The following is a 54,400-nucleotide window of genomic DNA, read 5'->3' on the forward strand; positions in this document are numbered from 1 at the left end:
CCCCGTCGACCGGACGAGGCCAATCCCGCACGCCGCTCTTCCCCTTTGGTCAGCCCGGTGGCCACCCAAGCCCTCCGGGTAAGAGCGCATGCAGGATAAAGGCGCACCAAAAGGGTGTGGATGAAAATTCCGCAGAAAAAATGCGCAAGCCCGCAGCAGCAACGACCTGGCGGTATGAATTTGTGACGCAGGCGCAAATCCGTCCACTGGGGCGCGCAGCGCCGCCTGCTACCGCGCGGCTATCGCAGCTGCCGCGCCGGCCATCGTGGCGGCGCTGATGCGATTGGCGATACGCACCGCGCGCTCGCTCCGCAGCACGCGGCGCGCCTGAAGGGCGGCGACGACCCAAGTAAGGTCGATCGCGATCAGGACGATGGCCATGGCGAGAAGCAACTCGGCCCATCCGAGAATGGTGATCGAGCCGAGATCGATGAGGCTCGGCAGGAGTGCCATGTAGAACATCATGATCTTGGGATTGCCAAGCGTCACCGCCATGCCGGCGGCGAACAGGCGGAGCGACGATTCCGCGCGTGGCATCTCACCTTCGCGGATCGCCACCGGTGCGGTCCACATCCTCCAGGCGAGCCATGCGAGATAGGCAACGCCCGCCCATTTGAGGATAAAGAAGGCAAGGTGGAAGGTCTGCGCCACGAAAGCGAGCCCGAAGACCGCCATGGTGAGCCAGATACCCTCGCCGATCCACATGGCGGCCAGAAACGGCAGCACCTCGCGGTATCCCTTCGAGATGACACGGGCGACGAGCGCGGCGATCGAAGGCCCGGGCGAGCCGGCTGCGACCAGCAACGCTCCCGCGAAAATCACCAGGGTCGCCAGTTCTATCCTATGCCTCGCCAGCAATCCGAGGACACCAGCCTATCAAAGCAACGGCCGGCACGGCAATCGTGCCGGCCGGCCGCGTGATGATTACGGACGCTGAAGCGGCTCAGGCGGCGCCGACAGCCTTGCTCTTTTCGAAGCGCTTGCGCTCGTGCGGGTCGAGATAGAGCTTGCGAAGGCGGATGGACTTCGGCGTCACTTCGACCAGCTCGTCGTCCTGGATCCAGGCCAGCGCGCGCTCCAGCGTCATGCGGATCGGCGGGGTGAGACGCACGGCCTCGTCCTTGCCGGCGGCGCGGATGTTAGTGAGCTTCTTGCCCTTCAGCACGTTTACTTCGAGGTCGTTGTCACGGCTGTGAATGCCGATGATCATGCCGGCATACACCTTGACGCCGGCGTCGATGACCATCGGCCCGCGATCCTCGAGGTTCCACATCGCGAACGCGACCGACTCGCCCTGATCGTTGGAGATCAGAACGCCGTTGGTGCGGCCCGGCAACTCGCCCTTGTAGGGCTGGTAGGAGTGGAACAGGCGGTTCATGACGGCGGTGCCGCGCGTGTCGGTCAAAAGCTCCGACTGGTAGCCGATGAGGCCGCGGGTCGGCGCGTGGAAGACAAGACGCTGACGGTCGCCACCCGACGGACGCAGTTCGACCATGTCGGCCTTGCGCTCCGACATCTTCTGCACGACGACGCCGGAATGCTCCTCGTCGACGTCGATGACGACTTCCTCGATCGGCTCGAGAAGCTGGCCGCTGTCGTCCTTCTGCATCACCACGCGCGGACGCGAGACGGCGAGCTCGAAACCCTCGCGGCGCATCGTCTCGATCAGCACGGCGAGCTGAAGCTCACCACGGCCCGAAACGTAGAACGAATCCTTGTCGGCCGATTCCTCGATCTTGAGCGCGACGTTGCCCTCGGCTTCCTTGAGCAGGCGGTCGCGGATCACGCGCGAGGTGACCTTGTCGCCTTCGGTGCCGGCCAGCGGTGAATCGTTGACGATGAAGGACATGGTGACGGTCGGCGGATCGATCGGCTGCGCCTGCATCGGCTCGCTGATCGACGGGTCGCAGAAGGTGTCGGCGACGGTGCCCTTCGACAGGCCTGCGATGGCGACGATGTCGCCTGCCTGCGCTTCCTCGATCGGCTGGCGCTCGAGGCCACGGAAGGCGAGGATCTTGGAGACGCGGCCGTTTTCCAGCAGCGAGCCGTCATGGTGCAGCACCTTGACCGCCTGGTTCGGCTTCAGCGTACCCGACGCGATGCGGCCGGTAATGATGCGGCCGAGGAACGGGTTGGCTTCGAGGATCGTGCCGATCATGCGGAACGGGCCGGGCTCGACGGTGGGCTCCGGCACGTGCTTCAGCACGAGATCGAACAGCGGCGCCAGGCGCTGCTCCTTGGGGCCTTCGGGGCTTTCGGCCATCCAGCCATCGCGGCCGGAACCGTAGAGGATCGGGAAGTCGAGCTGCTCGTCGGTCGCGTCGAGCGCTGCGAAGAGGTCGAACACTTCGTTGATGACCTCGTCGGCGCGCGCGTCCGGCCGGTCGATCTTGTTGATGGCGACGATGGGGCGAAGGCCGACCTTAAGCGCCTTGCCGACCACGAACTTGGTCTGCGGCATCGGGCCTTCGGCGGCATCGACGAGGACGATTGCGCCGTCCACCATCGACAGGATGCGCTCGACCTCACCGCCGAAATCGGCGTGGCCCGGCGTGTCGACGATGTTGATGCGGGTGTCCTTCCAGTCGACCGAGGTCGCCTTGGCGAGGATGGTGATGCCGCGCTCCTTTTCGAGATCGTTGGAATCCATCGCGCGCTCCTGCACGCGCTGGTTTTCGCGGAACGAGCCCGACTGCTTGAGAAGCTCGTCTACGAGCGTCGTTTTGCCATGGTCGACGTGCGCGATGATCGCGATGTTCCGCAGTTTCATATGTCTCTCGGGAGTTATGGCCGACGCACGCAGGCGCGGGCAATCTTCGGTTGGCGCGCTCATACAGCTTTTTTCGCAATTGCGAAAGGGGGCAGGGCTCAGCGCTTGCGCGCGTAGGCGGCGAGCCCCTCGACCAGATGATCGAACATCAGCCGCACGCGGCGCGTGTCGCGCAGATCCTCGTGCATAGCCACCCACATCTCGTAGCCGAACTCGGCGGTCTCGGGCAGCACGGGCACGAGGTCGGGATCGTCGGCCGCAAGGCCGAGGTGACAGGCGCCGATGCCGAACCCGGCCTTCACCGCCATGAGCTGAGCCACGTCGCTGTCGCAGCGCAGCGCGAACATGTCGCGCGACAGAGGCCGGCCGGCGATGGAGACACCGTCCAGCAGCGCTTCGTCGCGGTCGATACCCACGATCGGATGGGAGCCGAGATCCTCAACCCGCTGCGGCAGGCCGTGCCGGGCCGCATAGTCGCGGTGCGCGAAGAGGCCGATGCGCGCCGCTCCCACATGCCGGGCCACGATGGCTTCCTGCTGCGGACGCATCATGCGCACGGCGATGTCGGCGTCGCGCCGCAGCAGGTTCTCGTTGCGGTTGGACAGCGCCAGCTCGATCTCTATGGCAGGATGCGCCTCGCGAAACGCGGACAGCATCGGCGGCAGCACGAGAGTGCCGACGATCTCGCTCGCAGTCAGCCGCACCGTGCCGCGCGCCTCGCCGCGTTCGCCCGACGCGGTGCGCACCAGATTGTCGGCGGCGGTCGCCATGGCCTGCGCCTGAGGCACCAGCGACAATGCGAGCTGGGTGGGAATGAGACCATTACGGGAGCGGGTGAACAGCCTGGCGCCGGTGGCGGCCTCCAGCGCGTCGATGTGACGGCCGACGGTCGGCTGTGTGAGCTGCAACGCGCGGGCTGCACCCGACAGGCTGCCATCCTCGATAACGGCGAGGAAGGTTCGCCAATGCTCCCAGTTTTGTGCAATCTGCTTCATCTATTTTTGTATATCATCGCCAATTATTTCGTCAATTTTCGTTCCAGTGACGAGAACCTATCTCTGTGTCATCGAACGACGCCCGAAACGGAGAGCCGCCATGAACATCCTGCTTGCAACCGCAACCGCCACAGCCCTCGCGCTGGCCGGCGCGTTCGCTCTCGCGCCGACAAGGGAGATCGTGACCGAGGTGCAGATCGACGCAGCACCTTCGAAGGTGTGGTCGGTGCTGGCCGATCCTCAGCGCTATGCGGAATGGAACCCGTTTCTGGTGGATATGGAGGGCGAACTGGCCGAGGGCGCCACACTGACCAACACCATGCGCCCGCAAGGCGGCAGCGAGATGACCTTCCGGCCCACGGTGCTCAAGGTCGAGCGGGACAGGGAACTGCGCTGGCTGGGCCGCCTGCTTCTGCCCCGCATCTTCGACGGCGAGCACTATTTCCTGCTGGAAGAGCGTGATGGAGGCACGCGCCTCGTCCATGGAGAGCGCTTTGGCGGCATCGGCCTCTGGCTGCTCGACGTCGAGCGGTTCCGGGCCGATTTCGAGCGCATGAACGCTGCCCTCAAGGCTAGGGTCGAAGCCTTGCCCGTCTCTGGATAGTGAACGGTCCGTTCTCAGAAACGCGCCCCGAGCGCTCTATCTGATCCTGCGCAACCGCTGCACAATGCGGTCGGAGGCGGGCAAAGCGCGCAGGGAGGAGAGAATGCAGAAGCTGCAGTCGCAGGGCGTTCACCACATCACCATCACCGGCGCTGACCGCCAGACTTCGATAGATTTCTGGGAGGGCGTGCTGGGCATGCCTTTCATCTTCGAGCAGCCGAACCTCGACCGCGCCAGTGAAAGCCATCTCTATTTCGACCCCGGCGACGGTCGGCTCATCACCATCTTCACCGACGAAGAGCGCAGGCCCGATCCACGCCGTACCCCGACTGAGCCGGGCTGCGTGCATCACATCGCCTTTTCGGTCTCGCGCGTGACGTTCCTCCAGGCCGTCTCAAGGCTGGACGAGCGCGGCATCCGCCATTCGGGCGTGAAGGATCGCGGCTTCATGGACTCGATCTATTTCACCGACCCGCTCGGCCTGCTGATCGAGCTGGCCTCATACCGCTTCGAGCCGCCGCACGGCTTCACGCACGCCGATGTCCTGATGGAAGCCCATCACATCCGCATCGAGCGGAACGACTACAACATTGCCGAGGTGCACCTGGCCGACGCCATCGAGCGTCTGGTCACGCGCTCAAAGGCCTCGCTGTCGCAGGACCGCTCTGCAAAACATCCATACTGAAAACAAGAACCCAGAGGGAGGAGAAGCCAATGGCAATGCAGCTCAACGTGCTCAAGCCCAGCGTGAACAACATGGCGGTGAGGGTTTTCGCCCGTGCCGCCGGCCTCGATTTTTCCGAGAACGATGTCTACGGCCACACGCGGTCGCCGGAATTCATGGCAAAGAACCCGGCCCACCTGACCCCGATGATCGAGGAGCCGGGCCTTCCCAAGGGCGCGCTGTGGGAAAGCTGCGCCATCATGCAGTATCTGTCCAACAAGCACGGGCTGACGCAGTTCTACCCTGCCGATCCGGCACGCCGCGCCATGATCGACAGCGCGATGTTCTACCTCGTCGGCACGCTCTATCCGCTGGTGGCGCGCGCCACCTACCCCTCGCTCAACTTCCCGCAATATCCGGGCGAGGTGGGCGCGAGCGAAGCGGACGATGCGGCCAAGAGCGCGGCATCGAAGGCAGCGACAGACGCCATCGCCGAGCCGCTGGGCGTGTTTCACAGCTTCTTCATGGACGGCAAGCCGTTCATCGGCGGCGACAGCCCTTCGATCGCCGACATCAGACTGGCCGTCACGCTCGAGTTCCTCGATGTGATCGACTACCCGCTTCCGGAATGGGCCTCGGCCTATGTGAGGCGGATGGAGGATGCGCTGGGCGACGCTTATGGCGAGCCGGCGGCCGACGTGCGCGGCTACATCGCCTATGTGAGGTCACAGGCGTAGGAACGGCACGGCTGTTGCGCGCGCGGCGGCCGGGGTAAGGGCGGGCATCGCCGCGTGCGAAGGCGGCTCCGGAGGTCATGCTCCGGGGCCGTTTTTCGATTCCGGGCGGCAATCGAAAAGAGTCTTGAAACATTCTTAACGCTTGTGCGTTAGGGATCGAATATTCGAGACGAGGCCACGATGACGCTTCCCTCCTGGGCCCTGAAACTTGCAGCAGCTTCAGTCATTCCCGCCGTGATCTTCGCGGGCGCGGCCCTGTCCGCGCCCTCGCAGCAGGTGGCCGGCACCGTCGCCGACCAGACCTACCAGAGCGGTGACGACGGGATCGATTTCGCTGCGGTTACCGGCCCGGTCGGCTCCCGCGAAGGCCGCACCCCCGCGTGCGCCGATCCGGCAAGCGGGCTGCATCCCTGCGTGAAATAGCGCTTCAGACCAGCCCGCGCTTTTCCATCATGGCTTCTGGCGACGGCATCTTGCCGCGGAACGCCTTGTAGAGATCCTCGGGGTCGCGCGTCCCGCCCGCCGCATAGATGTGTGTCCTGAGCTTCCCGGCGGTTGCGGCATCGAATACATCACCCGTTTCCTCGAAGGCCGAGAACGCGTCGGCATCCAGCACTTCCGACCACATGTAGGAATAATAGCCCGCTGAATAGCCGTCGCCCGAGAAGACGTGCAGGAAATGCGGCGTGCGGTGGCGCATCGCGATCTCGGCGGGCATGCCGAGCTTCCGCAGCGCTTCCGCCTCGAAAGCCAGTGGATCGGCGGGCGCTTTGGACCGCTTGTGATATTCCATGTCGACCAGCGCGCTGGCGGTGAACTCGACGGTGGCGAAGCCGGCATTGAAGGTGCGCGCAGCCAGCATCTTGTCGAGCAGCGACTTGGGCATCGACTCGCCGGTGCGATAGTGCAGCGCGTGCTTTTCCAGGATTTCCGGCACGGTCAGCCAGTGCTCGTAAAGCTGCGAGGGCAGCTCGACGAAATCGCGCGACACGCCGGTGCCCGAGACGGACGGCCACGTCGCCTCGCTCAGCATGCCGTGCAGGGCGTGGCCGAATTCGTGGAACAGCGTGCGCGCGTCGTCCATGGAAAGCAGCGCAGGCTGGCCCTTGGGCGGCTTGGCGAAGTTCATGACGTTGTAGACGATGGGAGACGTCACGCCGTCCAGCTTGTCGCCGACCTCCAGGGAACTCATCCATGCGCCGGAGCGCTTGGACGAGCGGTTGAAGTAATCTGCCAGGAAGGTCGCGCGATGCGAACCGTCGGCGTTCTTCACCTCGAACACCCGCACATCCTCGTGCCACGCGGCAACGCCCTTCCTTTCCTCGAAGGTGAGGCCGAACAGCCGGGTCGCGACGTCGAAACACGCGTCGATGATGCGATCGAGCTGCAGATAGGGTTTCAGCTCGGCCTCATCGAAAGCGTATTTCCGCGCCCGCAGCTTCTCCTGCCAGTAGCGCCAGTCGGAGGCCGCGATGGCCTCGTTGCTGCCCGCTTCCTGCGCGATGCGCTGCAGCTCTTCCTTGTCGGCGGCGGCCTTTTCGCGCGCCTTGTCCCACACCGGCTCCAGCAGACCCATGACGGCATCTGGCGTCTTGGCCATGGTGTCGTCGAGCTTGAGCGCAGCGAAGCTTTCGTAACCGAGCAGGGCGGCCTTTTCGGCGCGCAGCTCCAGCGTTTCCTTCACCAAAGCCGAATTGTCGGTCGCGCCGCCGTTCTGCCCGCGGCCGGTGAAGGCGCCGAACGCCTTCTCGCGCAGGTCGCGGCGCGCCGAGAATGTCAGGAAAGGCTCGATGATCGAGCGCGACAGCGTGACGGCGAAGCGCCCTTCCTGCCCGCGCGCGCTGGCGGCTTCCGCCATCGCGTCCCTGAGAAATTCCGGCAGACCGTCGAGTTCGTCGCCATCGTCGAGGAACAGCGCCCATTCGGCCTCGTCGGCCAGCACGTTCTGGCCGAACTGCGCGCCCAGCGACGCCAGCCGTTCGCCAATGGCGGCCAGCCGCTTCTTGCCGGCGTCGTCCAGCTTGGCGCCGGACTTGACGAAGCCCTTCCAGGTCTTCTCCAGAACCCGTTCCGTCTCGGTGTCGAGGCCGAGTGTCGCGCGCGCCGCGTAAAGCGCATCGACGCGCGCGAACAGGGCCGCGTTCATGTAGATCGCCGAGTAGTGGCGCGACATCTTCGGCGCGATCTCTCGCTCCAGCGCCTGTATCTGCGGATTGGTATGCGCGCCGGCCCTGCACCAGAACACAGCCGAGACACGGCCCAGCGCATCGCCGGCGAGTTGCAGCGCCTTCAGCGTGTTCTCGACGGTGGCCGGCGCGGGATCGTTGGCGATCGCCTCGATTTCCTTTTCGTGCACCGCCAGTGAGGCATCGAAGACAGGAGAAAACTGATCGTCGGCAATGGCCGTGAAATCGGGAAGGCCGAGCGGCCCCGTCCAGCGCGTCAGCGGGTGGGAAGCAAGGTCGATGGCAGCGTCGGACATGGAAACTCCGGGAATGGTCGGCCGTGAAGGGCGAAGGAAGGGTCGATGGAGATTTAGGGGTGCTGCAGGCCCGGCGCAACCGCCCGCCTTGACGATGGCGCAGGGCAGCAATAAGTAGGAGAGATAATAAGGATTACTTACGAATGCCTGCAAGGTTCGATCCCGACGCGATCGGCTTCCTCATCACCGATGTCGCGCGCCTGCTGCGAGCCGAGTTCGACCGCCGCACCAGCAATGCAGGGCTTGGCCTGACACCCGGCGAGGCGCGCACGCTGGTCAACGCCGCGCGAGCCGTCTCCGTCAGGCAGGCGGTACTGGCCGAGCGCATGGGCGTGGAGGCGATGACGCTTTCGGCCTATCTCGACCGGCTGGAAGCACGCGGGCTGATACGTCGCACAATCGACCCGACCGACCGTCGGGCCAAGCTGGTGGAGGTCACCGAAGACGCGCAGCCGGTGCTCGAGGCCGTGTCGAGGATCGGAACGGAACTGCGCACCGACATCTCGGCTTCGCTGCCGCCGGAGCGCATCGAGGAAATCCGCGAAGGCCTCAAGCAGATGCGCGTGACGCTCGTTTCGATGCGCCCCGAATGCAAGGGGGGCTCGTCGTCGTGAACATGCGCCCTTTGCCCCCGGCCGCTCCTGAACCCTTGATGAGCGAACGCAAGGTTGGACTGATCGGCGCGCTGCTCGTCGCCATCGGCCCGATCTCCATGGCGCTGTTCACGCCTGCGATGCCTGAGATCGTGCGCGCCTTCGGCACCACAGACGCTGCCGTGAAGATGACGTTGTCGCTTTACTTCGCCGGCTTCGCCATCGCGCAGCTCGTCTGCGGCCCGCTCTCGGACGGGTTCGGGCGCAAGCCGATCGCGCAGGCCTTCATGGTCATCTATCTGGTCGCCAGCACGCTGGCGCTGTTTGCGCCCAGCATCGAGTTCCTCATCGCTGCACGCTTCCTGCAAGGGGTAGGCGCAGCGGTCGGCGTCGCCATATCGCGCGCCATCGTGCGCGACCTGTTCACCAACGAGCGCTCGGCGCGCATCATGAACCTGATCGGCCTCATCCTCGGTATCGGGCCGGCCTTCGCGCCGACGATCGGCGGCTTCACGATGGAGATTTTCGGCTGGCACGCGATTTTCGCGCTGATGGTGGTGTTCGGCCTCGTCATCGTGGGGGTGGTGCATTTCCTGCTTGTGGAGACCGTGCATCGCGACCTGTCGCGCATTCGCCCGGCCGCCTTGGTGCGCTCCTACGGGCAGCTTCTGCGCAGCGGCTATTTCATGTCTTCGGGCCTGGCATTGGGCGGCGCCATCGGCGCCTTCTACACGCTGGCGGTCGTGCTGCCCTTCATCCTGATGAACCGTGTCGGCCTATCCCCGACCGAGTTCGGTTTGGGGATGCTGATGCAGTCGGGCGCGTTCTTCCTCGGTTCGCTCGTCGTGCGCCGCAGCATGGCGATCTACGGCGCATACCGCATCATGCCCGTCGGCCTCGTCTTCATCGCCGCGGGCAGCCTGGCGCTGGCGGTGCTGCTGCGCATCCACGAGCCGACATTCCTGACCGTCATGGGTCCGGTGGCGCTCTACGCTTTCGGCGCGGCCTTTATCCTGCCGGCGATGTCGACGGCCTCGCTCGCGCCATTCCCGCATATTGCGGGAGCGGCGGCCGCGCTGGGCGGCTTCCTGCAGATGGGTGGCGGCCTGGTGGGCGGACTGATCGCGGGGCTGTTCCCCGATCCGGTGACGGCGATCGCCACCGTCGTGCCGGGCCTCGGGCTCATGTCGCTCGTGTGCTGGGCATGGTGGCGCAGCCTGCCCGAGCCCGCGCTCGCCAGTGTCGTCATCGCACGCAACCCGGAAGCCGCGACCCCACCTGCGGAGTAGAGCGTCAGTCGGTTTCCGGCCGCTCGAAATCGCCGGTCTGCGGGTTCATAGCCCAAAGCTCGCCGCTCGAGATGTCGAACCACGCCCCGTGCAGCGAAAGCCTTCCCTTACCTTCCAGAATGGAAACGCAGGGGAAGGAGCGCAGGTTCGCCAGCGAATAGCGGATGGAGATGCGCTCCAGCGCGGTCTGGCGCTCGGACTGCGTCATCATCTCGTTGCCGGCGACGGCTTCGGCCGCAGGTGCGACGAGCCCCATCCATTTGCCGATGAAATCGCCCGGCGAGAGCGGCGCGGCTGACGGATCGAGCGCGGCACGAATGCCCCCGCACCGTCCGTGACCCAGCACGACGATATGCTTCACCTTGAGGCTCTGCACCGCGAACTCCAGCGCGGCGGATGTGGAGTGATGCTTGCCGTCGGGCGCATAGGGCGGCACCAGATTGGCGACGTTGCGAACCACGAACAGTTCGCCTGGTCCGCAGTCGAAGATCGTTTCGGGCGCCGCGCGCGAATCGCAGCACGCGATCACCATGGTTTCGGGGGTCTGGCCGTCCTTGGCCAGCGCGCGGTAGCGGTCGCGCTCGGTGGCATACCGGCCATCCATGAATGCGCGATAGCCGTTTATCAGTCTTTCGGGCAAATGGGTCATGGCACTGCCACTAATGCCAAATCGCGGCGCGCGCAATCGGGCAGTTCAGGTCCAGATCGCCATCGGTACGCCGCGTCCGTCCGTCAATGGCGGATCGGGGAACGGCATCGCCTCGCCGCGTGCATAACGTTGTGCCACCAGAAGCATCGCGCAGGCGTCGAGAAGATCGTCCTGCGCCGCCCCGCGCGGCGGCGCCGCGGCGACGAACCCTGCAGGCAGCCCGCACAGCGCCAACAGCGCACACCGCTCTTCCATGCCGGGTGGGTTCACCATCCCCTTGATCTTCTTGGCAAGCGCCATCGCGCGCTGCCCGTTGAGCCGCCAGAAGGCCGCCTCGGGATGCGATTCGATGACCCGGTAGTGAAGGTCCGGCCGCGTCACCATCAGCGCGTCGATCTCCCTGATCTTTGAAAAGATACCGAAGGCCTGGATCGAGATGCCGCGCGGCGGATCTGACGTCTGGCGCGCCACGTCGCTTGCACGGCGATGCGCCGCGTACCATTCCTCCACCGAGGCGAACGGCCCCGGCTCGGCATGGACCGCCGCCCGCGACGGGATGGAGAACACGCTCGACTGCCGAGCGCCGAGATGCCGGCGCACGAGCGTCTCAGGCCCGCGCCCGCCTGGACCGGCCCGGTCGGGCAGCCCGATAGGCATGTCGACGGCGATCACCGCGTCGCCGGGCAGGGCCTCGAGCAGATCGGCGAACGAGGGAAACACACGCGCTTGCGGCAGTTCGCCCGGCAGGCTGGACACGGCTACCCAGCCTCCCTTGCAGCCATCGACGCCGGCGCAGGCGGTCATGCCCGCCTTTCACCGCCGGGATGGGCGAGACGGCGCATCTGCACCATCGCCATCGGATGGGCGAGGCTTTGCGCGTCGGTTTCCAGCATCAGCTCGTTGGAGCCGCGCTTGACCGCGCGCGCCAGCACCTCGAACACCGCGGCGGCCGTCATCTGCAATGCCTTTTCCGCGCTTCGGCCCTCCATCAGGCGGGCGAGGAAAAGCGCGGAAGCAAGGTCGCCCGTCCCGTTGGGCGGCTTGGGAACCATGCGGTGCTCGGCCAGCACGGCCTCGCGCGGCGTCACCAGCAAATTGCCGATGGAGCCCGCCATCATCGCGTGCGCCGAGGTGACAAGCATGGTCGATGGCCCCAGCGCGACCGCGGCCTGCGCCACGGCGCGATTGTCGGCCAGCGTTGCGCCTGCCAGCCATTCGAGCTCGTAGCGGTTGGGCGTGGCGATATCTGCCAGCGGCAAAAGCAGGTCGCGCATCGCTTCCGCCGTTGCCGGCGGCACATAGAGCCCACCCGCGTCGCCCATCACCGGATCGCAGAGGTAGGTGGCCGCCGGATTGCGGGCCTTGACCGCCCGCACCAGGGAGGCGACCGAATCGGCCTGTGCCGCATTGCCGAGATAGCCGGAGAGGACCGCGCCAACCTCGCCCAGCCACGGTGAGGATTCCAGATCCTGCATAAGGGCGGCGAATTGATCCGCGTCCGGAACGACCCGGGTCGCAGGGCCGTGTCCGGGATGCCATGGCAGGACGATTGTGGGAACGGCCCAGACGGGAAATCCCAGCTGCTCCAGCGCGAAGACCGCAGCCCTGTTGCCCACCGTGCCACGCGCGACATGGCTGGAGACGACGATGACGGCGCGCGGAGCCGCCTGATCCTCTGTCGACATGTTTTTCAGCCACCCGCCGCGAAGTCGATCAGCCACCACAGAAGATAGATCAGCAGAGCCAGCCCGAGCCAGCGACCGATCCGGGTGCCCCAGAGCTCGGCCCAGTCGTTCTCGTCGGCATCGCGCCCGGTCATGTGGTTCTGGACGCGCCGCGTCATCGACGCCTCGCTCTCGGCGTCCACGCGCCCGATGATGCGCCGCGATTCGGTTTTTCTGTCGTCGTCCCGGCTCATGGATCGGCCTCTTTCGGTCGGCACGAGATTAGACGCCGGGGGCCCCCGGGCACAAGCGGGCCTTTGCGATACATCATTCACGCCGGGCGCGAATATGGCTAAGTTCACGCCGAGCCAAACCTCCTCCGGGGACCAGACCATGACCACTCGCGCCATGTCCTTCACGATGCCGCGCTCCGCGCTGTCGGTGCTTTTTCTCGCACTGATGCTGCCGCTGCTGTCGGCCTGCGGCTTCAACACCATCCCCACCAACGAGGAACGCGCAAAGGCCGCCTGGAGCGAGGTTCTCAACCAGTATCAGCGACGCGCCGACCTGATACCGAATCTCGTCGAGACCGTACGGGGCTACGCCTCGCACGAGCGCGAGGTGCTGGAAGCTGTGGTGCAGGCGCGAGCGCAGGCAACGCAGGTGCAGATCTCGCCCGAACTGCTGCAGGACCCGGCAGCCTTCGAGGCGTTCCAGCAAAGCCAGTCGCAATTGACCGGCGCGCTGTCGCGGCTGCTGGCGGTGGTCGAGAACTATCCGGACCTCAAGGCGAACCAGAATTTCCTGGCGCTGCAGGCGCAGCTCGAGGGCACGGAGAACCGCATTGCCGTCGCGCGCCGCGACTACATCGAGGCCGTTCGCGTCTACAACACCTCGCTGCGCACCTTCCCGTCGCTGATCTGGGCCAAGCTGTGGTTCACCGACGCCCAGCCTTTCCAGAATTTCACCGTTTCGGAAGATCGCATGGAGGTGCCGCAGGTCGATTTCGGCACCGACAACTAGCAAAGCAGCACCATGCGCAACCTGCGTCTTCCGGCGATCCTGCTTCTCCTGCTGGTCGCTTGCCTTCCGGCTTTCGCCCAATCGCTGCCGGCGCTGACGGGTCGCGTGGTCGACAATGCAGGCATGATCGACGACCAGGCCGAGCGGTCGCTGACGGCAACCCTGGAAGCATTCGAGCGGAAATCTTCGGACCAGATCGTCGTTGCCACGATACCCTCGCTTTCGGGCGAGGCGATCGAACCCTACGCAAACCGCCTGTTCCGCCACTGGCAGCTCGGTCAGGCCGGCGAGAACAACGGCGTTCTCCTGCTGGTCGCACGAGACGAACGGCGCATGCGCATCGAGGTCGGCTACGGGCTCGAAGGCACCCTCACCGACTTGCATTCCAGGCTCATCATCGAGAACACGATGGTGCCGGCATTCCGCGCCGGAGACTTCACCGGCGGCATCGTCCGGGCGGTGGACGATATCGTTCTGGTTCTGGAAGGCCAGGGAGAGGAGTTGCAAGCGCGCGCCGAACGCAACCGGCAGGCAGAAGATGCGATTCCATGGTTCGTCATCGTCTTCATCGCGATCTGGGCGGTGCTGTTCTTCGGTTCCTTTGGCTTCGCGCTTCTGGCGCCCGTCTTCGGACGAAAACTTGGTCCGCGACGCTACAAATGGCTGGGCATGGAGATCAGCTACAACAATACCTCCTCGGGCGGATATTCCAGCGGCTCGTCCCGCTCCAGCTCTGGCTGGTCCTCGGGCGGTGGCGGCTTTTCGGGCGGTGGAGGCTCGTCTGGCGGCGGCGGCGCGTCGGGAAGCTGGTAAGAGGGGCAGGGATGGCAAGACCGCTGACACCGCAGGAGCATCAGGCGCTCGCCGACCGCATCAGGGCGGCGGAGGCACACACGCGCGGCGAGATTTACTGCGTCGTCGCGCGTGCCAGCGACGGTTACATCTATCCCGCGGCCTTCATGCTGGCCGTGGGTCTGGCAGTCGCGAGCATACCCGTCGCGTTCTGGCTGGATCGCAGCTGGCTCGGCGTGAGCCATCTGAGCTTCGCCCTGCTGCAGGCAGCCGCGCTTGCCCTGGCGTTCGCAGTGGTGTGGGCACTGCCGGCCAGGCTGCGCATCCTTCTGGTGCCCCGCCGCCTGCGCTATCGCCGCGCCCACGACAACGCGGTGGCGCAGTTCTTCGCCCATAACGTCCATACGACGGAACTGCGCACCGGCGTGCTGATTTTCGTTTCGCTTGCGGAACGGTACGCCGAGGTCGTGGCCGACTCGGGCATCAACGCGAAGGTCGCGCAGGGTGAATGGAACGGCATCGTCCACCGTGTCGTTGCCGCTGCGGCCGCAGACCGGCTGCCGGAAGGGCTCGGCGACGCCATCGACAAGGCCGGCGCGCTGCTGGCCGCGCATTTCCCGGGCGGCACAAGAAACCCGAATGAACTGGACGACCACGTCGTCGAAATCTGACCTCAAGGCGGGCAACTGTCTGTGAGGAACCGCAACGGGCCTCACAGGACTCTTGCCGCCCGAGTCTTTTCGGGTTTATCCTTAACAAATCATGAACACGCTGACGATCGACATCAGACGGGCGGAACCACAGGACGCGGACGCGATCGCCGACGTGCACCATGAGGCATGGCAAGGCGCCTATGCCGGCATCATCCCATACAAGGCGCTGATGACGATGATACACCGGCGCGGTGCGCGCTGGTGGGACAACGCGATTCGCCGTGCCGCCAGCGTGCTGGTGGTCGAGATCGACGGCGACGTCGTCGGCTACGCGACGCTGGGCCGCAACCGCGCGCGCGAGCTGCCCCAGCAGGGCGAGATCTACGAGCTTTACCTGAAGCCCGAATATCAGGGCGTCGGCCTCGGCTCGCGGCTGTTTGCAGCAGCGCGTGAAAAACTGTCGTCCCATGGCCTTTCCGGGCTCGTGGTCTGGGCGCTCGAGGAAAACGACAACGCGCTTGGCTTCTACGCCGGCGCCGGCGGCCGCGATGTCGCCGAAGGCGTCGAGGTGTTCGACCAGAAGGCGCTGCGCAAGGTCGCCTTCGTCTGGGACTGACCTCGCTTCCGCTTATTGCTGCATTGCAATAACGGCCCGCCCGGTATATCGGCTCACCCGAGAAACCCGGACGCCCTCGCCTATCCGCAGCCAGGATTTCGCACAGGCGCTTCCCAGCATCAGGAACGGAGCCCCATGCGCATCGACGCCATCTCCATCGGCAACAACCCGCCCGAAGACGTCAACGTCATCATCGAAGTGCCGGTCGGCGGCCAGCCGATCAAGTACGAGATGGACAAGGAGGCCGGCACGCTGGTCGTGGACCGGTTCCTCTACACGCCGATGACCTATCCGGGAAATTACGGCTTCGTGCCGCACACGCTGTCCGAGGACGGCGATCCCATCGACGTTCTGGTGTGCAATACGCGGCCGCTGCTTCCCGGTTGCGTCATCAATGTGCGCCCCATTGGCGTTCTGGTGATGGAAGACAATGCCGGCAAGGACGAGAAGATCATCGCCGTGCCGGTGCCGAAGCTGACGCGCCGCTACGAGAACGTGTTCAACCACACAGACCTGCCCGAGATCACGCTCCAGCAGATCGAGCACTTCTTCGAGCACTACAAGGATCTCGAGCCCGGCAAGTGGGTGAAAATCGGCGACTGGCGCGATGCCGATGCCGCCCGCAAGATGATCGTCGAGGCGATCGACCGCGCGAAGAAGGGCTGATTCGAGGAATCAATAGTCGCCCCGACTGAGCGAGGGCACGGGCACGCTGCCCGCCTCGATGGGCGGCTGGTCGCCACAGACGAAGCCCCGCGCCTGATTGTCGGCAATCGCGCGGGCTTTTTCGTTGGCTCCGGCGTTGCCGGTCGCCACGACATAACCGACCGCGCAGCCGTCGCGCTCGTGAAGCTGCCCCACCTTCTCGACCACCAGAACCTCGATCTTCTCGTCCCCGCCGTCGGGATCGCTGACGAACCAGCGATGGATCGTGGCAAACGGTGTCTCGCGCGCGCCGTCTTTCTCGATGCGCCATTCGATGCGCGGCCCGAACGAATTGAAGGCGTCGAAGCTTTCCCAGACCGGCGCGAGATCGCCTGCCGGCGGGAAGCCGTAGAACACCGAATCGCGCGCGTCGGCGTAGTAGACGATCACCGGATAGCCCTTGTATCCGGAGCAGGCGAGATTGGCCCAGTCACCGTCGCCTTCCTGCGCGGCTGCGAAGACGGAACAGTCCGCCTCGGTGTCGATGTCCGTATAGGCGCTGACGATTTCCTGGGCCTGCACGCTCATGGCCGTCATACACAGGACGAAGACTGCAACTGGCACGCGCATGGGTCACCTCCGGGCCGGACGACCCGAGGCTAGCCCGCGTTCAAGCAGCGTTCCACCGAAATCACGAAAGCAGCGCCGGCGCGATCGTGGTGAGGATCAGCTGACGCACGAAGAAGATGAGCAGCAGCAGGATGATCGGCGAGATGTCGATGCCGCCCAGATCCGGCATGACACGGCGGATCGGACGTAGCGCCGGCTCGGTGATGCGATAGAGGAAATTGCCGATCGTCCCGACGAACTGGTTGCGCGGGTTGACGACGTTGAAGGCATAGAGCCACGAGAAGATTGCGGACGCGATGATGATCCACCAGTAAAGATCGAGCGCGAGCACGATGGTCTGGATAAGCGCGAGCATGCCGGTCTCCCCGTTTGACCCGCGACATGTAGCCATTGGTTGATGGACGGGCAAGTGGCGAAGGCGAAAGGCGGGCAAGCATACCGCCGCAGGTCTTCTGCGCGGAACGCTCGTCACGCAGGGCGCGTGGCGCTTGACAGGCGCGCGCCCGCGCTCGTAAATGCCGGCCATCCGCTGGACGGGGCCGTAGCTCAGCTGGGAGAGCGCGTCGTTCGCAATGACGAGGTCAGGGGTTCGATCCCCCTCGGCTCCACCAACGGGAAAGGCGGCCCACAGACCGCCTCATTTTCTCCGACCAGACATTTGGCCGCCGTCAGTGCGCCTCAAGCGGGTGCGCAGTCATGCCCTGAAATTCGCGTTGGCTGCAAAGGTCGGCCGGAAGCCGCCGCGCATCGCGCCGCGTCGGGCGGGCGCGGGCAGCATGTCCCTAGCAAGGATGCCCGATGCGCGCGCAAACGCGATGAAGGCGCGCTGGGCTTCCTGGGTGCTGTCGGGCGCTACCGTGGCTGCCAGACATGCGCTGACGGCGCTGTCGTAGACGCGGCCGCTCTGGCGTGGCCATGCAAGCAGTATCTCGAGCGCCTCCTCGGCGCTGTAGACTTCACGGATATCTTCGTCCTCCTTCATGAGAAGGCGCACGGGCAGGCGAAACTGTGCCGCATCCATTCTTGCTGTCCCTGTTGGATTTGTTGTTGTTTTCCCCAGAACGCATGGCTGCTGCCGAGGTTGCATGACGGCGCGGCGATATCGGCGCAATTCTGGCCGCTCGGTTGGCAAGCAGGTGTCGTGCTTGCTACGGTTCGCAGGCGGGGCGGAAATCGAGGAGGAAAATGACATGCGATGGCTACCCCGCTACGGATTGACGGTCGCGATCGCGACCATGTGGCTCGCCGTTCCAGCGACAGCGCAGGAGGCGATCCAGCCGGAGGCGACGACAGCCGTCGCCGAGCGCACATCCGTCAGGGCGCAGGATTTCATGGTCGCGAGCGCACACCCGCTCGCCACGCGCGCCGGCTACGCCGTGCTGGAGGCGGGCGGCTCCGCAGCCGACGCGGCAATCGCCGTCCAGGCCATGCTCGGACTTGTCGAGCCGCAAAGCTCGGGCCTCGGCGGCGGCGCTTTCGTACTGCACTGGGATGCGGCACTAGGCGAACTCACCACCTACGACGCCCGGGAGACCGCGCCGCTGGCCGCCGACCAGGACTACTGGCTGGGCGAGGACGGCGAGCCGATCGCCTTCATGCAGGCTGTGATCGGCGGTCGCTCGGCAGGCGTGCCCGGCACCCCGATGCTGATGGAGGTGCTGCACCGCAGGTATGGTCGCCTGCCCTGGGCGGGGCTGCTGCAACCGGCGATCGACACGGCCGAGCAGGGTTTCGAGGTTTCGCAGCGGCTGGCCGACGCGATACCGGCCGCAGACGGGCTCGACCGGTTCGAACCCGCCCGCAGCTATTTCTTCAACGATGACGGGTCGCCGCTTGCCGAGGGCGCTGCGCTGCGCAACCCGGATTATGCGCGTACGCTGCGGCTGATGGCCGATCAGGGCGCCGCACCTTTCTATGGCGGGCAGATCGCGCGCGACATCGTCGCGGCGCTCAAGACGGATGAGAACCCCGGCATTCTCACGATGGAGGACTTCGAGGGTTACGAGGTGGTGCAGCGTGCGGCCGTCTGTATCGACTACAGGGGGTACGACGTGTGCGGCATGGGCCCGCCCAGTTCCGGCGGGCTGACCGTCGGCCAGATGCTGGGCATGCTGGAATCGTTCGACCTGCCCGGCATGGGCGAAGGCATGCAGGCCCGGCATCTCTTCCTCGAAGCCTCGCGGCTGGCCTTTGCCGATCGTGCCCGCTACATGGCCGACGCCGACTTCGTGGAGATGCCGGAAGGCCTGCTCGACCGGACCTATCTGCAGGAACGCGCCAAGCTTATCAGCCCGGATACGTCCATGGGCACAGCCGCCGCCGGAGACCCGCCCTGGGACGAGACGCGCAATTATGCGCCCGATGTCGAGCGTCCGCGCCACGGCACCTCGCACTTCGTCATCGTCGACGGCTACGGCAATGCGGTCTCAGCCACCACGACGATCGAAAGTGGCTTCGGCAGCCGGGCGATGACGGGCGGGTTCCTGCTTAACAACGAGCTGACCGATTTCTCGTTCGCGCCGCAGGCCGATGGCAATCCCGTCGCCAACCGGGTCGAGCCGGGCAAGCGCCCGCGCTCGTCCATGGCCCCGACCATCGTGCTGCGCGACGACCGGCCAGTGCTCCTGACAGGCAGCCCCGGCGGCGCGAACATCATCGACTATGTCGCGCTTTCACTGGTGGCGCTGCTGGACTGGGAGATGGACCCTCAGGAGGCGATAGACCTGCCGCACATGGTCAATCTCAACGGACCGACACGGGTGGAGGAAGGCGAGGGCGCAGAGGAAATGGCCGATACGCTGCGCGAACTTGGCCATGACGCAAGCATCGCCAACCTCAACTCCGGCCTTCATGTCATCCGCATCACGCAGGACGAACTGGTCGGTGCGGCGGACAAGCGCCGCGAAGGCCTCGTCATGGGCAGATAGCGTCGGCCTGAACCGCCCCGCCAAGTTTTTCGTATCAGAGGGAATAAAGCTCCGGACACGCCGTTTCCACCACAATGCCGGATGAAGCATTCGATGCGAACGGCAGATGAAGCCGCCAGCGAAAGGCGGCGTCAAAGGAAACGGAGAGAACAGATGACCAAGGACAACGAATATTCTGCCGTGCCCGCCGATGCTGTTGACGACGGCGCGGAAACCGTGACCAGCCGTCGCCGACTTCTGGCGCTGATGGGCCTCGCAGCCACCACCGCCTATGTCGCACCAACGCTGCTTTCGATGGATCAGGCCCACGCCTCCGGCGGATCGGGCGGTGGCCGCGGCGGCTCGGGTGGCGGCGGTGGCGGTGGCAGCCGTGGTGGATCGGGTGGTGGCGGTCGCGGCGGTGGCGGACGCGGCGGATCGGGCGGCAGGAGCCGCGGCGGCTCCGGCGGACGTTCGAATGGCGGCCGTGGGTCGGGCCGCAGGACCGGCGGGCGCCGGGCGGATACTCTTCAGGGGATGTTCCGCAGCGTGTTCCGCTAAGACGCAGATTGGCCGGGGCGGCTTACACAGCCGCCTCGGCCATTTCGCTTGAGATATGAATTGAGGCCTGCGGCGCTGCTCGTCCGCAGGATGCTGCCTGTGAGGGGACCGCCATGTTTTTGTATCTGGAGGGCCTTCCCGCCCCGATAAGACTTTGCGAACGCTCGCTTCCAGTCGCCGACGCTCTGGCTTCCGTGCTGAAAGACTGGCCGTCGCGCCTGGATAAGAGCCATGACGACCGCCCCGTCTTCATGGAAATCGAGCGGGCGAACGATGGCTTCGACATTCACCGCGTGGACGATGGCTGGCGGTCGCGGGAGACCGACGACCTCGGGGTGGTGTCCTCCACGATCATCGAGATCATCGACGGTTACGTCGCAAACGGCACCGGGCTTGGCCTGCTGCATGCGGGCTCGGCCGAGTTCGCGGGCAGGCTGTTGCTGTTTCCGGCCTCCACCCTGGCAGGCAAGAGCACGCTGATGACGCGGCTTTCGGCGGCGGGGCACAAGGTCTTTTCCGACGATCTCATACCGCTCGATCTCGCCACGGGCGAGGCCGTGGCGACCGGCTGCCTGCCGCGACCACGCCTGCCACTGCCGCCAACGGCGACGCCCGAATTTTCCGCTTTCGTGGAGAGCCATGTGCTCGCGCGCGACGAATACTGTGCCTATATCGATCCCGGCGTTGGCCGGCGAGCGGGCTTCGGCGACCGCCGGGCCATCGGGGCGGTTGTGCTGCTGCGGCGTTCGACCACGCGAGTCGCAGCGCGGATCGAGCCCGCACCTGCCGAGGACGTGCTATGGGCGCTGGTGTCACAGGACACGCGCAAGGACAGCGTCGCAGCCGACATGCTGGAAGACTATTTGCGCCTGCTTTCCGGGCTGCGGTTCTGCCAGCTGCACTATTCCGATCTGGAGGATGCGGTTCGCTGCCTCGAAGCTGAATTTGCGGGATGGCCCAGCGAAGACAAGGACGGCGCGGCCGTCCTCGAACGCGACGCCGCGCCCATTGCCGTTGGTGCGAGATATGACGACGAAAGCGGCCCGCGCTTCCAGCGTGCCGAGCATGTGGATTTCCGGGCCGTGGGCCAGGGCGGCTTTGTGGTAGACCGCCGCACGAACCGCATCCATCATCTCAATCCGACCGGCCTCGCCATCTGGCGGTTGCTGGAAGGCGCGGCAACGCAGGATTCAGTCGTGTCGGTCTTCGCTGAAGCCTTCCCCGACACACCGGCCGAAACCATCGCACACGACGTGGACACGTCGATCGGGCTGCTTCTGCAGCTTGAGCTTATTGCGGTATCGAGCGGCGAAGGCGGGAGCGAACGCTGATGCATTCGCCCGCGCCCGAAAACGAACGCCTGCCGTCAGTCCTGTTCGGCGTCGGCCGATACCGGCACGGGAACCGCGTCCGCAGGGCACAACCCGCTCGCATCGAGCAGGCCCCATCCGAAAACCGGATCCTTGCCGGGCTCACCAAGATCCTGGGCAGCAGTGGCCAGCCGCTGCTTCACCTCGGCCGGCGTCAGCTCCGGCTCGCGCGCGCGAATGAGCGCGGCGGCGGCCGTGACGAACGGGGCCGCAAAGGATGTGCCGGTCTTGGGCCGGCCACCGCTGATCGAGGCTGCCGTCCAGACCTCGACGCCGGGCGCCGCGATATCGACATGCTCGCCGCGTCCGGCGCGCCGGTAGACGCGCCTGCCGCGATCCACCGCCGTTACGCCGATGACGCCGTCGTATGCGGCCGGGTAGGCCGGGGCGGCGTTCGGCCCGCCATTACCCACCGCCGCGACCACTACGGTCGCCGCGGACGCCTTGGCGATGGCTTCGTGCAGAAGATCGTTGGCCGGTCCGGCCAGGCTCATGTTCAGAACGACGACCTGGCGGCCGAGCGCCATGTCGATGGCGCGCACCAGCGTGAAAACGTCCGAGCGGTCGTCCTGACGGGCGGCACGATGGAAGGCGTCGATGGCGATGACCTGCGCGCCGGGAAGCAGGCCGGGCGTGCGGCTTTCCGCGCCCCCGACGAGCAGCGCCGCAACCGCCGTTCCGTGCTGGAGGCCGGATTCCTCCAGCTCCCCGTCTCCAAGGCGGATCGTCTCCAGCCTGCCGCCTTCGAAGGTGGTGTGGTCGGGGTTGATGCCCGTATCGACTATGCCGATGCGCGCATCCACGCGGCAGGTCGCCTCCCCGCCGCCGGCAAGCGGCCAACCAACGAGACGCGGCGCGGCGCAATGGGGACCGCTGCAACTGCCGGCCTGTTCAGGGCGGTAGTAGTGGTTGAAGTCGACCTGCGCCCCGCCGGCGAGCCCGCGCACTTCCTCGCGCGCGGCTTCCAGCGAGGAACCGTCGGGGATGCGCAGCTTGACGACGACGGTATCGAGCGACGTCACCTCCGCCTCTTCGAGAACCGCATAGCCGTTGGCGACAAGCTGGTCGCGTGCGGCGTCGCCGAGGCCGATGGCGACGATTTCGTTCTGGGCCCTGTCGGGCAGTTCGACCGGGCGGGCGGCCGTCCTGCGGCGCGGCGCCGGCTGGCCGGTGAGGGCGCGACGCATACCACGAAAGAACCTTTGCGCCGAGGGAACGCGCAGGACGCGGTTTGGCGGGGGTCTCAGATTGTCGCCGCCGCCGTAGTAGCCCCCTCCGGAGAAGCCGCCATCATCATCGTCGTCGTCATCGTCGTCGGCGTATGCCGCCGTAATGCCGAAGAGCGGGGTAACAACGGGAGAATGCGCAGCCCAGCCCAAAGACAGCGCCACCATGAATATCAGAGGCAGTTTCAGCGACCGGTTCCGTGCCAGGTCTTCCTTCATGGTCGCAGCACTCCTTCGCCATGCCTGCGCAGCCGCTACCATGCACCAGGAGCGTCTCTCCTCAAAGCGCCGAAGGCTGCTGCTCGACAAACGCGCGAGCGCGGCGAATATTCCGGCATGACCATCATGAAACCCGGGGCCTCGGCATGAGCACGCCAGCAGACGATGTCGGCAAGCAGCTGCTGGCGATGCTGCCGGTGTTGCGGCGCTTCGCCCTGTCGCTGACGCGCTCTGCCGACAAGGCCGACGATCTCGTGCAATCGGCCTGCGAGCGTGCGCTGGCAAGCGCCGACCGGTACGAGCCGGGCACCCGTTTCGACGCGTGGATGTTCCGCATCATGCGCAATCTGTGGATCGATCGCCTGCGCCGCGAGAAGGTGGCGGGGCCGATGGACGACATTGATGACCGGTCGAACATCGTGGGCGTATCGGGTGAGCAGGTGATCGAGGCGCGCTCGGAGATGAGTAGCGTCAGCGATGCGATCGCCGCCCTGCCCGACGAGCAGCGCGAGGTGCTGATGCTGACCTGCGTGGAGGACATGCCATACAGGGAAGTGGCAGATATGCTGGGCATCCCCATCGGAACGGTCATGAGCAGGCTTGCGCGCGCGCGACGAAGATTGGCGGAAGCGACGGGAATAACCGGCGACGGGGCGCGTTCTTCCGTCCAACAGGGCAAGAGACCATGACCGGGCAACAATTCGACGATGAAATCCTGATGGCCTTTGCGGATGGCGAGCTCGACGAAGCTACCACCGGGGCGGTCGAACGCGCCATGGAAACCGACGACGATCTGGCGTTGCGCGTCGCTCTCTTCATGGAGACACGGGCAAGAGCGCGGGAGGCGATGGCTCCAATGCTGGACCAGCCCGTGCCGGAAGCGTTGCGCCGCTCAATCGAGGACATGGTCGCACGCCATGGCGGCGGGGACACGCAGACGGCCGAAGTGGTGGCCTTCCGGCCGGCCGCAAACGACAGGCGGCCTTCGATCGCCCGCTCCCGCTGGATAGCACCCATCGCGGCATCCACCGTCGCCGTGCTGGCCGGCGTAGCAGGATACTGGCTGGGCAGCGCCTCGCCCGCCCGCCAGGATGCGGGACTTGCGGTCGCAGGCCTTTCGGTAAACGGCCTTCCGGCCGCACTGGACAGCACGCCGTCGGGCGAGGAGATCGTGCTGGCCGGATCGGATGCAAGATTCCGCGCCATCGCGACCTTCGAGGACGGCGACGGCAGACTTTGCCGCGAGTTCGAGGTGGATATGCCGTCGCAGGCGACGCTGGTCTCGGTCGCCTGCCGGCAGGCCGGGGACTGGACGGTCAGCTTCGTCGTCGTGGCCGCCAGCGGTGCGGACGGCTATGCCCCGGCATCATCCCTCGACGCGCTGGACGCCTATCTCTCCGCCATCGGAGCCGGCGAACCGCTGGATGACGACGACGAGCGCGAGGCGCTTTCCGCCATCCGTTGACCGCGACACGCTGCGTGCGAAAAGGCCCGGCGCGAGGAGATTCGCGCCGGGCCCGCTTGAACGCCGGCCTGGAACTGGAACACGGGCCGGCATCCGCCCCTCGTTACATGGACGGCATGATGGCGATGTCGCGCACGCCCTCGCCCGCACCTTCGACCGCGCCGACCTCGGTGGCAGCGCCGGTCTCGAGATCGACCGAATAGAGCGTGCCGCCGCTCATCAGCCAGGCCTCGTTGCCGCCGTCGCCATCCGAAAGGATGTCGAAGCCGACTTCCGAGACCTCGATGCCGAGCTCGCCGACCGGGTTGAGAACGCCGTCATTCGGCGGATCCTGCAGGACCAGCCAGCCCGACGCGTCGATGTTGAAGAGCTGCGTCGATTCCGTTCCCGCCACCGAATTGGTATACGCGCCGGCGATGATGTTGGGCGTCTGGTCGCCTTCTGCGAAGCTGTGGCTGCCGTCTTCGGTCACTTCGCCCGTATCGACATTGATGCGCAGGCTGGTGCCATCATTGCCCATCACGCGCAGACGATCGGCTGCCGGGTTGAAGTCGACGGTTGCCATGACGCCGGCCGCCAGGTTGGTGGCAAGCGTGCTGACGGACGTTGCTGCCCCGCTCTCCGGGTCGATCGTAGCGACCGTGCCGTCCTCGAACACGCCGTAGAGCATGCCGTCGGAGGGGCGCACGTCGATGCCCAGCAGCCGGCCCTCGCCACCTTCCACGGTGACCGTGCCGGTCACGGACCGCGCCTCGGAATCGACCCAGACAAGGTCGCGGTCGCCAGCGAGCCCGACGACGGTGGCAGCCGCCGCAGGCGCGGCAATGGCGACACCGGTGCCGAACACGACGGCGGTGGCGAATGCGTTGGTAATCTTCATCATCATATCTCCTTTGATGGTCGTTCCCCGGGCGGATTGGCAAATTGGCCGCGCGGCGGGGTGGGGACGGGTGACCCACCGCGCGGCCGTTAAGCGCCGAGGCGCTTAGGAAGCGGGAAGCAGAACCTTGTCGATGACGTGGATCACGCCGTTCGACTGGTCGACATCGGCGATGGTCACGGTGGCGACGCCGCCGGTTTCGTCGGTCAGCGTGATGGCCTCGCCGTCCATCTTGGCCTGCAGCGTGCAGCCGCCAACGGTCTCGACCGCATGGGTGCCGCCGTCATCCGAGATCATCTTGCCGATCGCGTCGGACATCGCGTCCGCCGCCACGACGTGGCAGGTCAGCACCTTGGTGAGCTGATCCTTGTTTTCGGGCTTGAGCAGCTCGTCGACCGTGCCTGCCGGCAGCGCGGCAAAGGCGTCGTTGGTCGGCGCAAAGACGGTGAATGGGCCTTCACCCGACAGAGTCTCGACCAGACCCGCGGCCTGCACCGCGGCCACCAGCGTGGTGTGGTCTGCGGAGTTGACGGCATTCTCGACGATGTTCTTGTCGGCGTACATCGGCGCACCGCCGACCATGGGATTGTCCTGGGCGACGGCGAAGCCGGTGAGCGCCGTTGCCGCGAAGGCGCCGGCCACAATCGTGGATGTGAACTTGCGCATGTCCTTTAACTCCTCTCGAACTGCGTTTCCCTGAGACGGGACGCAAGCAGTTACGGGAGGCGATCCAGACAAGTTTCAGCGGCGAGGAAAAATATTTGCCGTAAAGGAAATCAGATCGAGCGCAGGTCGCCGGCGGCCACGACAGGCCCGGTCGGCTGGCCGGTGGGCGAGCCGCCCTCCGGCTCCATGCTGATGGCAAAAAGTGCGCCGGAAGCGATCATCTCGCGCTGCTGGGGAGACGTGCCCATGTGCACGTTGGCGCCGGCAGGTATGACGCCCAGCGACACGGGCGCACTGTCGCCTTCGATCACCCAGAGCTCGAAGTCGTGCGCGGCTTCAGGCTCGCCGGTCACGTGCGACAGACCGACCTGGCCGCTGGCGGCATCGTAGAGAACGAGATAGCGAACATCGGTCTCCTCGCTCGCCAGCGACGCCATCAGGCGCTCGGCAGGCTCGATGGCGGCCGGCGGCAGCATGATCGGCAGCGCCATGACAAGCAGGAAGGCGGCGACTGCGGCGGCGGCGAGGCCACGCCAGAAGGTGAGGCTTTGCAGCAGGCCCGGTCTGGCTGCCGAGACCTGAATGGGTGCCCCGAACAGCCGTGCGTCGATTGAGGTCTTGATGGCCGCCGGAGCCTCCACCTCGTCATATCCGGCGTTAAGCGGCGAGAGCCTGTCTTCCCACGCCTCGACGAGCAGGGCGAAGGCAGCGTCGCTTTCGATGCGCGCCGCCGTCTCCTGCCGCTCCGCAGCGGGCAGGACACCCAGAACGTACTCGGCGGCGAGCAGGTCGTCGCCTACGTGTTCCCGTTCTCTGTCGTCCGCCGGCGTCATCGCTCGAGGCATTCCTTCAGCTTCATCAGGCTGCGCCGCAGCCAGGTTCTCATCGTGTTGAGCGGCACGGAAAACCGCTCGGCAAGTTCGGCGTAGCTGTCGCCGTTGAGATAGGCGCCGCGCACCGCCGAAGCGCGGTCTTCTTCCAGCTCTTCCAGACAGGCGTGAATCTGCTCGCGCTCGCTGCCCGCGATCGCCTGCGCTTCCGGGCCCGGCGTCTCGTCTGCCACCTCGACCGCGTCGTCCATCGCAGCCGTCTTCTCGCGGCGCGCACGAATGCGGTCGATCGAGTGGTTGCGCGCGATGGCGACCAGCCATGATATCGGACTGAGATCGGAAGCCGCAAAACGGTCAGCTTTCGTCCATATCTTGACGAACACTTCCTGCAGCGCCTCCTCGGCCTCACCCCTGTCGACCAAGACACGCAGGCACACGCCGAAAAGTTTCGCGCTCGTTCGCCGGTAAAGCAAATCGAATGCAGCCCGGTCCTTCATGGACACGCGCACGATAAGTCTGGTGATGTCTTGCGAAGCTGGTTGCGGCGACGTCATTGGGCGAGGAAGCTAGCGTTTTCAGCCGATATTGCAATGGCAGGCAGTGAGAGTAGCCGGTAAGACTTCATAGATTTATCGCTGCTAATATGTGTCCCGAAATCGGGGACGAGAAATGCAATCCAGTATCGCCTTGAGCATCGGCCTGCCGGCGGCGCTCGTCATCATCATGCTGGGGCTGGGCCTGTCGCTGCGCTTCGACGATTTCGCACGCGTGCTTGCCCGCCCGCTGCCCGTCATCATCGGCCTTGCGCTTCAGGTGGTGCTGTTGCCGGCGATCTGCTTCGTCCTTGTCTATCTCTGGAGCCTACCGCCTGCCATCGGCGTCGGCATGATGCTGCTGGCCGCCAGCCCCGGCGCCACATCGGCCGCGCTTTACACCCACCTTGCGCGCGGGGACGTTGCGCTCAGCCTTTCCATGGCCGCGTTTTCGTCGCTCCTGGCGATCTTCAGCCTGCCGATCATCGTCAACCTCTCGCTCGTGGCGTTCCATGGCGAGGGCGGAGCGGTGGCGCTGCAGATCCATCAGGTTCTGCAAATCTTCGTGATCGCCATTGTGCCGGCGATTGTGGGCATACTCATCCGCAGCCGCTATCCTTCACTCGCTGCAAGCCTCGACCGGCCGGTCAAGCTGCTTGCCACCGTGTTTCTGGCGATCGTCGTGATCTTCGCGCTGATAAGCCAGTGGAGCCTGCTGGCCGAATGGGGACCGATGGTCGGCGCGGTGACGCTGATCTTCAACCTCATCTGCTTTGCCGTCGCCTTCTTCGTTCCTCGCGCGCTCGGCGTTGAACACAGGCAGGCTGTCGCGCTGGCCATGTCCATCGGCATCCGCAACGCCGCGCTCGTCATCGCGCTGGCGATGAGCGAATTCATGCTCAACGATGCGGAGATGGCGATCCCGCCCGCCATGTACGGGCTCGTCGCCTACATAACCGGCGCCATTCTCGTCTGGCTTCTGAATCGCAGGCCGGTCGCGGCCTGACCTCAGTGTGAAAGCAGGACCGGCATGCGCAGATCGTCGAGCACGCCTTGCGTTGCGCCGCCCAGCACGAAATCGCGCAACCGCGAGTGGCCGTAGCCGCCCATAACGAGCAGACCCGCGCCCCGGTCGATGGCGCTCTTCTGCAAGGTTTCGGCGATCAGCCTGCCCTCGCATCTGAGCGGGACGGCTGACGCGTCGAGCCCCTGCCGCGACAGCCCCATAGCCAGCCGCTCGGCCGCGTCGCGGCTGGCCGGCTTGTCGTCCACCACCGCCAGTACCGACACACGTTTCGCCCTGACGAGGAAGGGTTGCGCATCGGCCGCGGCGCGCGCCGCCACGCGGCTGCCGTCCCATGCGACGGCGATGTGGTCTAGAGCACCCACCGTCACGTCCTCGGGTAGCAGCACGGCCGGGCGGCCCGATGCGAAGATGACAGCCTCTGCGACGCTGCGCGAGGTCTGGTTGCCGGCCTCCCATCCCAGGAGCCCGATGTTGAAGTAGCGCGCATGGGTCGCAGCCGTCTCGGCAAGCAGTCCGGGGGTCGCGGTCAGCGCGTTGCTGGTTGCCTTCACGCCGGCCTCGGAGGCGGATTCGGCCACGAGCGTCAGCAGATGCTCGCCGCCCTTTCGGCTTTCCTCCTCCGTTTCGCGTATCATCCCGGGCACATCGAGCAGGAAGCGCGAAAGCGCGTTCGACACCTGCGGGATCGTGGCGTCGAGAGCCAGGGCGTGGATGTCGGCGTCCAGCAGGCGGGCCACCGCGACCGCATTCTTCGCGACCGCGTCGGAGTTTCGTTGGGGGTAGGTGACGAGGGGAAGGAGGGCCTGAAGCTTCACGGGTGCGTTCTCCTGTGCCGCATTTGCTGCGGTCAATTCATCGCCGTTCCGGACGTCGCGCGCCTTGATCGGAATCAACGTCGCGCCGCATCCCGCGCGCTACCCCTTGCATGACGATGGAGCGCATCATGACCGAACTGAAAAACCTTACCCCCAGCTTCCGCCACGTCCGGCTTCTGCTGGCGCGCGAGAAGGATCACCCTGAAGGCGATCGCGACGAGGGCTACGACCTGCTTGTCCCCCTTGATGCCGAAGGCAGGCTCGACGCCGCCGAGTGGAAGGCGCATCAGGCGCTGTGTCGCGTGCGCCATTTCCGCGCCGGGGACAGCGACCGGATAGGACGGCTGCGGCGCAAGCCCGGCGGCACCTGGTATTTTGACTATCAGGAAGGCGAGCGCGACGACGAGATCGGCTTCAGGCTCGGCGGGGAGCGGTTCGTCACCGGCGAGTATGTCTCGGTCGGCCGCAACGGCACGATGCACACCTATCAGGTGGCCCGCGTGGAGAAACCATGAGCGCGCGCTGCGCTTCACGCCACGAGGCTTGCGCCGGGCCCCTGCATGGCTAGATTTGGTGGCCGGCGTTCCTCGGCGTGCAGTGCAATCTCAGGTCTCAGACAGCCCGCCCATGGTGGATCACAACACATCCGGACAAGGCCGTCTCTTCAGGACCCTCGTTTCCGGCTCGTATGCGGGGTGGCCCGGCTATCTGCTCGCGCTCGCGCTCGTTGCGACGGCGACGGCGCTGCGGATGCTTCTGCGGGACAGCCTCGACGACCACGCAGTGTTCGCGCTCTTCGCACCGGTGGCCCTTGTGGCAGCCGTGGCCGGCGGGATCGGGCCGGGACTGGCGGCGCTGGGCCTTTCGCTGGCTTCGATGGCCTGGCTGCGCGGAACTGGCGGCTCGCCGGCCATTGCTACCGAGATGGCGCTTCTGGCGGCATCCGGCCTCGTGATCGTGTGGATCGGCGGCAAACTCTACCGCACCTTGCGCGATATTCACGAAACGCGGATGGCGCTCGGCCAGCGCGAGGCGCATCTGCGCTCCATCCTCGACACGGTGCCCGACGCGACGGTGGTGATAGACCATGCCGGGGCGATCGTCTCCTTCAACGCCGCCGCGGTGCGCCAGTTCGGCTACAGCGAACCGGAGGTGGTGGGCCGCAATGTGAACCTGCTGATGCCCGAACCCTATCGCAGCGGGCATGACGGCTACATCCAGCGTTATCTGTCCACGGGTGAAAAGCGCATCATCGGCATCGACCGCGTGGTGGTTGGGCGCCGCAAGGACGGCTCGACCTTCCCGATGAAGCTGGCCGTCGGCGAGATGCAGTCCGGCGGCGCGGCCTATTTCACCGGTTTCATCCGCGACCTGACCGAACGCGAGGAATCGGCGGCGCGGCTGGAGGAAATCCAGAGCGAACTGGCGCGTCTGGCGCGGCTGAACGAACTGGGCGAGATGGCCTCCACGCTGGCCCACGAGCTCAACCAGCCGCTCTCGGCGGTAGCCAACTACGCGCAGGGCTGCACCCGCCTCCTGCGCGACATGGACGACGCGGTCTCCGCGCGCATGCGCGAAGCGCTGGAGGAAATCGCGCGCCAATCGCTGCGCGCGGGGCAGATCATCCGCCACCTGCGCGAATTCGTCATGCGCGGCGAGACGGAGAAGGCGCCCGAGGACATCCGCAAGCTGGTGGAGGAGGCAGGCGCACTCGCGCTGGTGGGCTCGCGCGAGCGCGGCGTACGCTCCGTATTCGACTTCGCGCCCGGCGCGGACATGGTGATGGCCGACAGGGTGCAAATCCAGCAGGTGCTCATCAACCTGATGCGCAATGCGATGGATGCGATGCGCGACAGCGAAAAGCGCGAACTGACGATACGCACCGCCCCGGCAGGCGCGGGCGAGGTTGTGGTCGAGGTTTCCGACACCGGGCCGGGCATCGCACATGACGTCGCCCCGCAGCTCTTCCGCCCCTTCGTCACGACCAAGGCCGGCGGCATGGGCATCGGCCTGTCGATCTCGAAACGCATCATCGAGGCGCATGGGGGCGAGATCGAGGTCAGGAGCAACCCGCAGGGCGGAGCCACTTTCCGCTTCACCCTTCCCGCCTATGAGGATGCGCGCTGAATGGATATCGGAGACTACACCGTCCACATCGTCGATGACGAGGAACCCGTCAGGAAGTCGCTCGCCTTTCTGCTGACCATGGCCGGCTTCACCGTGCGCGTGCACGATTCCGCCACCGCCTTCCTCGACGCAGCGCCGGCGATCCGCAATGGCTGCCTCGTCACCGACCTGCGCATGCCGGACATAAGCGGCGTGGAACTGCTGCGACGGCTGGGGGATATGTCCGCGAACATCCCCTCCATCGTTATCACCGGCCATGGCGACGTGCCCATGGCGGTGGCCGCCATGAAGGCCGGGGCGCTCGACTTCATCGAAAAGCCTTTCGAGGACGAGGTTCTGATCGCGGCGATCAGGCGTGCCGCCACAAAGCTCGCCAAAAATGCGGCCGGTGAGGATATCGGGGCGATCCGAAGGCGTCTCGACACGCTCAGCGAGCGCGAACGCGAGGTCTTGTCGGGCGTCGTCGCCGGTCTGCCCAACAAGACCATCGCTTACGATCTCGACATCAGCCCGCGCACTGTCGAGGTGCACAGGGCGAACGTCATGACCAAGATGGAGGCGCGCAGCCTGCCCGAACTGGTGCGCATGGCACTGGCGGCCGGCTTCGGGCCGGCCTGATCTGTGCCGTGTCGCCTGCGACGTTTTGACTTCGCTCAAAGCGCCTTAGCCGCGAAGCGCCTAAGCAGGCGGGCATGACGGGTGGATCGCCATCCGCAGATCGCCCGGAGAAGGCTGCCTTGCACCCCGTTCCCACCGTCCTCGTCGTCGTGCCCGATCCCGAGTTGCGGCGCTCGGTCGAGTTCGCGCTGGAGGCCGAGGGCTACCGGGTCGATTCCTACGCGACGCTGGGTGCGGCCTTCGCTGCGCCCGGACCTTTCGGCGCGGGCTGTGCCGTCGTTGATGAGAACGCGATCTCCGGCCGCCGCGGTGCGGCGACGCGACTGGACGGGCTGGGTGGGCCGGTGATCCTGCTTGCCGACCGCATGAGGACCGTGCCGCATGCGGCGGGCCTGACGGTGCTGACGAAGCCGCTTCTGGGCCGGCTTCTGGTGGAAACGGTCGACGAAATCGTCGCCTCCCTCGATGTCGCACGCCCCGCTACGTAGTTTCCCGTAGGGACATAACCGAATTTCGCGCAAGCGCGATTGGCGCGACACCTGCCCCATCGCACCGATGGGGAGAAAGCCAATGACCGTCCACCCGCTACCGGCAGATTTTGGGGCGTTTCCCTTCGCCCTACCCGGCGGCCATCCCGCCGATTCCAGGCACGCGCAGCCGGTGACCTGCCACGCCGCGGGCAACGAGATCTACGCGCAGGGAGAAAAGGCCGGCTGCCTCTACCAGGTGGAGTTCGGCGCGGTGCGGGTCTACCGGCTGTTGTCCGACGGCCGCCGTCAGATCTCGGCCTTTCATCTGGCCGGCGAGGTCTTCGGCTTCGAGGCCGACGGCACCCACCACTTCTTTGCCGAAGCCATCGGCGCGACCGGCATCCGCACCCTTCGCCTGCAAGCCGCAGCCGACCTGTCACACGCGCTGCTGCCGCTGGCGCTGCAGAGCCTCGTTCGCGCCCAGGAACATCTGCTGGTGCTTGGCCGCCAGCAAGCCGCCGAACGCGTCGCCGCCTTCCTGCTCGACATGGCCGAACGGCAAGGCGTCCTCGAACGCTTCGATCTGCCGATGTCGCGTACAGACATTGCGGACTATCTGGGCCTCACGATCGAAACCGTCTCGCGCGTGTTCAGCAAGCTCAGGGAAAAGGGCATCATCCGGTTGCATGGGTTGCGCGGCGTCGAGATCGCGCGCTGGCAGACGCTGCGCGACATGAGCGAATAGGGGAACGGGGTGACAGGACGGCGCGGGCGGACGTAATCTCCGCAAGCCAGTTGCAGGAGAACGACGATGCTCAAGGACCTCTTGATCTATCTCCCTTCCTACCCGCGCCCGGTTTCGCGAAGTGCCCTGCGCCGCGCCATCGACTTTGCCCGGCGCATGGAGGCGCATGCGACCTGCATCGTCGGCGAGACGACCGTGCCGCCGCCCGTCGCCTTCCATCCCTATGGCGTGGACCTTGAAACGAGACTGGCCGAACGACAGCGCGAAGTTCACCAGACGGCTCGCTCCGAGCTTGCGGCGTTCGAGGAAGAGGCCAGCCGCGTCGGCCTCGCGCATGAAGGCAGAATCGTCAAAAGCGCCTACGGCGAGGAGGACGATCAGCTTCTGGCCGCAGCGCGGCTTCACTCCTTGACGGTGGTGCCGATGCCCGAGGATGCGGAAGCTTCGGCCGATCTGGTGCAGACATTGGTCTTCGAGGCGGGGCGCCCAGTGCTGGTGCTGCCGGAGGGTGGGAGCGAAACTTTCAGCCTGGACGACGTCGTCGTCGCGTGGGACGGGACACGCGCCGCTGCCCGCGCGGTGGCCGATGCCATGCCGCTGCTGGAGCGCGCGGCCAAGGTGCGGATCGTCACCGTCGGCCGTGACAAGCCACTACCCGAGCACGGCAGCGCCCACGATCTGGCGACGCATCTTCGCCGAAACGGCATCAAGGCGACGGCGCAGGAGGAGGAGCGCGGCAGCCGCTCGGTAGGCGGGGCGCTGGATCAGGCCGCCGGAAAGGCGGACCTGATGGTGATGGGCGCTTTCGGGCACTCGCGCATCCGCGATTTCTTCCTCGGCGGCGCGACACGACATGTGCTCCGAGAGCCCCGCCGGGCTACCCTTCTGTCGCACTGAAGCCGATTCAGCCCTTTCTCGCCGGCACGACCATGATGTCGCAAGGCGCTTCGTCGAGGATGCCGATCGTGGTCCCGCCGAGCAGGACCGTCATAAGCCCGCCCGCGCCGTGGGTTCCCACCATGACGAGGTCTACGTCCTCCTTCACGACATGGTCGGCCAGTGCGACCGCCGCGTCACGGCCAGGCACGACCGCGACGCGTACCGCGTCGCTCCCGCCATGGCGGGCGAGGAATGCCCTCGCCTCGCTTTCCGCCTCGTGCCGTTCCCTTGCGCCCGTCGTCGCCACGAAGGGCAGGTCATAGGCGTTGAAAAGGGTGATCTTGCCCGGATCGAAGAGACGCGAGGCGACATCGAGCGCGACCGCCGAGACGGCGGAAAAATCGCTAGAGACCAGAATGCGCCGATACGCGCCGCGCGGCCGCTTCTTCACCACCAGCATCGGCACGGGCGCATGACGCGCAAGCGCGGTGACCGTGCTGCCGCGAATCGTCTGGCCGAGCGGATCGTTGCCGGCAATGCCGGTGACGATGAGGTCGCATCCCTGCCTGGCGGCGATGTCGAGAATGAGCCTGTCGGAGCGGCCCTCAGCAACGGTGAAGTCGAGCGGGACACCCTCTACGTCCGCGAAATCCTCCCTCAGGAGCCGTAGCGCCCGGTCTGCCGCGCCGTCCGTCGTCGGGCGGGGCGGCTGGTCGTTTGGCGCATCGAGCGCGTCGATCGCATGCACCACCGTGAGCCTCGCGCCCCATCGCCGGGCCAGGTCGATGGCGCGCTCGCGCGCCCGGTCGCAGCGCGCGCTGAGATCGGTGGCGAAAAGCAGATGTGCGGGCGTCGAAGCGTCGGTGGCTGTCATGGGTGTTTCCGTTGCTCGGTCAATTGTACCGCTTCGATGAACCTCAGCCTATATCCGTTCCAGCTCCCGACCTTTGCCACAACGCAAAAGGGCGACCCGAGGGCCGCCCTTTCGTTTGCCGTTGCGCCGACTGCTATTCGCGGTTGCCCAGGAACTGCAGCAGGAACATGAACATGTTGATGAAGTCGAGATACAGGCGCAGCGCACCCATGATCGCCTTGCGGCCTGCGACCAGCGTGCCGTCGCCCTCGTAGTACATCTCCTTGATCTTCTGGGTGTCGTAAGCCGTGAGGCCGGCGAACACCAGAACACCGATCGCCGAGATGGCGAACTGCAGGGCGGGCGAGCCCAGGAAGATGTTCACGATCATCGCGATGATGAGACCCCAGACGCCCATGATCAGGAACGAACCCATGCCCGTCAGGTCGCGCTTGGTCGTGTAGCCGAACAGCGACAGGCCAAGGAAGGCGGTGGCGGTGATGAAGAACGTCTGCACGATCGAGGCGCTGGTGTAGACCAGGAAGACCGAGGACAGCGACACGCCCATCAGCGCGGCGAAGACCCAGAACGTGGTCTGCGCGGCCGACAGGCTCATCTTCTCGACGCGGAACGACAGGAAGAAGACCATTGCCAGCGGTGCGAGCATGACGACCCAGCGCAGCGGCGAGGTGTACAGCAGCACGCCGAAATTGGTCAGCGACGTTCCGTTCGGAAGCGTGGCGACCGCAGCGGACGGGTTGGTGGCAAGCCATACGGTGCCAAGCGCGGCAAGGCCGGTGATTGCGAGGCCAAGCGCCATCAGGTTGTAAACCTTGATCATGTAGGCGCGCAGGCCTTCGTCGATCGAGGCGTCGGCGCGCGAACCGGCGGTCGCGACGCGTGCCTGATAGTTGCGAAGATCAGCCATGGAAATTCCTCTTTGTGTGCTCGTGTTCCGTCGGGTGTCGGGCATACGCCCAGGCGCCGCTGGCGGAACTCCAGCATGCCTTTGGAGAATATGCTCATTCTTGGCCCGGAGAACAAGGCCTGTTGCGGCGCGAAACGCCGCGTGAGCGTCACAAAGCGTTCATCTGCGACATCGGACCGCTCGGGTGGTTAACGCCGCGCGGCTCCCGTCAAAGATTTCGCAGCACCGGCGCGGCCTTGTGGCCCAAAACCCGCCATGTCCCCACGAGCCCGAAGCCGACCGTCAGCACCAGCGCGATGACGACCGTCGAAACCGCCACTTCCGGCAGGAAGGCGGATGGCAGCGACATGATCCGCGCGATCACGAACCACGCGGCGATCCCGCCGGCAAGCAAAGCGAATATCGCAGTCGCCAGCCCGATGATCGTGTATTCGAGCGAGAAGGCCTGGATCAGCGTGCGCCGCGTCGCGCCAAGCGTTTTCAGCACCACGGCATCGTGCACGCGGGCCCGGTTTCCGGCTGCAAGCGCGCCCGACAGCACCAGCACCGAGGCGATCAGCGCAACGGCCGCAGCAGCCCTGATCGCGACGGCAAGCTGCGCCACGATGGAATTGACGATCTCCAGCGCATCCTTGACCCGAACGCTCGTCACCGAAGGGAAGGTGCGCGTTACGGCGTTCAGCAGCCGCGCCTCGTCCGCGGGCGTGGCCTGCTCGTCCGACAAGGTGGCAAGCCACGAATGCGGCGCGCCGGCGAATGTGTTGGGCGAAAACACCATGACGAAGTTGATGCCCAGCGATTCCCACTGCACCTCGCGGAAATTCGCGATGCGCGCCGTTATGTTGCGCCCAAGCACGTTGACCGTCACGGTATCACCGAGCTTGAGGCCAAGTTCTCCGGCCTCCTGTGCGGCGAAGGACACCAGCGGCTCACCCTCGTAATCGGCGTCCCACCACTGGCCCGCCGTCAGCGTCGAGTTTTCCGGCACGTTGCGGGCATAGGTGATGCCCCTGTCTCCGCGCAGCACCCATGCTCCTTCCGGTGGCACCTGTATCTCGCGCACGTCGATGCCATTGAGCTCCATCACGCGCCCGCGCAGCATCGGCACGCGGATCAGCTTGCCGTCGGGCGCTTCGGCAGCGACGAGCTCGGCGAATGCGTCGGCCTCGCCGCTCTGGATATCGACGAAGAAGAAGTTGGGCGCCTGTTCGGGCAGGTTTCCGGCGATCTGGCGGCGCAGGTTGCCGTCGATCAGTGCCAGCGTCACCAGAAGCGTCAGGCCGAGCCCCAGCGACAGCACCACCGACGGCGTCAGCGCACCGGGTCGATGAATGTTGCCGATGGCCAGCCGCAGCGCGGTGGAGCGCACGCGCGGGCTGCGTTTCGCCAGCCACTGGACCGCGACACCGACCATGCGAAGCACGAGAAAGGCGAATATGGCCGCGCCGACGAAGATGATGGCGATGCGCCGGTCGGTGGCCGTCCAGACCGCGAGGCCGGCAAGTGCGACCGCGATCGCCAGTGTCCCCAGCAGATAGACAGGGCGCGGCATTCCGTGGGCGTCGAACCCCATTTCGCGGAACAGCGCCGTTGCGGGTACGTCTCGCGCGCGGCCGAGCGGCAGGAGCGCAAACGCCAGCGTGACCAGCACGCCGAAAACGGCGGCCAGCGCCAGCGCACCGGGATAGATCCCGCCCGCCGTCGGCACGGGCAGGACGGAAGACAGGAGCGCGCCGGCAGCCGGCGGCATCATCGCCCCGAGGACGAGCCCGGCCAGGATGCCGATGGCCGCGATGGCGAGGATCTGGACCAGATAGACGATGAAGACGAAGCGGCCTGATGCGCCAAGGCTCTTGAAGGTGGCGATCACGCCGCGCTTGCCGTCAAGATAGGCGCGCACGGCGTTGGCGACGCCGACGCCGCCAACGACCAGCGCGGTAAGGCCCACCAGCGTGAGGAACTGCGAGAAACGCTCGACATTGGACGACAGCGAAGGTGCTGCGTTGGTGCGCCCCCGTATGCTCCATCCCGCCTCGGGAAGTTCGGCCGACGCCCGGTCGCGGATTTGCTGCAGGGTTGCCTCGGTCGAGCCTTCCGGCAATCGCACCTTGTAGGCATGCTCGACCAGGCTGCCCGGCTGGATCAGACCGGATGCGCGAAGCCCGTCCAGCGACACGAGCAGCCGCGGCGCAAGCCCGAACCCGTCCGAGATGGCGTCCGGTTCGGTGACGATGCGGGCGCGCAGTTCGATATCGGCATTCCCGAGCCTGATGCGATCTCCTACCGAAAGGCCCAGCCGGTCGAAGAGGATGTCGGCGGCAGCGGCACCCTGCGCGCCGTCGCGCTCGGCCAGCAACTCATCCAGCGGAATGCTGGGCTCGGTGACGAGTTCGCCATAAAGCGGATAGAGCCCGTCGACGGCCTTCACTTCCACAAGCGTCTGGTCGGAGCCGTCTGCCAGCCGCGCCATCGAGCGCATGTTGGCGCTCTCCGCGACCGTGCCGAGGCCGTCCAGGAAAGCGCGCTCGCGCTCGTCCGTCTCGCGGTGAATGAGCTGGAACCGGATATCGCCGCCAAGCAACTCCTTGCCCTGCGATTCGACGCCATAGGTGATGGCGCGGGCAACGGAGTTGACGCCTCCGATGGCCGCCACCCCCAGCGCAATGCAGGTGATGAAGATCAGGAAGCCGGAAAGCCCGCCGCGCATCTCGCGCAGCGCGAAACGCACGGCGAGGCGGAAACTGCGCGACCCGTCGCTCATGCGTTGACCGCCGCCAGTTCCGGGGCGGTTTCGATGCGGCCCGACCGCATGGCGATCTGCCTTGTACAGCGCGCGGCGAGGCTGGGGTCGTGCGTGACCAGCACCAGCGTCATGCCACGCTCGTCGGCCTTGGAGAAAAGCAGGTCGGCGATGGTGCGGCCGGTCGCCTGGTCGAGATTGCCGGTGGGCTCGTCGGCTATGAGGATCGCGGGTTCGGGCGCCAGAGCCCGTGCGATGGCGACGCGCTGCTGCTCGCCGCCCGAAAGCTCGCCGGGATAATGCGTGACGCGCTCGGCCAATCCCACCGCGGCCAACTCGCGCTGCGCCACCGCGAAGGGATCGGGATGGCCTGCCAGTTCCAGCGGCACGGCGACGTTTTCGAGCGCCGTCATGTTCGGGATGAGATGGAACGACTGGAACACGATGCCGACATTGCGGCCGCGAAACGCCGCCACCTCGTCCTCGCTGCGGTTGTCGATGCGCTGACCGGCGATGTGCACCTCGCCGGCATCCACCTTCTCCAGACCCGCCAGAACCATTAGCAGCGTCGACTTGCCGGATCCCGACGGGCCGACGATGCCGGTCGCCTCGCCCTTTCTCACGGCAAGGCTGACACCTTTCAGCACATGGACCGATGAAGCACCTTCACCCAGGGTAAGCGATACGTCTTTCATCTGGATGACGGTTTCTGTCACGGGCGGAGTTCCTATATGAGGGTCGTCGGGGCAGGCGCCGGTCACATATGGGTTGTAGAGCATGGCTTTCAAACGATTTCGCGACGTTTTGATGGGCGCCGGGCTGGCGCTGCTGGTGTCGGTTGCGGCAAGCGCTGCCGAAACCGTCAGAATCGTCGGTTTCGGCGACAGTCTGATGGCGGGATACCAGCTCGACGCCGGCCAATCCTTTCCCGAGAGGCTTGAAGTCGCGCTTAAGGCGCGCGGTCACGATGTCGTGATAACCAATGCGGGCGTCTCCGGCGATACCACGGCTGCGGGGCTCTCGCGTCTCGACTGGTCGGTGCCGGACGATACCGACCTCGTGATCCTCGAGCTGGGTGCCAACGACATGCTGCGCGGCATCTCGCCCGACGTGACCGAAAGTAACCTCGTGTCGATGATCGAGCGGTTGCAGGAGCGCGACATCAGCGTCGTGCTTGCGGGCATGGTGGCCGCTCCCAATCTTGGCCCAGACTACGGCGAGCGCTTCAACGGCATCTTCCCGCGGCTGGCAGAAACTTACGACCTGTCCTTCTATCCGTTCTTCCTCGACGGGGTGGCTGCGGACGCTTCGCTGCTGCTCGAAGACGGCATGCATCCGAACGCCGAGGGCGTCGATCGCATGGTTGAGCGGTTCTTGCCGGTCATCGAGGAAGCGCTTCCTGGAACCGGAGACGGCGCATAGTTGTTTCCCACAGGTTCCGCAACGGAATCGCCGCGCTGCACAAAACAGCTTGCCCGATCGCACGATCGGTGATTCGCTGGCCTTGAGCAGTCGATTCGAGGAGGTAGCAATGCCTAGACTATTCACCGCCCTCGAGATACCGCGTGACGCCGCCCTTTCGCTCTCTCTCCTGCGCGGCGGCCTCCCCGGAGCGCGCTGGATCGACGTCGAGAACTACCACCTCACTCTGCGCTTCTTCGGCGATGTCGAAGGCCATGTCGCCGACGAGATCGCCAACGCGCTCGACAGGGTTCGCAGGCCCTCCTTCAACCTTACACTTTCCGGGGTAGGCGCCTTCGGGTCGAAGAAGCCGCATTCGCTTCACGCCTGCGTCGCTGCCTCACCCGACCTGATTGCGCTGCAGGCGGAGATCGAACGCATCTGCCAGCGCCTCGGCCTGCCCGCCGACCCGCGCAAATTCGTTCCCCACGTCACGATCGCAAGGCTGCGCAATTCGAGCCCGATCGAGGTCGCCGGCTATCTGTCGGCGCGCGGCAACTTCGCCACCATGCCCTTCAGGGTCGGCCGCTTCGTGCTGATGTCCTCGCGTGATTCGGTCGGCGGCGGTCCCTACATCGTCGAGGAAGCCTGGCCGCTCGTGGGCAGGGACAACGGGCGCGCCGCCGTTGCGGAGCCGTCCCTCGACGCGTTCCCGATCATGCGGTAGCGACAATGGCGCGCGACAAACTCGACAGCGAAGCCGTGAGCAGGGCCCTTGCCGAGCTCGATGGCTGGGCACTGGAAGACGGCGGCGTCGCGATCGTTCGCAACTTCGCCTTCAGGAATTTCAGCGAGGCGTTCGGCTTCATGGCCCGCGCGGCCCTTGCCGCCGAAAAGCTCGACCATCATCCCGAGTGGTCGAACGTCTACAACAAGGTCGATGTCCGGCTGAGGACGCACGATGCAGGCGGGCTGACCGATCTCGACTTCAAGCTCGCCCGCAAGATGAACGGGTTTGCCGGCAACTGAAACTGTCGCAGGACTGACAGAATCGATCGATATGCGCTAGGTTGAGTTATCTCCCCAAAGCGACAGGTTCGGCCATGATTCCCGTTTCCATTTCCGTCCTCACCATCTGCGGCATCGAAGAGCTGCCGGCGCAGAGCAAGCGCTCGGTGTCCCACGTTCTCTCCGTGCTCGACCCCGAGCTCCCGGAGATCGCCACCTTCGCCGATTACGGCGAGCATCACCGCACCACGCTGCGCTTTCACGACATCATCGACCCCGCAGATGGCAGGGTGATGCCCGAGCGCGAGCATGTCGAATCGATCCTGAAATTCGGCGAGGAGCTGCGGGCGTCGAAGGAAGCGCGCGAGGACGGCCATCTGCTTGTTCACTGCCACATGGGCATCAGCCGCTCGACGGCCGCGATGGTCACGCTGATGTCGCAGGTGGAACCCGAGCTGTCGGATGACGAGCTGTTTGCCCGCCTGCGCACGATCCGCCCGCAGGCATGGCCCAACTCGGTCATGATCGCGTTTGCCGACGACCTGCTCGGCCGCAAAGGCCGTCTGATCGAGGCGCTGCGCGGCCACTATCGCCACCAGCTCGTCGCCCAGCCGAAATATCGCGAATGGATGCCGTCGCTCGGCCGCGGGCGGGAAGTCGACATGGCTCTGTGATCGTCGGGCGCGCGCCACTTGCAACCGGCGCGCGCTACGCCCATCTCAACAATATGGAAAAGAGCGTCGTTACCGAGGCCCGGCTGGGTGAAATTCTCAAGCCCGTTTCGCCTGAGGAAAACACCCGGCGGGAAAAGCGCGTGCGCGACAACTTCTGGCGCACGGCGCGCAAGGCCGCGCGTCATATACCCTTCATGGAGGATGTGGTCGCCGCCTATTTCGCTGCACTCGACAGCAGGACGCCCACCCGGGTGCGTGGAACGCTGCTGGCGGCGCTGGCCTATTTCGTCATGCCCATCGACCTGGTACCCGACTTTATCGTCGGCTTTGGCTTCACCGACGATCTGGCAGTGCTGACTGCCGCCGTCACGGCGATCCAGGGCCACATCAAGCCATCGCACCGCAAGGCGGCGCGCAATGCGCTCGACCGGGACGACGCTTAGCTCTCCAGGCTCCCCGTTCCAGTCAAACTCTCGCCGCTTTTGCCGTTTTCAACACGCTGAAGGGATGCGGCATGCCGTCTTGGGCGCGAAAAGTCCGGGCGGTATATGGGTGGCAAAGCGGCGGGGCGCGTACGGTCGTGCGGTTCACTCTTTGGTAACCCTGATTAAATTAACATGAAACGAATGGGACCTCGATCTGGGGCCAGTTCGATCACCCGTACACGACCACGCACAGGGATACTTTTACGACGATGCGCGGAACAATCCTTTCGATCTCCTGCCTCGCCATGATGGCACTCGCCACGCCGGCGCTCGCCCAGTCGGCGACCAAGATCGGCCAGCACAATGCCTGGGGCACCTACTCCTACGACGCCAACAACAGCAAGGTCTGCTATGTGCTGACCGTGCCCACCGAAATGCAGCCTCCCACCCTGAACCACGGCGACATTTTCTTCTTCGTCAGCCAGAAGCCGGGGCAGAACGTCTCCTACGAGCCGCAGTTCATCGCCTCCTATGACTTCCAGACCAACTCGAAGGTGAACGTCACCGTTGGCGATCGCTCGTTTTCGATGTTCACGCGCGGAAAGTCGGCATGGATGGAGAACGCCGCCGAAGAGCCCCAGCTCATCGCCGCCATGCGCGCCGGCGCCGACATGAAGGTGCAGGCGACTTCGGGTCGCGGCAACGCCACCAACTACACTTTCTCTCTGCGCGGCATCACCGCGGCGCTCAACTCGATCCAGACCTGCCAATAGAATCGGGTCGCCAATCGGCATCGAAAGGCCGGGCCCAGGCGTCCGGCCTTTTGCATTGGCGGCATTCTTCTGCTATGTGCCCGGCCAAACTGGCACGCGGACGCTGCCGCCACTATCTTTCCTGACCATGACGCTATCACTAGACCTCACCTCGGCGCAGACGCGCGCTGCACTTGCTGCAAATGCGCGCCTGCCGGAAAAGCCTTCCCTGATCGGCCTCACCCGCGAGGAGATGGCCGACGCGCTGGCCGTTGCCGGCGTGCCGGAGCGCCAGCGCCGGATGCGTGTCCAGCAGCTGTGGCACTGGCTCTACGTGAGGGGCGTCAGCGACTTCTCGCAGATGTTCAACATCTCCAAGGATTTGCGCATGGAGCTCGATCGCCACTTCTCGATCGCGCGACCCGAGATCGTCGAAGAGCAGATTTCGAGTGACGGCACGCGCAAGTGGCTATTCCGGTTTCCTCCGCGCGGCGCAGGCCGCCCCGTAGAGATCGAGACCGTCTACATTCCCGAGGAAGGCCGCGGCACGCTGTGCATCTCCAGCCAGGTCGGCTGCACGCTCACCTGCTCCTTCTGCCACACCGGCACGCAGAAGCTGGTGCGCAACCTGACCGCCGAGGAAATTCTCGTCCAGCTGATGACGGCGCGCGACCGGCTTGGCGATTTCCCCGACCGCGACACGCCCGACGGCGCGATCGTGCCGGCGGAAGGCCGCAAGGTCTCCAACATCGTCATGATGGGCATGGGCGAGCCGCTCTACAATTTCGAGAACGTCAAGAAGGCGCTGCTGATCGCATCCGACGGCGATGGGCTCTCCCTGTCGAAGCGGCGCATCACGCTATCCACCTCCGGCGTAACGCCCGAGATCACCCGCACCGGCGAGGAGATCGGCGTCATGCTGGCGATCTCGCTGCACGCCGTGCGCGACGATTTGCGTGACATGCTGGTGCCGATCAACAAGAAGTATCCGCTCGACGCGCTGATGGAGGCGTGCCGCAACTATCCCGGCCTCTCCAATGCGCGCCGCATCACCTTCGAATATGTGATGCTGAAGGACGTCAACGACAGCATCGACGACGCCAAGGAACTGGTGCGCCTGCTGCGCGGCATCCCCGCCAAGATCAACCTGATACCATTCAACCCGTGGCCGGGCACCAACTACCAGTGCTCCGACTGGGAGACGATCGAGAAGTTCGCCGACTACATCAACCAAGCAGGCTACGCCTCGCCGATCCGCACGCCGCGCGGCCGCGACATCCTCGCCGCCTGCGGACAGCTCAAGTCGGAATCGGAGCGCATGCGCAAGACCGACCGCCTCGCGCTTGAAGCGATGATGATCGCCGGGCACGGCGAGGCTTGAGCCGGGTCTTCGATTATCTGGCCCGCTTCGCCGTCATCGTATTCGGGTTTCTCTGCGCCGCCATTGCGGCAAGTTTCTTCGCCAACCTGCTTATCATCGGCACTTTCGGCTGGACCGACACCGCGCCCTTCGCGTTCAGCGGACCGATCTATTTCACGGTCTTCTTTCTCGCGGCCTTCTTCGCCTGGCACGCATTCTTCCCCGCAATGGCCGCCATCCTGCTGGCCGAGATTCTTCAGCGCAGGGACGGGCTGACGCATACGCTTGCCGGCGGCGGCGTGTCGCTGGCGGCCGTGGCCTTCGCTGCTCCCGATCTGTTCTTCGACACAGGCCTGACGGCTGCGTTGCTGGCCTGCGGCCTCGTCGGCGGCTTCGTATACTGGATGGTCGCCGGCCGCACTTCCGGCGAGTGGCTCGACAGGCAGCCGGTGAATTGACCGCCGATCGCTTATCGGGCTGAAGCCGTCAGAATGCGCAGCGCGAAAACCGAGAACACGCCGGCGAACAGATAGTCGATGGCGCGCATGATGCGCGGCGTTCTTCGCAGCAGGTTCGAGAACCCGTCCGCCGCCAGCACCATCGGCACCGTCACCGGCAGCGATATCGGGATGAACAGCAGGCCCAGGAACAGAAGCTTCTGCGCCGCGTAGGGGTCGCTGGCCGATACGAACTGCGGCAGGAAGGTCATGAAGAACAGCACGATCTTCGGGTTGAGCAGGTTGATCGCAAGTCCCATCGCCCAGTTGCCGACGAGCGAGCGCGGCTTCACCGGCTTGCCATCCAGCGAAAAGGCCGAGCCGTGGCGGATCGCCTGTATGGCGAGCCAGATCAGGTAGCCGGCGCCGAATATCTTGAGCGCCAGGAAAGCCTGAGGCGAGGCTGCGATCAGCGCCGAGAGCCCTAGAGCCACCAGCAGCGTATGGACCATGACGCCCGTCATAGCGCCCGCCATGCAGGCAAGGCCTGCCGCGCGGCCCTGCGACAGCGCGCGTCCCACGAACAGCGTCATATCGGGGCCTGGCGTAATCGCGATGATGAACGTGGCAACGGCGAACTGGGCAATGATGGCGAGGTCAGGAACGAAGCTCATGGTGGCACGGCCCGGCGCGATGGACGATCACGACTTCATACACCGCATGCTGCCTGCTGGCGAGAACCGGCGACGGGAAAGCAGACTGTCGACAATGCAGCGTGAACGACGTCGAAAACGGTTGCAACAGCAACGATATGCCATAATGTATGCAGGCTGAATTCACAAAAAACATAAGATTCAGCCAAAATGGGAGGAGATGGAATGACGAAAGCAGCGATTTCTCGCCGCAGGTTTCTGCACAACTCGACTTTGGGCGGCGCGGCTGTCGCCGCGACCACCCTTGCCGCGCCAGCCGTGCTCGCACAGGCACCGGTCCGTCTGCGTATGCAGACCTCGTGGCCCTCTTCGGACATATTCCAGGAGATGGCGCAGCAGTATGTGGATCGCGTGCACGCGATGTCAGGCGGCAGGCTTCAGATCGACCTTCTGCCCGCAGGTGCAGTCGTCGGCGCGTTCCAGGTTCAGGACGCCGTCCATGACGGCGTGATCGACATATGCCACACGGTCACCGCCTACTGGTACGGCAAGAACAAGGCTTCCTCGCTGTTCGGTACCGGCCCGATCTTCGGCGGAGACGCTGCCGCCATGCTCGCCTGGATTCACAACGGGGGTGGTCAGGAGCTCTACAGGGAGCTTGTCGAGGACATTCTGGGCCTCAACATCATTGGCCGCTTCGCGATGCCCATGCCCACGCAGCCACTGGGCTGGTTCAAGGAGCCCATCGAAAACGTCTCGCAACTTGCCGGCCTCCGCTATCGTACGGTCGGGCTTGCGGCAGATCTCTTGCAGGCCATGGGCCTGTCTGTTGCGCAGCTTCCCGGCGGCGAGATTGTACCGGCCATGGAACGCGGCGTGATCGATGCGTTCGAGTTCAACAACCCCACCTCCGATATGCGTTTCGGCGCACAGGATGTGGCCAAGAACTACATGATGGGCTCGTTCCATCAGGCCAACGAGTTCTTCGAGTTCAATTTCAACCGGGACATGTGGGACGGCCTCGACGAGGATCTGCGCGCCATTCTCGACCACTCCACCGAGGCGGCCAACACCGCCAACTATGCGCTCGCGCTCAGCCAGTATTCACAGGACCTGCTGCGCCTGCGCGACGAAAATGGCGTCAACATCATACGGACGCCACAGGACTTCCTTCAGGCGCAGCTGGAAGCGTGGGACCAGATCATGCCGGACCTGATGGCCGATGAGTTCTTCGCCAAGGTGGTGGAAAGCCAGAAGCAGTGGTGCGACAGGGTCGGCTACTACAGCTTCTTCAATCAGACTGACTACAAGATGGCGTACGAGCATCATTTCCCCGGCAAGCTGGGATTCTGAGCGGTGGACGGCAACGAAGGTGGCCAGCCGGCCACCTTCGTTTCGTCCTCACCTTGGTTGCGAAGGAAGCCCCCGCATGGGGCAGTGATGCAGGCGCGATATGCTTCTATACATTCGGTTCGCCGATAGCCTGTCGGCATGGTTCGGCAAGGCCTTCGCATGGTGTGTCATGGTGATGACCATCGGCGTGGGCTACGAAGTGGTCGTCCGCTACATCTTCCGTAGCCCGACCGCGTGGGCCTTCGACCTCACCTACATGATGTACGGCTCGATGTTCATGATGGCGGGGGCTTATGCGCTTTCGCGTAACTCGCACGTGCGGGGCGACTTCATCTACAGGCTGTGGAAGCCGCGCACCCAGGCCACCGTCGAGCTGATCCTCTATTTTGTCTTTTTCTTTCCCGGCGTGCTCGCGCTGATCTTCGCCGGCTGGCGCTATGCAAGCCGCTCCTGGGGATATCTCGAGGTCAGCGTCATGAGCCCGGCCAACATCCCGATCTATCAGTTCAAGTCCGTCATCGTGGCCGCCGGCATCCTGCTTGCCATTCAGGGCCTGGCGCAGGTCTTCCGCTGCATCATCACGATCAGGCAAGGCTACTGGCCCCCCCAGGCCGACGACGTCGAAGAACTGGAGGAAACGCTGCAGAAGGAGGGGCTGGCGGCGCTGGACCCCGACGCGCAGCTCCTGCAGGACACCGGCCACGATGCCGCCCACGACAACCGGGAGACACGGCCGTGACCGATCCTCAAGTGGCCATCATGATGCTTGGCCTGTTCATCTTCATCATCATGTTCGGTTTCCCGGTCGCCTTCACCCTGATGGCGATGGGCATCGGCTTCGGCTACTACGCCTACTTCGACGGCGGGCGGATGTGGGCCGGCTACAATCGCGCGCTCAACAGTGATGCGGATACGTGGACCCTTTGGGAAAGCTGGATAAGCGGATTCTTCAACAACCGCGTTTTCGATCTCTTCGTCAACCAGACCTATTCGGTCATGGCGAACGACGTGCTCACCGCCATCCCGCTGTTCCTGTTCATGGGTTACATCGTCGAGCGCGCCAACATCGTCAGCCGTCTGTTCGAGACGCTCAACCTCGCCACGAGGCGAATGCCGGGCTCCATGGCCGTGGCAGCCATGATAACCTGTACCCTGTTTGCAACCGCCACGGGCATCGTCGGCGCAGTGGTCACGCTGATGGGGCTGCTCGCCTTCCCCGCGATGATGAAAGCGGGCTACGACAAGCGCTTCGCCTCCGGTGTCATCTGCGCGGGCGGTACGCTGGGCATCCTGATACCGCCTTCCATCCTGCTGATCGTCTATGCCGCGTCGTCGGGCACCTCGATCGTCAGGCTTTATGCCGGCGCGCTGTTGCCGGGTCTGCTGCTTGCGGGCATGTATCTGGTCTACATCATCGTGCGCGCCTATTTTCAGCCGCAGCTTGCGCCGAGGCCGCCGGAGCGCGACGAAAGCGTCTCTTCACTGCACGTCGCCTGGATGATGCTGACCTCGTTCTTCCCACTGGCGGTGCTGATCCTGTCTGTGCTGGGTGCGATCCTGTTCGGCCTCGCCACCCCCTCGGAAGCGGCCGCCATCGGCGCGCTGGGCGGTCTGGCGCTTGCCGCGGCTTATCGCGCGCTCACATGGGAACGCCTGCAGGAATCCGTCTATCTGACGGTGCGTACCACTGCGATGGTGTGCTGGCTGTTCGTCGGCTCCTGGGTCTTCGCGTCGGTCTTCTCCTATCTCGGCGGCGAACATGTCGTACGCGAACTCGTGCAGAGCCTGTCGCTGACGCCGCTGCAGTTCCTGATCCTCGCGCAGATCATCATCTTCCTTCTCGGCTGGCCGCTGGAGTGGTCGGAGATCGTCATCATCTTCGTGCCGATCTTCCTGCCGCTGCTGCCGCTGTTCGAGATCGACCCGCTGTTCTTCGGCATCCTTATCGCCCTGAACCTGCAGACCTCGTTCCTGTCGCCCCCCATGGCGATGTCGGCCTACTATCTCAAGGGCATCCAGCCCAAGAACGTCGAGCTGACGCAGATCTTCGCGGGCTCGATGCCGTATCTGGCGCTGGTGCTGGTATCGATGATCGTCGTCTACAACGTGCCGGGCATCGTCTATTATCTGCCCCAGCTGATGTACGGACGATAGGGAGGAAGTGATCCATGCCACTGCGTCATCGGCTGACCGACATCCACAAAGGCGTCGAGGAAAATGCCATGCTTGACCGGGTGCTCGCCCTCGTCGCCTTCCTCTTTTTCAGCGGCTTTCTCGGCGTCATCATCTTCTCTGTCAGCCACCCGATGCTCATTGTGGTGGCCGGGATGGGCATTGCCTTCGTCGGCTGGGACTTCTTCTCCCAGCTCTTCCTGCGGCGCAGGCGATACTGATCAGTCCTTGGTGGGCCGCAGCGGCAGCGGCTCGGCCTGCTCGACCTCGTCAGGCAACTCGCCCTTGAGCGCGTAGGCACGCCCGTCCCACCGCCACACGAGACCGGTCCCCGCGCCGCGTACCGGCAGCGTCACCAGATCCGGCCAGCCAAGCGAAAGTGAACGCCGCTCAAGGTGGAGCAGCACGTTCTCGGTGTCGTAGACCGCCCGCCATTGCCCCGTTTCGTCCTGTTCGCCGTCCGCATCACCGCCTGCCTCGGGTGCGAAACCGGTGATATTGCAGCCGGAAAGCCCGTAATACCATGACGAGCCGCAAAGCCGGGTAAACAGCAGACGCCGGCCCTCGCCAAGCTCCACCATCGCCGCGCTGACCTGCGGCTGCGACGCGGTGGAGGCCGCGAAAGCTTCGATGTCGTCCGCCCGCAACTGGCGTGCGAGGTTGATGTGCGACGAATAGGGCGTGAAGGTCACCGCCTGATAGGCCGACATGTCGCGCTGGCTGCACCGCTCCTGCGCCGTAGTAATGGCGACGTTGGAACCCTGCAGCGAGAAGACGGCGGGATCCGCCGCGTCGCCGAGGCGGATCTCCAGCCTCAGCCCGGACTTCAGCGGCTCTATCGCCTCGCTAGGGATTCTCGCGGTCAGAAGATTGCCGTCGGCGGAAAAAGCCACGTCGAAACCGCGGCCGTCGATCATCAAGGTCGCAGCGGCACCGTAGGCGGCGCGCAATGCCTCTTGCGCAGTCTCGAGCGTCAGCGTCCAGCGCTGCGCCTCGCATGAAAGCGCACCGGAAATCCCGCCTCCCCCGCGTGGAGCCGGCAGGCTGGCGCGCGCCTCCGTCTCGTCGGCTGTCCAACGGTCCAACGGTTGCGCGCCTGCCTGTGCGGTGACGGCAAGAAGGGCCGCGAACGCAAGCAAGGGTGCGCGCGCGGCAAGTCGTTTCATCGCGCGCGGCGAATGCGGCGCCAGGCTTGACCGATCCGGCAAGCTTTTCTCCCCCCAGTGCAGATGGAATCACTTGCGCAATCCTATCGACCGTTGCCCGCTCGGCAAGATTGCATCGGCTCACATTCGGATGAGCGGATGAGCCACCGGCCGTTCGTGGTTCGGGCGGCCTTGCCCGGCCCGGCATTCCTGCTAAAAGTGCCGCCGATTGAAATCGGGCTACGGGCCCGCGCGAGAACGGGGGCTTCATGTCCAAGTGGAAAGACGTCAAGAAGGTGGTGCTGGCCTATTCGGGCGGGCTCGATACCTCGATCATCCTGAAGTGGCTCCAGACCGAGCTCAACGCGGAGGTGGTCACCTTCACCGCCGACCTCGGGCAGGGCGACGACGATCTTGAGCCGGCGCGCCGCAAGGCCGAGATGCTGGGCGCGAAGAAGATGTACATCGAGGACGTGCGCGAGGAATTCGTGTCCGACTTCGTCTTCCCGATGTTCCGCGCCAACGCGCAATATGAGGGGCTCTATCTGCTCGGCACCTCCATTGCCCGCCCGCTTATCTCCAAGCGTCTGGTCGAGATCGCGCATGAAACCGGCGCCGACGCGATTGCCCATGGCGCGACCGGCAAGGGCAACGACCAGGTGCGCTTCGAGCTTTCGGCCTACGCGCTGAACCCGGACATCAAGGTCATAGCACCGTGGCGCGACTGGTCGTTCAAGTCGCGCACGGACCTCATCGACTTCGCCGAGAAGCACCAGATCCCGATCGCCAAGGACAAGCGCAACGAAGCGCCGTTCTCCGTCGACGCCAACCTGCTGCACTCGTCCTCCGAGGGCAAGGTGCTGGAAGACCCGTGGGGCGAGCCGCCGGAATACGTCCACCAGCGCACCGTTTCGCCGATGGACGCGCCCGACGAGGTGACGGAAATCACCATCTCGTTCCGCCGGGGCGACGCGGTCGCCATCGACGGCAAGGAGCTTTCGCCCGCATCGCTGCTGGCCGCCCTCAACGACCTCGGCCGCGACAACGGCATCGGCCGCCTCGACCTCGTCGAGAACCGGTTCGTGGGCATGAAGTCGCGCGGCGTCTACGAGACCCCCGGCGGGACGATCCTGCTTGCAGCGCATCGCGCGATCGAATCGATCACGCTCGACAGGGGTGCGGCCCACCTCAAGGACGAGCTGATGCCGCGTTATGCCGAGCTGATCTACAACGGCTTCTGGTTCTCGCCCGAGCGCGAGATGCTGCAGGCATTGATCGACAGGAGCCAGGAAGACGTCGAGGGCGATGTGCGCCTCAAGCTCTACAAGGGCAACGTCATCGTCACCGGACGGCGTTCGCCGAAGTCTCTCTATTCCGACGCGCTGGTCACATTCGAGGACGATCGCGGCGCCTACGACCAGAAGGACGCCGAGGGTTTCATCCGCCTCAATGCGCTGCGCCTGCGCACGCTGGCCGCAAGGAAGCGCAACGGCTGAAACTTCTCAGGACTGTAAAAAGGCCCGGAAGCAGCGCTTCCGGGCCTTGTCGTTTCCGGCGATGCGACGGCTCAACCGTCGATCTGGCGACCCATGATGGCGATGGCCTGCTGGTAGACACCTGCCGCGTTCCAGCCCTGGATAGCGCGATAATTGGGTTCGCCGGGCTGGTAGCCGGCGCCCGGCCGCCAGCCGTGACCGCGTAGGAAGTTGGCTGTCGAGTAGAGCGCATCTGCCCTGCTGCGGATGAGATCGACGCGGCCGTCGCCATCGCCGTCGATGCCGAACTTGATGACGTTTTCCGGCAGGAACTGTGTCTGCCCGACCTCGCCATGGGCCGCCCCGATCGCATCGGCGCGCAGTGAGCCGTTGTCGACGAGTTGCAGAGCCGCCCAAAGCTGGCGCGTGAAGAACTCCGAGCGTCGGCAGTCATAGGCAAGCGTCGCCACGGCCGAGACGATGTTCTGGTTGCCCATATAGCCGCCGAAATTCGTTTCCATGCCCCATATGGCAAGGAGTACGCCCGCCGGAACGCCGTATTGCCGCTCGATGCTGCTGAACAGCTGGGCGTTCTGCTGCTTCAGCTGCTTGCCCCGCCGCACGATGGCGGCGGCGCCGCGGCGCTCCATGAACTGGTCGAGCGTCAGGCGAAAGCTCTTCTGCCCGCGATCCGCGCTGATGGTTGCGTTGTTGTATCGCGTGCCGTCCAGCGCAGCCAGCGCCCTCTGGCCCACGCCCCGGTTCGCCGCCTGCTGGCGGAATTCCGCCTTCCAGGCATTGAACCCATTGGAATTGTTGCCGCATTGCTGCGCCTGCGCCACACCGGTGGACAGGCCCAGCGCCAGCAACACCATCGCCAGCGCCTTGCCGCTCGCCTTCGCCGCCATCCGATTCTCCTTGCTCGACTGATTCTGTCCCTTGGCGCGACATTGCCAGCCTGCCGCCGGCTTGTCACGCGCCGCCCGCAAGATGTTGCCAGGTTCAAAACGCTGGCGCGCGCCGCTAAACTTCAATAACTTCGTATCGTTACCGGAGCCTTACTTGGGGGAAGGGGCATGGCGGATGTCGATGTCGTGATCGTCGGCGCTGGCTCGGCGGGACTGGCGGCGGCGCGAACGCTCCAGCGGGCCGGCAAATCCTTCCGGCTGCTCGAGGCGATGGACAGGATCGGCGGGCGCGCCTTCACCACCAGCGAACATTTCGGCATCCCCTTCGACATCGGCTGCGCATGGCTTCACGCCGCCGACCGGAACCCGTATTTCGCGGAAGCGCAGGAGGCCGGGTGGACGCTGTTTCACCACGACATGGGGCTCGACCACCTCTATTTTCGTGGCCGCAGGGCAGACCCAGAAGAACTGGAAGCCGCGCGGGCGGCCGATGCCCGCATCCAGGCCAGCATCGAGGCGCATGACGGCCTGGACGACAGGCTGGCTTCGCTGCTGGGAAACTGCCACGCCCTGCGCGCGGCGGCGACCTTCTCCGGCCCGATGGATTTCGGCAAGGACGACGACGAGATTTCCATCGCCGACTTCAGCGCCGCAGCCGACCTAGACCCCAACTACTTCACCAGGGAAGGTTTCGGCACGCTGGTGGCACGCTACGGCGCTGGCATACCGGTCGAGCTTTCGACGCCTGTGCGCAACATACGCTGGGGCGGCCCCGGGGTTGCGGTCGGCACAGATCGTGGAACGATCCGCGCCAGTGCGGTCATCGTCACGACATCGCCGGCAGTGCTGGCCTTCAACGAGATCGAGTTCCTGCCCCGCCTGCCGGATCGGCACATGGAAGCGATCTTCGACCTGCCGATGGGCATGCTCACCAAGATCCCCGTCGAGATCAGCGGCGGGCGCTTCGGGCTGAAGCCCTTCGACGACCTGCTGATCGAGGGTCACGCGCGACACGACCTGTTCTTCCTGTGCTTTCCCTTCGACATCGACCTGATGGTGGGTTTCGTCGGCGGCGATTTCGCCTGGGAGATGGAGGCGGCCGGCGAAGCCGCCGGCGTCGACTACGTCGTGGGGCAGCTCTGCGCCATCTTCGGCAACGACGCGCGCAAATATGTCGGCCGCGCCGCAATGACCCGCTGGAGCGGCGAACGCTACATGCGCGGCGCCTACGCTGCCGCGAGGCCCGGCCGGGCCGGGGCGCGGCGAACGCTGGCAGCGCCGGTGGGAGAACGTATCTGGTTTGCCGGCGAACATCTGGCCGGACCGCTGATCCAGACCTGCGGCGGCGCGAGACTGTCGGGCGAAGAGGCCGCCAGGAAGGTGCTTGCCCAGCTCTGAGCGCCGGCTTTTGCCCGCCTCCCGATATGAAGCGTGACCGCAATTCACTCCGCGCTAAAGGAACCTTGTCGTCCTCTTTCCGTTCTTGGCTCCTGAAGGGGTATCTGAAGGAGAGAAGAACAAATGAAAACGAAGTTTCTCGTTTCTGCCGCAACCTGCGCGATGCTCGCGCTTACCGGCACGGCCATGGCGCAGACTGCGGTCGTCGCCACCACGGACCTGAATATCCGCTCCGGTCCCGGGCCTGAATATCCCGTCATCGGCGCCATCGCAATCGACGACCAGGCCATGCTGGGCGGCTGCATCGAAGGCAGCAAGTGGTGCCAGATCAGCTATGCAGGCGCCGAAGGCTGGGTCTATTCCGACTACCTGATCGCCGACAATGCCGGCGTTGAGGTTATCGTGACCGAGCGCCCGGCCGGGATGGATGTGCCGGTGGCGGTCTACGAAGGCCCGGCTGAAACCGCTCCCGTGGATGGCGGCGCGGTTGGCGGCGTGACCGGTGGCGTGACCGGCGCGATTGCCGGCGCGATCATTGCCGGTCCGGTCGGCGCAGCTGTGGGCGGCATCGCCGG

The 54,400-nt window shown here is 65.3% G+C and carries 62 protein-coding genes and 1 tRNA gene (1 of these 63 cut by a window edge); 39 read left to right on the top strand and 24 right to left on the bottom strand.

What is annotated here, in order from left to right; genetic code table 11:
• Positions 1–228 precede the first annotated feature (228 nt).
• From FY036_RS13555 to FY036_RS13565, 3 genes are all read right to left on the bottom strand, one after another.
• Positions 229–825, bottom strand: a complete 597-nt coding sequence (locus tag FY036_RS13555) for a LysE family translocator (protein ID WP_407941187.1) — start codon at positions 823–825, stop codon at positions 229–231.
• Positions 826–943: 118 nt separating this feature from the next.
• The gene (gene typA, locus FY036_RS13560) at positions 944–2,770 is read right to left on the bottom strand and encodes a translational GTPase TypA (protein WP_148915284.1); all 1,827 of its coding nucleotides are present in this window, start codon (positions 2,768–2,770) and stop codon (positions 944–946) included.
• A gap of 98 nt (positions 2,771–2,868) precedes the next feature.
• Positions 2,869–3,765 carry a LysR family transcriptional regulator gene (locus FY036_RS13565; protein WP_148915285.1) on the bottom strand — a complete coding sequence of 299 codons (897 nt, stop codon included), beginning with the start codon at positions 3,763–3,765 and terminating at the stop codon, positions 2,869–2,871.
• Positions 3,766–3,865: 100 nt separating this feature from the next.
• Here FY036_RS13565 and FY036_RS13570 point away from each other — a divergent pair, with 100 nt between their 5' ends.
• The 4 genes from FY036_RS13570 (at position 3,866) to FY036_RS13585 (ending at position 6,193) form a co-directional block, all read left to right on the top strand.
• The gene (locus FY036_RS13570; RefSeq protein ID WP_148915286.1) at positions 3,866–4,369 is read left to right on the top strand and encodes an SRPBCC domain-containing protein; all 504 of its coding nucleotides are present in this window, start codon (positions 3,866–3,868) and stop codon (positions 4,367–4,369) included.
• A 103-nt stretch (positions 4,370–4,472) separates the two neighbouring features.
• Positions 4,473–5,054 carry a VOC family protein gene (locus FY036_RS13575; RefSeq protein WP_148915287.1) on the top strand — a complete coding sequence of 194 codons (582 nt, stop codon included), beginning with the start codon at positions 4,473–4,475 and terminating at the stop codon, positions 5,052–5,054.
• Positions 5,055–5,083: 29 nt separating this feature from the next.
• The gene (locus tag FY036_RS13580) at positions 5,084–5,770 is read left to right on the top strand and encodes a glutathione S-transferase family protein (protein WP_148915288.1); all 687 of its coding nucleotides are present in this window, start codon (positions 5,084–5,086) and stop codon (positions 5,768–5,770) included.
• Positions 5,771–5,950: 180 nt separating this feature from the next.
• Complete coding sequence (locus tag FY036_RS13585; RefSeq protein ID WP_148915289.1) at positions 5,951–6,193, top strand: hypothetical protein; 243 nt, start codon at positions 5,951–5,953, stop codon at positions 6,191–6,193.
• A 4-nt stretch (positions 6,194–6,197) separates the two neighbouring features.
• On the opposite strand, the gene FY036_RS13590 is transcribed toward FY036_RS13585, so the two are convergent.
• On the bottom strand, positions 6,198–8,252 hold the full coding sequence (locus tag FY036_RS13590) for a M3 family metallopeptidase (RefSeq protein WP_148915290.1): 2,055 nt from the start codon (positions 8,250–8,252) through the stop codon (positions 6,198–6,200).
• Between the two features lie 143 nt (positions 8,253–8,395).
• On the opposite strand from FY036_RS13590, the gene FY036_RS13595 reads away from it, so the two are divergent.
• Both FY036_RS13595 and FY036_RS13600 read left to right on the top strand, forming a co-directional pair.
• Entirely contained in the window at positions 8,396–8,866 is a 471-nt protein-coding gene (locus FY036_RS13595; RefSeq protein ID WP_148915291.1) for a MarR family winged helix-turn-helix transcriptional regulator, read from the top strand.
• A 38-nt stretch (positions 8,867–8,904) separates the two neighbouring features.
• The gene (locus FY036_RS13600; protein WP_235897674.1) at positions 8,905–10,134 is read left to right on the top strand and encodes a multidrug effflux MFS transporter; all 1,230 of its coding nucleotides are present in this window, start codon (positions 8,905–8,907) and stop codon (positions 10,132–10,134) included.
• Between the two features lie 4 nt (positions 10,135–10,138).
• Here FY036_RS13600 and FY036_RS13605 read toward each other — a convergent pair whose 3' ends face one another.
• Genes FY036_RS13605 through FY036_RS13620 form a run of 4 tightly spaced genes read right to left on the bottom strand, consistent with a single transcriptional unit; the run spans position 10,139 to position 12,701 of the window.
• Positions 10,139–10,783, bottom strand: coding sequence for a carbonic anhydrase (locus tag FY036_RS13605; protein ID WP_148915292.1), 645 nt, complete (start codon positions 10,781–10,783; stop codon positions 10,139–10,141).
• 45 nt (positions 10,784–10,828) lie between these two features.
• Positions 10,829–11,587 carry a DUF429 domain-containing protein gene (locus FY036_RS13610; RefSeq protein ID WP_148915293.1) on the bottom strand — a complete coding sequence of 253 codons (759 nt, stop codon included), beginning with the start codon at positions 11,585–11,587 and terminating at the stop codon, positions 10,829–10,831.
• Positions 11,584–12,468 carry a pyridoxal kinase PdxY gene (gene pdxY / locus FY036_RS13615; RefSeq protein ID WP_148915294.1) on the bottom strand — a complete coding sequence of 295 codons (885 nt, stop codon included), beginning with the start codon at positions 12,466–12,468 and terminating at the stop codon, positions 11,584–11,586. Before pdxY ends, FY036_RS13610 begins: the two co-directional genes overlap by 4 nt.
• 5 nt (positions 12,469–12,473) lie before the next feature.
• Positions 12,474–12,701 carry a hypothetical protein gene (locus tag FY036_RS13620; RefSeq protein ID WP_148915295.1) on the bottom strand — a complete coding sequence of 76 codons (228 nt, stop codon included), beginning with the start codon at positions 12,699–12,701 and terminating at the stop codon, positions 12,474–12,476.
• A 139-nt stretch (positions 12,702–12,840) separates the two neighbouring features.
• Here FY036_RS13620 and FY036_RS13625 point away from each other — a divergent pair, with 139 nt between their 5' ends.
• From FY036_RS13625 to ppa, 5 genes are all read left to right on the top strand, one after another.
• Entirely contained in the window at positions 12,841–13,470 is a 630-nt protein-coding gene (locus FY036_RS13625) for a LemA family protein (RefSeq protein ID WP_148915296.1), read from the top strand.
• A gap of 12 nt (positions 13,471–13,482) precedes the next feature.
• Positions 13,483–14,283: a TPM domain-containing protein gene (locus tag FY036_RS13630; protein WP_148915297.1), complete on the top strand. Its 801-nt coding sequence runs from the start codon at positions 13,483–13,485 to the stop codon at positions 14,281–14,283.
• Between the two features lie 11 nt (positions 14,284–14,294).
• Complete coding sequence (locus tag FY036_RS13635; RefSeq protein ID WP_148915298.1) at positions 14,295–14,933, top strand: TPM domain-containing protein; 639 nt, start codon at positions 14,295–14,297, stop codon at positions 14,931–14,933.
• Positions 14,934–15,024: 91 nt separating this feature from the next.
• Positions 15,025–15,531, top strand: a complete 507-nt coding sequence (locus FY036_RS13640) for a GNAT family N-acetyltransferase (protein WP_148915299.1) — start codon at positions 15,025–15,027, stop codon at positions 15,529–15,531.
• 135 nt (positions 15,532–15,666) lie between these two features.
• A complete protein-coding gene (gene ppa, locus FY036_RS13645) occupies positions 15,667–16,197 on the top strand; it encodes an inorganic diphosphatase (protein ID WP_148915300.1) in 531 nt (176 codons plus the stop codon).
• A 9-nt stretch (positions 16,198–16,206) separates the two neighbouring features.
• Here ppa and FY036_RS13650 read toward each other — a convergent pair whose 3' ends face one another.
• Both FY036_RS13650 and FY036_RS23785 read right to left on the bottom strand, forming a co-directional pair.
• The gene (locus FY036_RS13650) at positions 16,207–16,806 is read right to left on the bottom strand and encodes a hypothetical protein (RefSeq protein WP_148915301.1); all 600 of its coding nucleotides are present in this window, start codon (positions 16,804–16,806) and stop codon (positions 16,207–16,209) included.
• Between the two features lie 61 nt (positions 16,807–16,867).
• Entirely contained in the window at positions 16,868–17,161 is a 294-nt protein-coding gene (locus FY036_RS23785; protein WP_161601136.1) for a YggT family protein, read from the bottom strand.
• A 180-nt stretch (positions 17,162–17,341) separates the two neighbouring features.
• On the opposite strand from FY036_RS23785, the gene FY036_RS13660 reads away from it, so the two are divergent.
• Positions 17,342–17,417: transfer RNA gene (locus FY036_RS13660), tRNA-Ala, on the top strand.
• Between the two features lie 83 nt (positions 17,418–17,500).
• On the opposite strand, the gene FY036_RS13665 is transcribed toward FY036_RS13660, so the two are convergent.
• Positions 17,501–17,827: a DUF982 domain-containing protein gene (locus FY036_RS13665; protein ID WP_161601137.1), complete on the bottom strand. Its 327-nt coding sequence runs from the start codon at positions 17,825–17,827 to the stop codon at positions 17,501–17,503.
• 169 nt (positions 17,828–17,996) lie between these two features.
• Between FY036_RS13665 and ggt the strand changes: the two genes are divergently transcribed.
• The 3 genes from ggt (at position 17,997) to FY036_RS13680 (ending at position 21,604) form a co-directional block, all read left to right on the top strand.
• On the top strand, positions 17,997–19,733 hold the full coding sequence (gene ggt / locus FY036_RS13670; RefSeq protein WP_148915304.1) for a gamma-glutamyltransferase: 1,737 nt from the start codon (positions 17,997–17,999) through the stop codon (positions 19,731–19,733).
• 153 nt (positions 19,734–19,886) lie between these two features.
• Positions 19,887–20,273, top strand: a complete 387-nt coding sequence (locus FY036_RS23945) for a hypothetical protein (RefSeq protein WP_201744766.1) — start codon at positions 19,887–19,889, stop codon at positions 20,271–20,273.
• A 113-nt stretch (positions 20,274–20,386) separates the two neighbouring features.
• A complete protein-coding gene (locus FY036_RS13680) occupies positions 20,387–21,604 on the top strand; it encodes a PqqD family protein (protein WP_148915305.1) in 1,218 nt (405 codons plus the stop codon).
• Positions 21,605–21,639: 35 nt separating this feature from the next.
• Here FY036_RS13680 and FY036_RS13685 read toward each other — a convergent pair whose 3' ends face one another.
• Positions 21,640–23,088 carry a S8 family serine peptidase gene (locus FY036_RS13685; protein WP_148915306.1) on the bottom strand — a complete coding sequence of 483 codons (1,449 nt, stop codon included), beginning with the start codon at positions 23,086–23,088 and terminating at the stop codon, positions 21,640–21,642.
• A gap of 146 nt (positions 23,089–23,234) precedes the next feature.
• Between FY036_RS13685 and FY036_RS13690 the strand changes: the two genes are divergently transcribed.
• Entirely contained in the window at positions 23,235–23,777 is a 543-nt protein-coding gene (locus FY036_RS13690) for an RNA polymerase sigma factor (protein WP_148915307.1), read from the top strand.
• Entirely contained in the window at positions 23,774–24,553 is a 780-nt protein-coding gene (locus tag FY036_RS13695) for an anti-sigma factor family protein (RefSeq protein WP_148915308.1), read from the top strand. The genes FY036_RS13690 and FY036_RS13695 overlap by 4 nt, the downstream gene beginning before the upstream one ends.
• 103 nt (positions 24,554–24,656) lie before the next feature.
• On the opposite strand, the gene FY036_RS13700 is transcribed toward FY036_RS13695, so the two are convergent.
• The 4 genes from FY036_RS13700 to FY036_RS13715 form a co-directional block, all read right to left on the bottom strand.
• Positions 24,657–25,436: a DUF4394 domain-containing protein gene (locus tag FY036_RS13700; RefSeq protein WP_148915309.1), complete on the bottom strand. Its 780-nt coding sequence runs from the start codon at positions 25,434–25,436 to the stop codon at positions 24,657–24,659.
• Positions 25,437–25,538: 102 nt separating this feature from the next.
• Positions 25,539–26,099 (bottom strand): fasciclin domain-containing protein, encoded by a 561-nt coding sequence (locus FY036_RS13705; RefSeq protein ID WP_148915310.1) that lies wholly within the window; start codon positions 26,097–26,099, stop codon positions 25,539–25,541.
• Between the two features lie 110 nt (positions 26,100–26,209).
• The gene (locus FY036_RS13710) at positions 26,210–26,932 is read right to left on the bottom strand and encodes an anti-sigma factor (RefSeq protein WP_148915311.1); all 723 of its coding nucleotides are present in this window, start codon (positions 26,930–26,932) and stop codon (positions 26,210–26,212) included.
• On the bottom strand, positions 26,929–27,483 hold the full coding sequence (locus tag FY036_RS13715) for a sigma-70 family RNA polymerase sigma factor (protein ID WP_148915312.1): 555 nt from the start codon (positions 27,481–27,483) through the stop codon (positions 26,929–26,931). The genes FY036_RS13710 and FY036_RS13715 overlap by 4 nt, the downstream gene beginning before the upstream one ends.
• Positions 27,484–27,598: 115 nt before the next feature.
• Between FY036_RS13715 and FY036_RS13720 the strand changes: the two genes are divergently transcribed.
• Entirely contained in the window at positions 27,599–28,468 is an 870-nt protein-coding gene (locus FY036_RS13720) for a bile acid:sodium symporter family protein (RefSeq protein ID WP_148915313.1), read from the top strand.
• Between the two features lie 2 nt (positions 28,469–28,470).
• Here the strand turns inward: FY036_RS13720 and FY036_RS13725 are convergent, their stop codons facing one another.
• The gene (locus FY036_RS13725) at positions 28,471–29,304 is read right to left on the bottom strand and encodes a universal stress protein (RefSeq protein WP_148915314.1); all 834 of its coding nucleotides are present in this window, start codon (positions 29,302–29,304) and stop codon (positions 28,471–28,473) included.
• Positions 29,305–29,432: 128 nt separating this feature from the next.
• On the opposite strand from FY036_RS13725, the gene FY036_RS13730 reads away from it, so the two are divergent.
• The 6 genes from FY036_RS13730 (at position 29,433) to FY036_RS13755 (ending at position 34,161) form a co-directional block, all read left to right on the top strand.
• The gene (locus FY036_RS13730) at positions 29,433–29,819 is read left to right on the top strand and encodes a hypothetical protein (protein ID WP_148915315.1); all 387 of its coding nucleotides are present in this window, start codon (positions 29,433–29,435) and stop codon (positions 29,817–29,819) included.
• Positions 29,820–30,012: 193 nt separating this feature from the next.
• Complete coding sequence (locus FY036_RS13735; protein ID WP_235897684.1) at positions 30,013–31,431, top strand: two-component system sensor histidine kinase NtrB; 1,419 nt, start codon at positions 30,013–30,015, stop codon at positions 31,429–31,431.
• A gap of 6 nt (positions 31,432–31,437) precedes the next feature.
• On the top strand, positions 31,438–32,049 hold the full coding sequence (gene fixJ / locus FY036_RS13740) for a response regulator FixJ (protein WP_148915608.1): 612 nt from the start codon (positions 31,438–31,440) through the stop codon (positions 32,047–32,049).
• 119 nt (positions 32,050–32,168) lie between these two features.
• Entirely contained in the window at positions 32,169–32,537 is a 369-nt protein-coding gene (locus tag FY036_RS13745) for a response regulator transcription factor (RefSeq protein WP_148915317.1), read from the top strand.
• Between the two features lie 82 nt (positions 32,538–32,619).
• A complete protein-coding gene (locus FY036_RS13750; protein ID WP_148915318.1) occupies positions 32,620–33,264 on the top strand; it encodes a helix-turn-helix domain-containing protein in 645 nt (214 codons plus the stop codon).
• Positions 33,265–33,330: 66 nt separating this feature from the next.
• A complete protein-coding gene (locus FY036_RS13755; protein WP_148915319.1) occupies positions 33,331–34,161 on the top strand; it encodes a universal stress protein in 831 nt (276 codons plus the stop codon).
• Between the two features lie 7 nt (positions 34,162–34,168).
• Here FY036_RS13755 and FY036_RS13760 read toward each other — a convergent pair whose 3' ends face one another.
• The 4 genes from FY036_RS13760 to FY036_RS13775 form a co-directional block, all read right to left on the bottom strand.
• A complete protein-coding gene (locus FY036_RS13760) occupies positions 34,169–35,017 on the bottom strand; it encodes a universal stress protein (protein WP_148915320.1) in 849 nt (282 codons plus the stop codon).
• A gap of 133 nt (positions 35,018–35,150) precedes the next feature.
• The gene (locus FY036_RS13765) at positions 35,151–35,924 is read right to left on the bottom strand and encodes a Bax inhibitor-1/YccA family protein (protein ID WP_148915321.1); all 774 of its coding nucleotides are present in this window, start codon (positions 35,922–35,924) and stop codon (positions 35,151–35,153) included.
• A gap of 208 nt (positions 35,925–36,132) precedes the next feature.
• Positions 36,133–38,685: an ABC transporter permease gene (locus tag FY036_RS13770; protein WP_148915322.1), complete on the bottom strand. Its 2,553-nt coding sequence runs from the start codon at positions 38,683–38,685 to the stop codon at positions 36,133–36,135.
• Positions 38,682–39,380 (bottom strand): ABC transporter ATP-binding protein, encoded by a 699-nt coding sequence (locus FY036_RS13775; protein ID WP_148915323.1) that lies wholly within the window; start codon positions 39,378–39,380, stop codon positions 38,682–38,684. The genes FY036_RS13770 and FY036_RS13775 overlap by 4 nt, the downstream gene beginning before the upstream one ends.
• A 61-nt stretch (positions 39,381–39,441) precedes the next feature.
• Here FY036_RS13775 and FY036_RS13780 point away from each other — a divergent pair, with 61 nt between their 5' ends.
• The 8 genes from FY036_RS13780 to FY036_RS13815 all read left to right on the top strand — a co-directional run bounded on the left by FY036_RS13780 (position 39,442) and on the right by FY036_RS13815 (position 44,742).
• Complete coding sequence (locus FY036_RS13780) at positions 39,442–40,086, top strand: arylesterase (RefSeq protein WP_148915324.1); 645 nt, start codon at positions 39,442–39,444, stop codon at positions 40,084–40,086.
• 109 nt (positions 40,087–40,195) lie between these two features.
• Complete coding sequence (gene thpR, locus FY036_RS13785) at positions 40,196–40,792, top strand: RNA 2',3'-cyclic phosphodiesterase (RefSeq protein ID WP_148915325.1); 597 nt, start codon at positions 40,196–40,198, stop codon at positions 40,790–40,792.
• 5 nt (positions 40,793–40,797) lie between these two features.
• Positions 40,798–41,094 (top strand): 4a-hydroxytetrahydrobiopterin dehydratase, encoded by a 297-nt coding sequence (locus tag FY036_RS13790; protein WP_148915326.1) that lies wholly within the window; start codon positions 40,798–40,800, stop codon positions 41,092–41,094.
• A 74-nt stretch (positions 41,095–41,168) separates the two neighbouring features.
• Positions 41,169–41,747: a tyrosine phosphatase family protein gene (locus tag FY036_RS13795; protein ID WP_148915327.1), complete on the top strand. Its 579-nt coding sequence runs from the start codon at positions 41,169–41,171 to the stop codon at positions 41,745–41,747.
• Positions 41,748–41,800: 53 nt separating this feature from the next.
• A complete protein-coding gene (locus tag FY036_RS13800; protein ID WP_148915609.1) occupies positions 41,801–42,190 on the top strand; it encodes a YkvA family protein in 390 nt (129 codons plus the stop codon).
• Positions 42,191–42,441: 251 nt separating this feature from the next.
• Positions 42,442–42,945: an invasion associated locus B family protein gene (locus FY036_RS13805; RefSeq protein ID WP_148915328.1), complete on the top strand. Its 504-nt coding sequence runs from the start codon at positions 42,442–42,444 to the stop codon at positions 42,943–42,945.
• Positions 42,946–43,072: 127 nt separating this feature from the next.
• Positions 43,073–44,305, top strand: a complete 1,233-nt coding sequence (gene rlmN, locus FY036_RS13810; protein WP_148915610.1) for a 23S rRNA (adenine(2503)-C(2))-methyltransferase RlmN — start codon at positions 43,073–43,075, stop codon at positions 44,303–44,305.
• Positions 44,302–44,742 carry a hypothetical protein gene (locus tag FY036_RS13815; RefSeq protein ID WP_148915329.1) on the top strand — a complete coding sequence of 147 codons (441 nt, stop codon included), beginning with the start codon at positions 44,302–44,304 and terminating at the stop codon, positions 44,740–44,742. The genes rlmN and FY036_RS13815 overlap by 4 nt, the downstream gene beginning before the upstream one ends.
• An 11-nt stretch (positions 44,743–44,753) precedes the next feature.
• Here FY036_RS13815 and FY036_RS13820 read toward each other — a convergent pair whose 3' ends face one another.
• Entirely contained in the window at positions 44,754–45,395 is a 642-nt protein-coding gene (locus FY036_RS13820; RefSeq protein ID WP_148915330.1) for a LysE family translocator, read from the bottom strand.
• Positions 45,396–45,599: 204 nt separating this feature from the next.
• On the opposite strand from FY036_RS13820, the gene FY036_RS13825 reads away from it, so the two are divergent.
• The 4 genes from FY036_RS13825 (at position 45,600) to FY036_RS13840 (ending at position 49,120) form a co-directional block, all read left to right on the top strand.
• A complete protein-coding gene (locus tag FY036_RS13825) occupies positions 45,600–46,727 on the top strand; it encodes a TRAP transporter substrate-binding protein (RefSeq protein WP_148915331.1) in 1,128 nt (375 codons plus the stop codon).
• Between the two features lie 100 nt (positions 46,728–46,827).
• Positions 46,828–47,466 (top strand): TRAP transporter small permease subunit, encoded by a 639-nt coding sequence (locus tag FY036_RS13830; RefSeq protein WP_148915332.1) that lies wholly within the window; start codon positions 46,828–46,830, stop codon positions 47,464–47,466.
• A complete protein-coding gene (locus FY036_RS13835; protein WP_148915333.1) occupies positions 47,463–48,881 on the top strand; it encodes a TRAP transporter large permease in 1,419 nt (472 codons plus the stop codon). The genes FY036_RS13830 and FY036_RS13835 overlap by 4 nt, the downstream gene beginning before the upstream one ends.
• A 14-nt stretch (positions 48,882–48,895) precedes the next feature.
• On the top strand, positions 48,896–49,120 hold the full coding sequence (locus tag FY036_RS13840; protein WP_148915334.1) for a hypothetical protein: 225 nt from the start codon (positions 48,896–48,898) through the stop codon (positions 49,118–49,120).
• Here the strand turns inward: FY036_RS13840 and FY036_RS13845 are convergent, their stop codons facing one another.
• Positions 49,121–49,984 carry a hypothetical protein gene (locus FY036_RS13845; protein WP_148915335.1) on the bottom strand — a complete coding sequence of 288 codons (864 nt, stop codon included), beginning with the start codon at positions 49,982–49,984 and terminating at the stop codon, positions 49,121–49,123.
• Between the two features lie 329 nt (positions 49,985–50,313).
• Between FY036_RS13845 and FY036_RS13850 the strand changes: the two genes are divergently transcribed.
• A complete protein-coding gene (locus FY036_RS13850) occupies positions 50,314–51,540 on the top strand; it encodes an argininosuccinate synthase (RefSeq protein WP_148915336.1) in 1,227 nt (408 codons plus the stop codon).
• A 71-nt stretch (positions 51,541–51,611) separates the two neighbouring features.
• Here the strand turns inward: FY036_RS13850 and FY036_RS13855 are convergent, their stop codons facing one another.
• On the bottom strand, positions 51,612–52,427 hold the full coding sequence (locus tag FY036_RS13855) for a lytic murein transglycosylase (RefSeq protein WP_148915337.1): 816 nt from the start codon (positions 52,425–52,427) through the stop codon (positions 51,612–51,614).
• Between the two features lie 168 nt (positions 52,428–52,595).
• Between FY036_RS13855 and FY036_RS13860 the strand changes: the two genes are divergently transcribed.
• The gene (locus tag FY036_RS13860; protein ID WP_148915338.1) at positions 52,596–53,825 is read left to right on the top strand and encodes a flavin monoamine oxidase family protein; all 1,230 of its coding nucleotides are present in this window, start codon (positions 52,596–52,598) and stop codon (positions 53,823–53,825) included.
• A gap of 123 nt (positions 53,826–53,948) precedes the next feature.
• Positions 53,949–54,400 carry the 5' portion of a DUF1236 domain-containing protein gene (locus FY036_RS13865; protein WP_148915339.1) on the top strand. The gene runs 241 nt beyond the window's last position, so only the first 452 of its 693 coding nucleotides appear in the window; its start codon is at positions 53,949–53,951; its stop codon lies off the right edge, out of view.

Source organism: Neoaquamicrobium microcysteis (genome assembly GCF_008180155.1).
Lineage (GTDB): Bacteria > Pseudomonadota > Alphaproteobacteria > Rhizobiales > Rhizobiaceae > Aerobium > Aerobium microcysteis.

Bases quoted from the DNA above. Each gene is read 5' to 3' on its own strand.
- FY036_RS13700 (WP_148915309.1), bottom strand. From the start codon at position 25,436: ATGATGAAGATTACCAACGCATTCGCCACCGCCGTCGTGTTCGGCACC.
- FY036_RS13825 (WP_148915331.1), top strand. From the start codon at position 45,600: ATGACGAAAGCAGCGATTTCTCGCCGCAGGTTTCTGCACAACTCGACT.
- FY036_RS13840 (WP_148915334.1), top strand. From the start codon at position 48,896: ATGCCACTGCGTCATCGGCTGACCGACATCCACAAAGGCGTCGAGGAA.
- FY036_RS13610 (WP_148915293.1), bottom strand. From the start codon at position 11,587: ATGACCGCCTGCGCCGGCGTCGATGGCTGCAAGGGAGGCTGGGTAGCC.
- pdxY (WP_148915294.1), bottom strand. From the start codon at position 12,468: ATGTCGACAGAGGATCAGGCGGCTCCGCGCGCCGTCATCGTCGTCTCC.
- ppa (WP_148915300.1), top strand. From the start codon at position 15,667: ATGCGCATCGACGCCATCTCCATCGGCAACAACCCGCCCGAAGACGTC.
- FY036_RS23785 (WP_161601136.1), bottom strand. From the start codon at position 17,161: ATGCTCGCGCTTATCCAGACCATCGTGCTCGCGCTCGATCTTTACTGG.
- FY036_RS13850 (WP_148915336.1), top strand. From the start codon at position 50,314: ATGTCCAAGTGGAAAGACGTCAAGAAGGTGGTGCTGGCCTATTCGGGC.
- FY036_RS13625 (WP_148915296.1), top strand. From the start codon at position 12,841: ATGACCACTCGCGCCATGTCCTTCACGATGCCGCGCTCCGCGCTGTCG.
- FY036_RS13710 (WP_148915311.1), bottom strand. From the start codon at position 26,932: ATGACGCCGGCGGACGACAGAGAACGGGAACACGTAGGCGACGACCTG.
- FY036_RS13630 (WP_148915297.1), top strand. From the start codon at position 13,483: ATGCGCAACCTGCGTCTTCCGGCGATCCTGCTTCTCCTGCTGGTCGCT.
- FY036_RS13820 (WP_148915330.1), bottom strand. From the start codon at position 45,395: ATGAGCTTCGTTCCTGACCTCGCCATCATTGCCCAGTTCGCCGTTGCC.
- FY036_RS13635 (WP_148915298.1), top strand. From the start codon at position 14,295: ATGGCAAGACCGCTGACACCGCAGGAGCATCAGGCGCTCGCCGACCGC.
- FY036_RS13600 (WP_235897674.1), top strand. From the start codon at position 8,905: ATGAGCGAACGCAAGGTTGGACTGATCGGCGCGCTGCTCGTCGCCATC.
- ggt (WP_148915304.1), top strand. From the start codon at position 17,997: ATGCGATGGCTACCCCGCTACGGATTGACGGTCGCGATCGCGACCATG.
- FY036_RS13755 (WP_148915319.1), top strand. From the start codon at position 33,331: ATGCTCAAGGACCTCTTGATCTATCTCCCTTCCTACCCGCGCCCGGTT.
- FY036_RS13575 (WP_148915287.1), top strand. From the start codon at position 4,473: ATGCAGAAGCTGCAGTCGCAGGGCGTTCACCACATCACCATCACCGGC.
- FY036_RS13770 (WP_148915322.1), bottom strand. From the start codon at position 38,685: ATGAGCGACGGGTCGCGCAGTTTCCGCCTCGCCGTGCGTTTCGCGCTG.
- FY036_RS13760 (WP_148915320.1), bottom strand. From the start codon at position 35,017: ATGACAGCCACCGACGCTTCGACGCCCGCACATCTGCTTTTCGCCACC.
- FY036_RS13750 (WP_148915318.1), top strand. From the start codon at position 32,620: ATGACCGTCCACCCGCTACCGGCAGATTTTGGGGCGTTTCCCTTCGCC.
- FY036_RS13805 (WP_148915328.1), top strand. From the start codon at position 42,442: ATGCGCGGAACAATCCTTTCGATCTCCTGCCTCGCCATGATGGCACTC.
- typA (WP_148915284.1), bottom strand. From the start codon at position 2,770: ATGAAACTGCGGAACATCGCGATCATCGCGCACGTCGACCATGGCAAA.
- FY036_RS13590 (WP_148915290.1), bottom strand. From the start codon at position 8,252: ATGTCCGACGCTGCCATCGACCTTGCTTCCCACCCGCTGACGCGCTGG.
- FY036_RS13765 (WP_148915321.1), bottom strand. From the start codon at position 35,924: ATGGCTGATCTTCGCAACTATCAGGCACGCGTCGCGACCGCCGGTTCG.
- FY036_RS13720 (WP_148915313.1), top strand. From the start codon at position 27,599: ATGCAATCCAGTATCGCCTTGAGCATCGGCCTGCCGGCGGCGCTCGTC.
- FY036_RS13695 (WP_148915308.1), top strand. From the start codon at position 23,774: ATGACCGGGCAACAATTCGACGATGAAATCCTGATGGCCTTTGCGGAT.
- FY036_RS13580 (WP_148915288.1), top strand. From the start codon at position 5,084: ATGGCAATGCAGCTCAACGTGCTCAAGCCCAGCGTGAACAACATGGCG.
- FY036_RS13730 (WP_148915315.1), top strand. From the start codon at position 29,433: ATGACCGAACTGAAAAACCTTACCCCCAGCTTCCGCCACGTCCGGCTT.
- FY036_RS13690 (WP_148915307.1), top strand. From the start codon at position 23,235: ATGAGCACGCCAGCAGACGATGTCGGCAAGCAGCTGCTGGCGATGCTG.
- FY036_RS13595 (WP_148915291.1), top strand. From the start codon at position 8,396: ATGCCTGCAAGGTTCGATCCCGACGCGATCGGCTTCCTCATCACCGAT.
- FY036_RS13715 (WP_148915312.1), bottom strand. From the start codon at position 27,483: ATGACGTCGCCGCAACCAGCTTCGCAAGACATCACCAGACTTATCGTG.
- FY036_RS13570 (WP_148915286.1), top strand. From the start codon at position 3,866: ATGAACATCCTGCTTGCAACCGCAACCGCCACAGCCCTCGCGCTGGCC.
- thpR (WP_148915325.1), top strand. From the start codon at position 40,196: ATGCCTAGACTATTCACCGCCCTCGAGATACCGCGTGACGCCGCCCTT.
- FY036_RS13585 (WP_148915289.1), top strand. From the start codon at position 5,951: ATGACGCTTCCCTCCTGGGCCCTGAAACTTGCAGCAGCTTCAGTCATT.
- FY036_RS13640 (WP_148915299.1), top strand. From the start codon at position 15,025: ATGAACACGCTGACGATCGACATCAGACGGGCGGAACCACAGGACGCG.
- FY036_RS13650 (WP_148915301.1), bottom strand. From the start codon at position 16,806: ATGCGCGTGCCAGTTGCAGTCTTCGTCCTGTGTATGACGGCCATGAGC.
- FY036_RS23945 (WP_201744766.1), top strand. From the start codon at position 19,887: ATGACCAAGGACAACGAATATTCTGCCGTGCCCGCCGATGCTGTTGAC.
- FY036_RS13565 (WP_148915285.1), bottom strand. From the start codon at position 3,765: ATGAAGCAGATTGCACAAAACTGGGAGCATTGGCGAACCTTCCTCGCC.
- FY036_RS13605 (WP_148915292.1), bottom strand. From the start codon at position 10,783: ATGACCCATTTGCCCGAAAGACTGATAAACGGCTATCGCGCATTCATG.
- FY036_RS13800 (WP_148915609.1), top strand. From the start codon at position 41,801: ATGGAAAAGAGCGTCGTTACCGAGGCCCGGCTGGGTGAAATTCTCAAG.
- FY036_RS13795 (WP_148915327.1), top strand. From the start codon at position 41,169: ATGATTCCCGTTTCCATTTCCGTCCTCACCATCTGCGGCATCGAAGAG.
- FY036_RS13620 (WP_148915295.1), bottom strand. From the start codon at position 12,701: ATGAGCCGGGACGACGACAGAAAAACCGAATCGCGGCGCATCATCGGG.
- FY036_RS13790 (WP_148915326.1), top strand. From the start codon at position 40,798: ATGGCGCGCGACAAACTCGACAGCGAAGCCGTGAGCAGGGCCCTTGCC.
- FY036_RS13705 (WP_148915310.1), bottom strand. From the start codon at position 26,099: ATGCGCAAGTTCACATCCACGATTGTGGCCGGCGCCTTCGCGGCAACG.
- rlmN (WP_148915610.1), top strand. From the start codon at position 43,073: ATGACGCTATCACTAGACCTCACCTCGGCGCAGACGCGCGCTGCACTT.
- FY036_RS13665 (WP_161601137.1), bottom strand. From the start codon at position 17,827: ATGGATGCGGCACAGTTTCGCCTGCCCGTGCGCCTTCTCATGAAGGAG.
- FY036_RS13685 (WP_148915306.1), bottom strand. From the start codon at position 23,088: ATGAAGGAAGACCTGGCACGGAACCGGTCGCTGAAACTGCCTCTGATA.
- FY036_RS13780 (WP_148915324.1), top strand. From the start codon at position 39,442: ATGGCTTTCAAACGATTTCGCGACGTTTTGATGGGCGCCGGGCTGGCG.
- FY036_RS13830 (WP_148915332.1), top strand. From the start codon at position 46,828: ATGCTTCTATACATTCGGTTCGCCGATAGCCTGTCGGCATGGTTCGGC.
- FY036_RS13680 (WP_148915305.1), top strand. From the start codon at position 20,387: ATGTTTTTGTATCTGGAGGGCCTTCCCGCCCCGATAAGACTTTGCGAA.
- FY036_RS13860 (WP_148915338.1), top strand. From the start codon at position 52,596: ATGGCGGATGTCGATGTCGTGATCGTCGGCGCTGGCTCGGCGGGACTG.
- FY036_RS13855 (WP_148915337.1), bottom strand. From the start codon at position 52,427: ATGGCGGCGAAGGCGAGCGGCAAGGCGCTGGCGATGGTGTTGCTGGCG.